Source organism: Streptomyces sp. Inha503, assembly GCF_047215865.1.
GTDB lineage: Bacteria > Actinomycetota > Actinomycetes > Streptomycetales > Streptomycetaceae > Streptomyces > Streptomyces lycopersici.
On the sequence record NZ_CP178360.1, the window covers coordinates 11,865,605 to 11,921,060 of the forward strand.

Consider the following 55,456-nt stretch of genomic DNA (forward strand, 5'->3'; position numbering starts at 1 on the left):
ACGTGGGTGGACACCACCGCGTTCAGCGGTCAGAAGTTCGACGCGCTGGCCGCGCACGCCAGTCAGGGCGAGAACATCTTCTTTCTCAAGATGGGCAAGGAGAGGTTCGGCGAGTTGATGGGCATGGAGACCTTCGTGCGTGTCCAGGACGCCACCGGCGCGGCCGTACCCGAGAACGATCTCTTCGCCGGACTGCGCTGACCCGACCGTCCGGCCAGGGCCTGGGAATCTCATCAGCCGCACAGCGCGATCGAGCGCGTCACACAACCTGGAGGCTTATCCACGCGGGCTGCCCTCCGGCAGCCCGCGACCACCTGGCAACCGTACAGCCGGCAGACCTGCGGCTTGCCGACTCGGAAGGTGCCCAGTCCGCGCGCCAGATCCGGCGACAGCCCAGGTCACCAGCCGACACCAACGTATCGCCGCCGGCGCACCGCTGTTCAGCCGGTGACCACGGGGCACTCGTCTTCGCCCCGCTCGGGCAGCGCGGCCGCGGCGGTGTGCAGGAGGGCGATGGCCTGGGGCAGGAAGGGGTTGGGGTCGGTGGTGCGCCGGGTGGCATAGACCCGACGGGTGTGGGCGGGGTCGGTGAGCCGGACGAGGCGAGTGCCGGACGCGTCGGGTGAGGCGGAGGTGTCCACGACGGCGAGTTCCGGTGCGATCGCCACCCCCAGGCCCTGTCGGACCAGTTCGTAGGGCAGGTTGTAGTCGTTCGTACGGAAGAGCACCTCGGGCAGGAAGCCGCCGGCCGCGCAGATGTGGCGCAGGCAGCGAGCGGCGTCGGTGTCCTCGTGGTAGCTGATCCAGCGCTCGTCCCGCAGGTCGGCGAGGCGGATGCGCGGCCGTCCGGCGAGGGGGTGTGCCGCGGGGAGGAGGAGGTAGAGCGGCTCTTCCCGTACCAGCGTGTGTTCCAGGCCCTCGGGCCAGCTGTGCGGTACCACGCCGTACTCGAAGATCACGGCGAGATCCAGCCGCCCCTCCAGCACCGCGGGCACGGTGATGTGCGGGTCGCCTTCCTCGTAGCGGACGTCGACCTCGGGCCGGTCGCGGAGGAACCCCGTCAGCACCGTCGGCACCAGCCGGAACCCCGCGGACCAGAAGCTGCCCAGCCGCAGTCGCCCTCGTTCGGCCGCGGCGTAGGCGCGCATCTCGTTCTCCGTCGCCGACAGGTCGGCCAGCAGCCGTCCCGCGCGCAGGGCGAGCTGGAGCCCGGCGGCGGTGGGGCGCACGCTGCGCGGTGAGCGCTCGAAGAGCGGGACGCCCAGGGCGCGCTCGACGGTGGAGATCTGCTGGGAGACGGCGGAGGGGGTGTAGCCGAGGCGCTGGGCGGCCGTACGGAACGAGCCCGCGGCGACCACCTCGCATATCGCCTGAAGCTGCGGCGGAGTCAGCATCAAATGAACTTAACACTCCGCATGGAAACGTTCATTCTCCCTGTTCTTGCCCAGGCCGCCGCCATCCCGCAGATTGGGCGTTCACCAGCCCCGCGCCGGTCCTCTGACCAGCGGCCCAGAAGGGAGGCACCGTGCTCGGAAGGGATGCGCGAGCCCGCGCCACCGCACTTCCCCTCGCGCTCGCGACGCTGCTCACGTTGACCGTGACGGCCTGTGGCGGCACCGCGACCGTCAATCAGTCCAAGGTGCCCGAGCAGCGCGTCGACCCCGCACTCCGCGCCCTGCTCCCTCGGGACATTCGCGACAAAGGATCCATCACTTCGGCCGTCGGCAACGACTACCCGCCGCTGTCCCTCCTGGACATCGACAACAAGACCGTCATCGGCGCCGAACCCGACCTCATTCACGCGGTCGGCCAAATCCTCGGCGTCCGCGTGCACCTGGTGCAGGCGAACTTCGACAGCATCATCGGCGGTGTCCGTTCCCAACGCTACGACGTGGCGATCCAGGCCATGCTCGACAAGAAGGAACGCCAGTCGCAGGTCACGTTCGTCGATTACATGAAGACCAGCAGCTCGATCCTCGCCTCCAGGAAGGCCGCCGGGAACATCCGCTCCCTCACCAGCCTGTGCGGCAGCCAGGTGGCCGTCGAGCAGGGCACCTCGCAGGTGGACGACGTGGCGGCGCAGGCCGAGAAGTGTGCGGCGAACGGCGAGCCGGAGCTGGAGAAACTGGTCTTCCCCGACTCCGTCGGCTGCTTCCAGGCGCTGTCCACGGGCCGCGCCGACGCGTTCGTCGGCGGCACCCCCACCGTCGTCTACCAGGCGGAGATGTCGCACGGCAGGTTCCGCACGGCCGGTGAGCCGTACCGCTTCCTGCCCTACGGAATCCTGATCAACAAGGAGGAGCCGACCTTGGTACGGGCTGTCCGCGGTGCCCTTCAGAAACTCATCGACAACGGCACCTACGCGAAGATCCTCAAACAGTGGAACATCGGGTCCGGAGCCCTGAAGCGCGCCACCGTGAACGGGGGTGCGGCATGACCGAGACCCTCATCCGGGCGGACTCCGGCGACGCCGCCGAGTCCCTGCGCCCCGTCCCGCCGCGCCGTCCGGGGCAGCGCGCCGCCGCGGTCGTCGTGGCCTTCCTGCTGGTCTTCCTCCTGGAGGGCTGGATCACCAATCCCCGTATGCAGTGGGGGACCGTCGGTGAGTTCCTCTTCTCGCCGGTGATCATGGAGGGGCTGCGGACCACGCTGCTGCTGACCTTCCTCGCCATGGCACTCGGCATCGTCGGCGGTGTCGTCCTCGCCGTCCTGCGGATGTCCGCCAACCCGATACTCTCCCGGCTCAGCTGGTGCTACATCTGGCTCTTCCGCGGCACCCCGCTGCTGGTCCAGCTCCTCTTCTGGTATTTCCTCTCCGCGGTCGTCCCCACCATCGGCCTCGGCATCCCCTGGGGGCCGACATTCGTGCGGGCCGATACGAACGACCTCATCACCCAGCTCACCGCCGCCGTCCTCGGCCTCGGGCTGCACGAGGCGGCGTACATGGCCGAGATCGTCCGCGCGGGCATCACCTCCGTCGACGACGGCCAGAACGAGGCCGCCCAGGCGCTGGGCATGTCCCGCGGGCAGACCCTGCGCCGCATCGTGCTACCGCAGGCACTGCGCATCATCATCCCGCCCACCGGCAATCAGGTGATCTCCATGCTGAAGACCACCTCGCTGGTCTTCGCCATCGCCGTGCCCGAGCTGCTGACCTCCATCCAGGGCATCTACTCACGCAACTTCCAGCAGGTTCCGCTGCTGGTCGTCGCCTGCTTCTGGTACCTCGTGGCGACCTCCGTGCTGGGCGTCGGCCAGTACTACCTGGAACGGCGCTTCGGCCGCGGAAACAGCCGCGACCTGCCGCCCACCCCGCTCCAGCGGTTGCGCGCCGCGGCCCGGAACCACCGTAAGGAGAGCGCACGTTGACACCACCCGTGATCAGAGCCGAGAGCGTGCACAAGAGCTTCGGCCGCAGCCATGTGCTCAAGGGCATCGACCTGACCGTCGCCCCCGGGGAGGTGATGTGTCTGGTGGGCCCCTCCGGATCGGGCAAGTCCACCTTCCTGCGCTGCGTCAACCATCTGGAGACCATCGACCGGGGACGCCTGTACGTCCGTGACGAACTCGTCGGCTACGAAGAGCGGGACGGCAAGCTCCACGAGCTGAGCGAGAAGGCCGTCTCACGACGCCGCCAGGGCATCGGCATGGTCTTCCAGCGCTTCAACCTCTTTCCGCACATGACCGCGCTGGAAAACGTCATCGAGGCCCCCGTCCAGGTCAGGAAGGTGCCGAAGAAACAGGCATACGAACGCGGCGCGGAACTGCTCGACCGCGTCGGCCTCGCCGACCGGGCGGGCAGCTACCCCGCCCAGCTCTCCGGCGGCCAGCAGCAGCGGGTGGCCATCGCCCGCGCCCTGGCGATGAAGCCCGAACTGATGCTCTTCGACGAGCCCACCTCCGCGCTCGACCCCGAACTCGTCGGGGAGGTGCTGGAGGTGATGCGAGCGCTCGCCGACGACGGCATGACCATGGTCGTCGTCACCCACGAGATGGGCTTCGCCCGCGAGGTCGGCGACTCGCTGGTGTTCATGGACGACGGAGCCGTCGTCGAGACCGGCCCGCCGGCGGACGTGCTGAGCGACCCGCGCCACGAACGCACCCGCGCCTTCCTCAGCAAGGTTCTCTGACCACCCCGCCGGATTCCCCGACCCTCCCCGGCAAGGTTTCCGGCAAGGTCATCCGGCCTCGGGCGCGCTCTCCGACCGCCCCACACCCGACCGCCACCGAAGGAGTCTCCATGACCCGTGCCCTCGTCATCGGTGCCGGAGTGATAGGCGCCGCCACCGCCCACCGCCTGGCCGAGGCAGGTGTCAGCGTCACCGTGCTCGACGCCGGCGGCCGCACGCCGGGCACCTCCAGCGCCACCTTCTCCATCGACGTCACCCATCTGAAGACCCCCCACTCCTACTTCCTGCTCAACCGGCGCAGCGCCGCGCTCCACCGGGAACTGGAGCACGAGATCCACGCGGACACAGGAGCCGTCGGCTGGCGCCATCCCGCGCCGCTCGTCCAGTGGGGCCACACCGAGGAGGAACAGCGCGTCCTCCGCGCGCGTGCCGAGCGCCTCGCGGGCTGGGGGCACCCCTGCCGCACCGCCGACCCCGGCGAGCTGCGTACTCTCGCACCTGCCGTCGACCCCGCCTCCTGCCGCGCCACCGAACTCGTCGTGCACGACGACGCCGCCTGGTACGACGCCCCCCTCCTGGCGCGCACCCTCCTCGACCGGGCCGCGGCCCTGGGCGCCGACGTCCGCTACGACAGTCCCGTCACCGCCTTGCTGCTGGACGGTGAGCGGGTACGCGGCGCCGAGGCCCGGGGCCGGCGCTTCGAGGCCGACCACATCGTCAACTGTGCGGGTCCCGACGCCGGACGCGTCGCCGAACTGGCCGGGGTACGGCTGCCGTTGCGCCAGATCCCCGGTCTGGTGGGCGAGTCCGTCCCGCTCGCCGAGCCGCTGCGCGCCATCGTCGCGACCCCCGGCGTCGATCTGCGCCCCGCCCCGGGCAACCGGGTCTGCGCCATCTCCTGGCCGGTCGACGCCCTCCTCGCCCCGACCGCGTCAACTGATGTGCCGCCCGAAGCGGACCTCCTCAGCCGGTGCGCCGCGATCCTGCCCGCCTTCCGCTCCCTGGGGGGTACCCGGATCGGTGTCCGCCCCGTTCCCGAAGACGGCCTCCCCCTGGTCGGCCCGCATCTCCAGGCTCCCGGCCTCTACACCATCACCACCCACAGCGGCGTCACCCTCGCCCCGCTCCTCGCCGCCCTCGCCGCCGCGGAACTCACCACTTCCCTGCCCGAACCCACCCTGGCTCCTTACCGCCCCGACCGCGACACCTCACACCCCATCCGGGACGAAAGCCTGGCAGTGATGAGCGGACACCGTGCTGAAGCCGGTTGAGTTCTCACGTCTGATGACCCGGACACCATCGGCTACGCCGCCCATGTCCGCTCGGATCGAGCCCGCCCACCGTTAACCCGGCGCCAACCACCGGTGAACTCCGTACAACCAGCTCCGCCCGCCGACGGTCACACCAGATGACCCGCACCCGTCGACCGAGTGGGAGCCTCCGTGCCACACAGCAGCCGCATCCTGACGTACGCCATCGCAGCCGGCGCCGTGGCCACCGCCGGGTTCGTGTTCCCGTCCGGCGCCACCGCTGCCGCACCCCGCAGCGCCACGAGCGACTTCAACGGCGACGGCTACGCGGACCTCGCCGTCGGCGTCCCGGACGGGACCGTCGGCGGCCAGGCCAAGGCCGGGTATGTGAACGTCGTCTGGGGCGGTCCGAAGGGCGTCGGCGCCCACGGAAGCATCCGTGTCACCCAGGCCACTCCCGAGGTTCCCGGCACCCCGGAGGCGGGCGACCGCTTCGGCGCGTCCGTGGCCCTGGTGGACCTCAACGGCGACGGCATCGCGGAACTGCTCGCCGGTGTCCCCGGCGAGGACGTCACCGACCGCGGTACGGACGCGGGCATGGTCAGCGCCATAGGCGGCTCGCCGGACGGGCCGGGACCGGGGACGACGGTCCTGACCGGGCCGTCGCCGTCGGCTGCGTACGGCACATCGGTCGCGGCGGCCGAGCTGACCGGCGACGACGAAAAGGAGATCGTGATCGGCGGCACGGACAAGGTCGTCGCCCGCGTCATCCAGGGTGAGGACAGCATGATCACCACCGTCGTCGCCGCCCCGATGGGCGGCCGCGCCCCCGTCCTGACCACCGGCGACTTCGACAGCGACGGCACGGCGGACCTGGCCGTGGCGTACTGGACCGCGGGCAACCCCAACACGCAGTCTCACGTGCGCCTGTGGAAGTGGGACGCCGACCGGTCCGAGATGGCCAACTTCTGGAACACGGACAACGCCGGCGTGACCGCCCTGGCCGCCGGCGACTTCGACGGTGACGGCCACGACGACCTGGCCCTCGGCGAGTGCCGTGAGATCGCCGACGAGAACATCGACGACCCGTGCGGCCCCGAAGAACTCGCCAAGGGCGGCGGCATCCACCTCCACTACGGAAGCCCCGCGGGCGGGCCGTTCGGCAGCCGCGCCCAGACTCTCAACCAGGACACGGCGGGTGTCCCGGGCGTGGCCGAGGACGGCGACCGCTTCGGCGCCGCCCTCGCGGTCGCCGACGTCAACCGCGACGGCCGCGACGACCTGATCGCGGGCGCTCCTGGTGAGGCCATCGGAAGCAAAGCGGGGGCGGGCGCCGCCTGGCTGCTCTCCGGCGGCGCTCAGGGCCTGCTCGACGCGGGTGGCGCTGCCACATCCGTCTCCTGGAACCAGGACACGCCCGGTGTCCCGGGCGTCGCCGAGGCGGGCGACACCTTCGGCGCGGCGGTCGCCTCGGGTGACTGCGACGCCGACGGGGTACCGGATGTCACGGTCGGATCCCCCGGCGAGAACGCCTCCCTGGGCGCCGCATGGCTCTTCCGCGGCGGCTCGGCCGACGGCTCGACGGCCCTCTCGCCCCGCACGCTCGGTCTCCCGAACCTGTCCACGGCCCAGAAATACGGCAAGCCGCTGAGCAGCCACTGAGTGCGCCCCACGGGCGTCGTACCGGTTCGCCGGTAGCGCGTTGCGGCCGGGGTCCTCGGGCGCGGCTGCGCGCCTGCGGCATCGCTTCCGGTCACCCGCGCTCGTCAAGCGTCCGCTGGTTGTCGCGCGACAGAGGAGCCCCAACCAGCCGTCGGATCATGACCTCCCTGCCCCCGCGGAGCCGCGTGCCGTCCGGCCGCGTGCCGTCCGGCCACGCGCCGTCCTGCCGCGTCCGGCCATGGCCAGCAGCAGTGCTCCGGTGATGGCGATGACGACCGCGGTCGTGAACGCTGTCGTCCATGAGTGTGCGTGGTCGACTACGGCTCCGGTGATGAGCGGGGCGAGGAAGCCGGCGCACCCGGCGATGAACTGCACGACGCCGGCGACGGTGCCGTAGCGCGGCCCGGGGACCTCCTCGGCGGCCACCGTCCAGTACTGCGCACCCGTGAAGTAGAGCAGGAAGATGATGACCGTCATGAGCGCCACGGCTTCGACGGCGCTTCCGACGAACGCGATGCCGCCGAACAGCGCCGCCGAGAGGATCAGGCAGATCACGATCGTCCAGCGGCGTACGGTGGCGGCGGCGCCGAGGCGGCGTACGAGCCAGTCCGTGGCGATGCCGCCCGCGATCATGCCGATGCAGCCGCCGATCCATGGGATGGCACCGGCGACGGCCAAGTGGTCCAGGTCGATGCCGCGCTCGCTGACCATATAAGTGGGAAACCAGGTCAGGAAGACGTTGAGGATCCAGGCGTAGCCGAAGTAGGCCAGGGCCGTGGCCCAGATGACCGGCCGGGCGACGTAGTGCCATACGCCCGGCAGCGCCGACGGCTCGGTGCCGCCCGCCTTGTCTCCTGCCGTGCCCTCTCCGGCCGTGTCTTCGTCTTCCTGGATGTGGTCTTCGGTGTCGGGGGTCTTGCCCGTTGTCACCGCTTCGCCCTCCGGGCCGCGGATCTCGCGCAGTTCCCCGGGTTTCATCCAGGAGTGCCGCTCAGGGGTGTCCGTACGACGGCGAACCAGCCGACTGCGAAGAGCACGCCGACGATGCCGAAGATGATGAAGGGCGCACGCCAGTTGCCGTTCGTCGCCTCGATGATGGCGACCACGATGGGGGTTCCGACGGCTCCGCCGAGGGGCGTGGCGGCATTGGCGACACCGATGGCCGTGCCGAGCTCCCGCCTCGGGAACCAGGTGTTCATCAGCTTGGCGGTGACGGTTGCCTGGGGGCCTTCGGCGGCGCCGAAGAGGATCCGGATGATCAGGAAGCTGATGAATCCGGCACCCGCCGCCGTGGCGGCGGTGAAGGCGGACCAGGCGAGAGCCGCCCAGCCCATGGCCTTGCGGGGGCCGAAACGGTCGGCGGCCCAGCCGCCGATGAGCCCGAAGGGCGCGTAGGAAACGGCGAAGATGCTGAGGATCCAGCCGAACGCGGTCTCGGAGAAGCCGTATTCCTCGATGATGTACGGCGCGGCGACGCCGATGGCTGCCCGGTCCGCGTAATTGAGGGCCAGCACCATGAAGTTGGCGGCGAGTACGGCCCAGCGGGTACGCAGTGTGGGTGGTCGGTCGCCGGCGCCCTTGGACAGGGTGGGGGAGGGGGAGCGGGACACGGTTGGTGGTCCTTCCTGGGGACGGTGAGGCCGGAGCGGGGGGACTCCGGATCGGGGGGCGGGCGAGGAGGACGAGTCGCTCAGAAGAAGCAGCGGGCGGTGTCCACGACGCGGTAGTCGTCGTCGACGACGGGCACGAGCTGCCACTTGTCGTGCGCCGTGCAGGGATGCGAGATGCCGAGCGCGAGCAGATCGCCGACACGGGGGCCGCTGCCGGGGGGAAGCGCAGGAAGGCGTGCTGGTCGTTGAGAGCGGTGATCCGCCAGTGTCTGAGGGATTCGGCATCACGCGTGGTGGTCCGCGCCCAGGCGTCCCGCGCCCCGGCGTGCCGTGGCCGGTGGGCGAGGGGCACGGGGAGTCCCTCGTCGAAGGGGAGGTCACGGCGGCCGGCGTCCAGCAGCGCCAGACCCTCCTCGGGGGTGGAGATCACCTGGGTCCACACCTCGATGGCGGGCGCCAGCCGCGGTGTGCCGGGCGCTTCCCGGCCAGCCGCGCGTAGAGCCCGTCGTCGTGGGAGGAGTAGGCGCCACTGCGTAGCAGTAGCCGTACGGGACGGCCGTTCGGGGTGTCCGGGGTCAGGCCCGGCACCGCGCCGTTCCCACCCCAGCCGTGGGCGAGTTCACGGGCGACGATGTCGTAGTAGATGCTTCCGCCGCAGCTCACCAGCCACTCACCGGTACCGGCACGGGTGTCCAGCAGACCCTCGTCGGCGATACGGGACATGGCGGCCCGGACGGTGCGCAGGAACCCGGAGACCTCGGCGAGAGCCTCGGGGGTGCGGGCGTGGCTGACGCTGCCCTCGTAGGCGGCGACACCGACAACCGCGAGGGCGGGCTCGGCGGCCGCCGCTCGGGCGACGGCCAGCACCTGCGCACGGGTGCGGCAGCCTGTACGGCCGCCCGCGTGCCCGACCTCCACGAGTACGGGGAGCGGTGGGCCGTGCCGGTCCAGGGCCGCGCCGAGGAGGCGGACGCCCTCGATGCCGTCGACGTACGCGGAGAACCCGAACTCCGGATCGGCGGCCATCTCACGCTGTATCCAGCGGGCGAATCCGGTGTGCACCAGTGGATTGGCGTAATGGATACGGCGGGCGCCTCCGGCTCGGTGGACACGGGCCTGGTGAGGGGTGGCCAACGGTGACGGCCCATGCGCCGAGGGCTTCCTGGCGTGCGTACAGGGCGGGGGAGAGCGTCGTCTTGCCGTGCGGGGCGAACAGCGCGCCATGCTCGTCGCAGAAGGCCGCGAGCGCTTTGAGGTTCGCGTCCAGCGCGTTTTCCTTGAGCACCATGACGGGCCATTCGAAGCCGTCCTCGAAGAGGCGGTAGCGCTGGGATGGGATCTGCGCGCTGTGGTACCGCGCCGCTTGCGGGGGGAGTGCCTTGAACCGCCAGCCGACGTGGCCTTCGGCGAGGTTTTCACTGTGCGGGCCGGCCCGGGTGGCGCCGCGGGGTGCGTCAGTCACCGTCGCCGCCCGGGGCGCGGACGGAGCCGGTGGTGAGCAGCGTGACCAGTACGTCGGTCGCCCTGGCCAGCTGGCTGAGTTCGATGAACTCCCGGGGGGTGTGGGCTTCGGTCATGGAGCCGGGGCCGAAGACGACGGAGGGTATGCCGGCCCGGCAGATCTTGCTGGCGTCGGTGCCGTGTCCCACGCCGATGCCCGCAGGGTCGAGGCCATGGGCGGCCAGGGCACGGCCGACCTCCGCGGAGAAGGCGGCGCCGGCACCGTCGTCCTGCGCGGGGAGGGCGTAGTCGACGACGTGTGGCGGTGCCACCTCCACGAGGCCGGGGAAGCGGCTCTCGAGCTCGTCCTTCAGCTCCCGCCACACCTGCGTGGGCTCCTCGCCGCCCACGGTGCGACGGTCGATGGTGATCTCGCAGCGCTCAGGCAGGACGTTGGGTCCGGAGCCGCCGGATATCTGTGTGGTGACCAGGGTGGGTGCGCCGACCAGCGGCCGCTGCCGCCGGGCCAGCCGGGTGGCGACCTCGTCGCGTAGATAGCGGACCACCTCGGCGACCGTTTCGACCGGGTTGACCCGCCCTTCCGGGAGGGAGCTGTGCCCGCCGGGTCCGGTGGCGACGATGCGGCAGCGCATGACGCCCTTGTGTGCCACGACAAGGGCGAGGCTGGTCGGTTCGCCGACGACGGCACCGGCGCAGCGTGCGGCGAATCGACCGCTGCCGTCGCCCGTGGTGTCCGTCCCTCCCTCCGGACCGAGGAGGTGTGTCACGCCTCGGTAGCGGTGCTCCTCGTCGATGACACCTGCCAGCACGACCGTGCGCTCGGGCGGGCGCCCGGAGGCGGTGATACGGGCGAGCGCCGAGAGGAAGACGGCCAGCGGCCCCTTCGCGTCGCAGGCGCGCGCCCGTACAGGCGGCCGTCGCGGACGTGTGCGGTGAAGGGATCGAGGGCCATTCCTTCGGTCTCGACGGTATCCAGATGTGTCTCCAGCAGGAGCCATTCGTCGGTGCGGCGTCCCGGCATGGTGGCGACGACGTTGCGGCGGCCGTCGGCGACCTCGTCCAGTCGGGCGGTCATGCCCAGGCGGCGACAGTAGTCCGCGACGAATCCCGCGAGCGGAGTCTCCGCCGCGACGGCCTGCTCACGAGGGTTGACGCTGGGGATGGCGACCAGCTCGGCCATCGCGCGGGGTCTGGGTCTGCACAAGAGCACCTTGCTGCGGCTGCTGGCCCCGCTCACCGACAATGGCCTGGTGCTGCGCGACGCGGAGCGAGCCCGCTATCGGCTCGGTTCCCACGCCGCCTATCTCGGGGGCGCCTACCTGGAACGGCTGGACCTGCGGGAAGTCGCTCGGGGCGCGCTGGCCAACCTGGCCGGGCAAACCGGCCATACGGCGCGGTTGAGCATCCGCGAAGCCGACGAGACCGTCCTGGTCGATGCGGTGGAGGGCAGCGGCCCCATGCCCGTACGACCCCGGCTGGGCGCGCGTCATCCCCTGCACACCGGCACGGCCGGGTGGGCGCTGCTGGCCCCGCTCGACGACGCCGAGGTGGCACGGGCCGAAAAGGCGGCGCGGCTGGCGGCGGCGAGCGATCCGGCGAGCGACGTGGCGGCCAGGGAACTGCGCGCGGCGGTCAACGCGGCAAGACGCCACGGTTTCGCCGTCGAGGACGGAGCCGCCGGATCGGGCATGCTCAGCGTGGACGCCCCCATCTCCAACCATGACCACGCCGCCGTCGCGGCCATCGGTCTGTCCGGTGCGATGGCGGGTGATGACCAGAGCGTTTCGGTCTCGTCGCTGGGCGCCCTCGTCCGTGAAGCCGCCCGCGAAGTCTCACGCGCGCTCGGTGCCAGGGCAGGCAGGGCGGGCGTTGCCGACGGTGGTGCCCGCCTCGAGACCCACGGCCCCGCCGGGCACCCCGGCGGTGTCGCCGCGCCCAACGGCTCCGGCCGCCCAAGCCGTAGAAGCCCCGAACCGACCTCGCAGCACCCAGCGAAGGAAGCCACCCACGTGGACAGACGCCAGGTCATCAGTACTCAAGCCGCACCTCAGCCGGTCGGCGCCTACTCGCAGGCCATCGTGGCGGGCGGCTTTCTGCACACGTCCGGCCTGGGGCCGCACGATCCCGTCACCGGCCGCGTCGCAGGCCGAACGATCAAGGAGCAGACCGAGCAGACGATGCGCAACCTGGCCGCGGTGCTGAACGCGCATGGACTGGAGGGCGCCGATCTGGCGAACGTCTTGCTGGAGATCGACATGATGGCGGTCCTTCGCTGAGACCCGCCGCCTCCTTCCCGCAACGAGGATTGCAATATAGAGTGCTGCAATATTCCTTGCAGGATGCTCCGTCTCATACCTGGGAGCAAAGGCGTGTCCACAGCACAGAACAACGAGATCCTCGACCATGCCGACGCCCAGTGGCTGGGTGACGCACTGCCCCGGGTGCGGCTGTCCAAGGCGCAGTCACGCGTGGTCGATGTGATCGTCCGCAACCCGCAGCTGGCCTCGTACGCGGACCTCGCCGATATCGCTCAGCGGGCCGACGTCAACAGCTCCACAGTGGTCCGAGCCGCCCAGGCACTGGGGTACCGGGGCTGGCCGGACCTTCAGCGTGAGCTGCGCGCCCGCTACCTGGTGCTGATCTCCACCGAGGACAAGCTCACCCAGTCCGGCGAACACCGCAGTCCGCTGCACGACGCCCTCACACACGACATCGCCAATCTGCGCCAGACCCTGGACAGCAACACCGCCGCGGAGGCGGAGGCCGCCATCGCGACCCTGGCCGCGGCCAAGTCGGTCCTCGTCGTCGGAGCCGGCTCCTTCGCCGGCCCGGCGAGTGTCATGGCCCATCTCGGCTCCACGATGGGCTATCCGATTTCTCTGGAAATTCGCGGCGGAGTGCACTTGGCCAGCGCCGTCAACAGCCTCGGTCCCGGGGACGCCCTCGTGGTCGTCAACATGTGGCGGTCCATGAAGCAGATCATCGTGGCCGCCGAGGCCGCCCGTGAGGCCGGCGCCGCGGTGGTGGCGATCACGGACATGCGCCGAGGCCGTCTGGCCACCACCGTGGCCGAGCATCTGCTCATCGTGCCGTCGGAAGGCATCTCCTTCTTCCAGTCCGTCACCGCGGCCACCTCGGTGGTCTACGGTCTGCTGGCCGGAATGCAGGCGGCCCAGCCGGAGCGCAGCAGGGCGGCCATCCGCCGCACCCAACAGCTGTGGAAGGACCTGGACATCTACCTGGAGTAGAGGTGCCGGACACCAGACCGCACCCGAATCCCAGCCGAAACCCCGCGAGCCCCGGGCCTCCAACAGAGGGAATCCCGGGCCAGACCCTGCCCGACACGAGCCTCGCCCGACACGAGCCTCGCCCGGCACTGTCCCGCAGGCACGACGACCGTGCCTGCGAAGGGGCGAAGGGCGCCCTGCCACGCGACCGCGACGCCGCCCCCTCCTCGACGCCCCACCCCTCCGGCGCCGAGATCATCGCCCCCGGCCACCGCCCGCCGCGCCACGAGACATCTTCTCGGGCCGCCAGCAGGCCCTCGTCCCCTCCTCCTCCCTCGTACCCACGCCCCTTCGACAGGAGCTCTCATGAACCACCACGTCGCCGTCGTCGGCCTGGGCTCGATGGGCGGCGCCATGGCCGTCACCCTGCACCGGGCGGGCTGGCAGGTCTCCGGCTTCGATCCCTCTCCCGCCGCGCGCTCCGCCGCCGAAGCGGCGGGCATCCGCACCGTGGACGACGTCGGACACCTGGCCGGAACGCCCTACGCCGTCCTCTCGCTGCCTTCGGCGCACGTGGTCGAGACGACCGTTCCGGTGCTGCTGTCCCGCCCCGGCACTCTCGCCGTCGTCGACACCACGACATCGGAGCCGGCCACGAGCGCCTCGCTCTCCTCCCTCGCCGCGGACCAGGGCGCGGCCTTCGTGGACGCGCCCGTCTCGGGCGGCCGCGACGGAGCCGCGGAAGGCCGGCTGACCGCATTCGTCGGTGCCACGGAGCAGGCCTTCGACGCGGCTAGGCCCGTACTCGAGGCCCTGACCGGCGGCCAGTACCAGCATCTCGGCGGCCCCGGCTCCGGCAATGTGGTCAAGCTGCTCAACAACGCCCTGGCCGCGGCCAACCTGGTCTCGGTCGGGGAGGCCCTCGCCATCGCGAAGGCCTACGGTGTGGATCCCGCGGTGGCCGCAGCCGGCATCAGCGGCGCATCCGGCGGCAGCCAGGTCTCCGCCGCCATGTACCCGAAGTGGGTGCTGACCGGTGCCCACGACTCCGGCTTCTCCATGGGCCTCATGGCCCGTGACGCCGCCCTGGCCATCGAGATCGCCGCCCATCGGGGCGAACGGCCGAAGCTGCTGGCCGCGGCGAACCAGCGCTGGCAAGCCGCCCTGGCCGCACTCGGCTCCGGCGCCGACTTCACCGAGATCGCCCGCACCGTCGCCCCCTGTCTCACCCGCGAAGGAGACCCCGCAGCATGACCACCGCAACCACCACCCCGTCCTCCGCCACCGCCGCCCGCGCGGCCGTGGACACCGCCTTCCCCCAGGGGTTGGGCACCTTCCTCGATGGCCGTGTCGTCCCCGGCCGCGGTGAGATCATCCCGCTCACCGCCGCCGCCACCGGCGAGGAGTACGCCACGTTCCGCGACCCCGGCCGGGAGGGGGCCGAGGCCATCCTGACCAGTGCCGGCCGCGGGGCGGCGGTGTGGGGCGCGACGGGCGCCTTCGAACGGGCGGCGATTCTGCGCGAGGTCTCCCGCACAGTTGCCGAGCACGCCGAGGAACTGGCCGTGCTGGAGTCCGTCACCACGGGAAAGCCCCTGCGGGACACCCGGGTCGAGGCGGCCAAGGTCGCCGAGATGTTCGGCTACTACGCCGGCTGGGCGGACAAGCTGACGGGCCAGACCATCCCCGTCCCCGGCGACTGGCACACGTACACCGAGCGCGTGCCCTGGGGGGTGGTGGTGGCCATCACCCCGTGGAACGCCCCCCTGTTCACCGCGGGCTGGAACTCGGCCGCCCCTCTGGCGGCGGGCAACGCGGTCGTCGTCAAGCCCAGCGAGTTCACCCCGGTGTCCACGCTCCGGCTGGCCCAGCTGGCGCACCAGGCCGGACTGCCGGAGGGCGTGTTCAACGTCGCCACCGGGCTCGGCTCCACCGTGGGCGCCGCACTGACCAGCGATCCACGTGTCGGGAAGGTCTCCTTCATCGGCTCGGTGGCCACCGGCCGCCGGGTGGCGGTCGCGACGGCGGGGGCCGGTATCCCCACCGTGCTGGAGCTCGGCGGCAAGAGTGCCAACATCGTCTTCGCCGACGCCGACCTGGACAGGGCGGCGGACGGCGCCATCGCCGCCGTCTTCTCCGGCGCGGGACAGTCCTGTGTGGCCGGTTCGCGCCTGCTGGTCGAGCGCGGTGTCCACGCCGCGTTCGTGGAGCGCGTGGCGGAGCGGGCGGCGCGGCTGCGCCTCGGCGACCCGCTCGACCCCACCACCGAGGTCGGCCCGATCATCACGGCACCGCAGTTCACCACCGTGACCTCGCTGATCGAGGCGGGCATAGCGGACGGCGGCCGCCGGATCACCGACGCGCGGCTGCCCTCCGAGCTGACCGGCTCCGCGCTGGCCGGCGGCCACTGGGTCATGCCGACCCTGCTGGACGGGGTCACCCCCGCCAACCGGCTGGAGACCACCGAGGTCTTCGGACCGGTGGTCGGCGCCGATGTCTTCGACACCGAGGCGGAGGCGATCGAACGGGCCAACGGCACGAACTTCGGCCTGGCCGGAGCGGTCTGGACCGGCGATGTCTCCCGCGCCCACCATGTGGCGCGCTCCGTGAAGGCCGGCACCTTCTGGATCAACGCCTACAAGACCATCCACGTGGCGGTCCCCTTCGGCGGCTTCGGCGACTCCGGCCACGGCCGGTCCTCCGGCCCCGGTGTGCTGGACGAGTACACGCAGACCAAGGCCGTCTGGGTGCCCACCCGGGCCGCCGGCGCGCCGTTCCCCTCGCTGAGCTACTAGGCGGGCACGGATGACACTGACGGACCTCGCCGCCGGTTCCGGCCGGCCGAAGACGGACCTCGCGGTCGGCGTCGAGCGCCGGAGGGAACGGGTGCTCGCGCTCTCGCGCTCCCTCCACGCCCATCCCGAGGTGGCCTTCGGGGAGACGGCCTCCTCAGCCGCGATCACGGAGCTGCTCGAGCGGGGAGGGTTCGACGTCGAACGCGGCACGGGCGGTCTGCCCACCGCCTCCACCGCCACGGCGGGAAGCGGTGAGCCGACGGTCGCGCTGTGCGTCGAGTACGACGCGCTGCCGGAGGTGGGCCACGCCTGCGGACACAACCTCATCCCCGAGCGCGCCGTCGTCGACTTCGAGTGCCGCGCCTTCACCCTGCCCGAGTACGAAGCGCCGCCGGCCCGGGTCCGCCGCTGTTTCAAGGGCGCGGCCCTGGCCACGGGAGCCGACGCCCCGATCCACGCGCACGGCTTCACTGCTCTGGCCGACACCCCCGAGGCGTACCGGGTGATGTGCGAGGCAGCCCTCGCGCCGGCCTGGACCGTCGCCGACACGGCCACCGACCCCCCACAGAGGAAACGTTTCGCCACGACGTCCTACCGCCGGAACCCCACGCAGGAGACAGCAGCGACATGACCACCCACACCGCCCCGGCCAAGGCCGGACCGAAGTCACCCCTGCAAACGCTGCCGATCGCCGCCCTGGCACTGGTCATCGCGCTGGTCGTCCAGTTGATCGGGCAACTCGACATCGATCTGGGCGTCGGATCCGTCATCATCTTCCCGATGGTGTGGGGTCTGCTCCTGGGCCTGCTGGTGTCCGTCCAGAAGGTCAGGCCCCTGGGCCTGGACCTCCAGAAGGCGGCCGCGGCTCTCGTCGGCGTGGCCGTGATGCTCCTCGTGGCCCGGCTGGCCTTCAACATCGGTCCCAGCCTGCCCACCCTGGTCAAGGCGGGACCCGCCCTGCTCCTCCAGGAGGTCGGGCACCTCCTGGGGACGATCGCCCTGGCCCTGCCGCTGGCCGTGCTGCTGCGCATGGGCAAGGCCACGGTGGGCGCCACCTTCTCGCTGGACCGCGAGCCCTCCTTCGCGATGGTCTCGGAGAAGTACGGGCCGGACTCGGACCAGTACCGCGGCGTGCTGGCGATGTACGTGTTCGGCACGCTCTTCGGCGCCGTGTTCATCACGCTCCTGACATCCGTCGTGGCGAACTGGCGCATCTTCGATCCACTGGCGATGGCCATGGGAGCGGGCGTCGGATCCGGGTCCATGATGGCGGCCTCCTCGGCGAGCATCGTGGCCGCGCACCCCGCCGACCAGGAGGCCATCCTCGGCACGGCCGCGGTGTCCAACCTCATCACCACCGTCCTGGGCGTCTACATCGGGATCTACATCGCGCTCCCGCTGGCCGACCGGGTCTACCGCTTCCTCACCCGCGGCCAGGACGACGGCGCGGCCGTGGTCGCCACGGCGGAGCCGGGCGCGGGCACCGGGGCGTCCGCCGCTACGGCTCCCGCCCGCCCCCAGGAGGCGGACGACGCCGCGGTGAACCGCGCGTTCCGGGAGCAGGTGGCGGCGGCCTCGGCCGAGGTGAAGCTACCGCTCTGGCTGTCCCTCGGAGTGCTGACCGTGCTGGGCATCGGCGCCGCCTCGGTGGCGGCCAGGGCCCTCAGCTGGCAAATCATCGGCGGCTACGCGATCCTCCTGGCCCTCGTATCGCTCGGTCTCGTCCTGGCCAGGGCAACCCGGAAGATCTCACCCATCGTGTGGATCACTACCGTGGGCGCGTACGTCTCGAGTCCGTGGTTCTCCGGCGCGGAAGCGATCAACTCGCTGGTGAACTCGGTGGACTTCCTCTCCATCGCCACGATCATGCTGACGCTGGCAGGTCTGTCGCTCGGCAAGGACGTCCCCCTGCTGCGGCGTATCGGCTGGAAGATCGTCCCGGTCGGCCTGGTCGCGATCACCGCGTCGTTCCTCCTGTCCACGCTGATCGCCGAGTTCACCCTCGGCCTCTGGGGCTGAGGATCCGCCGGAACCAGCTCGCCACCCGCATCCGGGGAGATCGGTGTCCAAGACGTTCACGGCGGTGGCCGGCCGCCACCGGCGGACCCGCCCGCGGCGCCCCCGCGGCGCAGGCCCTCGACGTTCATCGGCGGCCGTCACTCCTTTGGCGAGTGGTTCCACGCCCCGGCTACGCTGGACTTCAGCGAGCCCGCCAGGCGGTGTCACCGAACGCCGCGTCCGGCGGGAGGACGGCCGTCACCCATGGCACGCACCAGTCACATCACCGAGGATCGTGAGCTCGTCACCGACGTCCCTCGCCCCGCCTACGACTTCATCGTCTGCGGCGGAGGGACCTCGGGGTCCGTCGTCGCCCGGCGGCTGGCGGACGTGCCCGAGGCGAGTGTTCTGCTGCTGGAGGCCGGTGGCAGCGACCGGGTGGAGTCGGTCACCGACGCCACCCGGTGGATGTCCAACATCGGCAGCGAACGCGACTGGGGGTTTTCAGCCCAGCCGTCCCGCTCGCTGCGCGGCCGTGCCCCCGCGCTGCCGATGGGCAAGGTGCTGGGCGGTGGCTCCAGCGTCAACGCCTCCGTCTGGGCACGGGGCCACCGCGTCGACTTCGACTCCTGGGCCGAGGAGACCGGCGATCCGGGCTGGTCGTACGCCTCCGTCCGCGATGTCTACCGCCGGGTGGAGGGCTGGACCGGCCCCGCCGACCCCCGCCGCGGCACCGGTGGCCCGCTGCGGATCGCTCTCCCCGAGGACCCGGTCCCGGTCGCGGCGGCCTTGGCCCGGGCGACGTCCGCGACCGGGATTCCGGCTGTCGACGATCTCAACGCGGACCCCATGGAGTCCGGCTGTGGCTGCGGCTTTCCCAATCTCCTGGTCGGCCCGGGACACGCCCGGGTCTCGGTCGCCGCCGGCTATCTCCATCCGGTCATGGGCCGCCCCAATCTCGACATCGTGCTGCACGCCGAGGTGACCCGGCTGAGGCTGTCGGGGAACCGGGTGACCGGGGTGGAGTTCGTCAGCCGGGGCCGCGCACACACCGTCGCGGCGGACGAGGAGGTGATCGTCTCCCTCGGTGCCATCAACACCCCGAAGCTGCTGATGCTCTCCGGCCTGGGCGACCAGGCGGAACTCGCGGCGCTCGGCATCCCCGGCGTCGTACATCTGCCAGGTGTGGGGAAGAACCTCCAGGACCACATCCTGCTCTCCGGCTGTATCTGGGAGTACCGGATCCCCGAGGCACCCCGGAACAACGCCGCCGAGTTCGCCATCTTCGCCAGGAGCGACCCGTCGCTGCCCGGCCCCGATCTGATGCCGGTGCTGGACGAGCTCCCGCTCGCCAGCGAGGCGACGATCCTCCGGTACGACGTTCCCGTGGGGGCCGATTCCGCCTGGACGCTGGCGCCCGGCCTCGCCCGCCCGGTCAGCCGCGGCTCCGTACGGCTGGCCGGTCCGGACCCCTTGGCACCCCCGCTGATCGACGCCGGTTACCTCCGGGCCGAGGAGGACATGAGAGCGCTCGAACACTGCGTGGAGCTCTGCCGGGAGATCGGCAACTCGGCGGAGGTCGAGCCGTTCGTCAAACGCGAGGTCATGCCCGGTCCGCTGGGCCGTGCCGAGCTCAGGGACTTCATCCGGGACGCGGCCGGTTCGTACTTCCACGAGACCTGCACCGCGAAGATGGGGCGCGATGAGATGTCCGTGGTCGATGCCTCCCTGCGCGTCCACGGGGTCGAAGGCCTGCGCGTCGCGGACGGCTCGGTCATGCCCACCATCACCAGTGGAAACACCATGGCACCCTGCGTCATCATCGGAGAACGGGCCGCGGAGCTGATCAAGGCCGGGCAGGGCATCGGCTGACATTCGCGCCCCGGCGGCGTCCGGCTCGCATACCGATGACCATGACCATGTCCATCGGCCGGGGACTCTCCTCGGGGAGAGGGTTATATTCGGGCTATATGGGACGCTCGCGGTCTGCGATCCGTACGACATCGGGTCACCGAGGAGATAACAGGTGACGTTATGGGTGTGGACGACCGGCGCCCAAACGATGCGGGCACCCGGATCACTCGATCGGCGCGGACACGGCTTCGGCTGATGGATTCCGCGGGTGGCCAGCTGAGTGGCACCGGGCCGGTGAGACTCGCCCTTGGGCAGGCGGTCGCCGAACTCGGCGCCCTGGGCGGCATGATCCATGTGCGTGATCCACGCCACGGAGGCATGCGCGTGGTCGCCGGAGTGGGGCTCCCGGATTACCTGATCGCGGGATGGGAGAACCTCACGGACGAGGACAGCGCGGCCCCCGTGTCCTGTGTCCGCTACCGCACCCAGGTCTGGACGCCACCACCGCCCGATGTGCTGCGCCGGACGCATTCCCCGTTGTCCGGCCGCTCTCCCTCCGGGGACTTCTCTCCCGGCGCCGGCACGCTGCCGCCCGGGAGCGGGGTGGCGTCGGTGCCCGTGATCACGGCCGATGGGCGGCCGGTGGGCGCGCTGTCCGTCCTGGTGGAGGCGCCGGGCGAGCTCGACGACGCGCAAGGTGAATTCCTGCGGATGGTGGCCGATTGGGTCGCCGAGTATCTGCGGCCCGCCCGGCCCGCCGCCACGGACGGCGAGCACGAGAGGCAACCGCTCGGCGGCGACGCCGTCGGCAGTGCCGTATGGCGGATGAACGACGGCCTCCTCGCCCTCGACGGTCAGGCGCGGCTGACCTTCGCCAACCCCGCGGCCCTGAAGCTGCTGGGGGCTTCGGCCCGGGAGGTGCTGGGAACCGTGCTGTGGGACCACCCGGTGGTCCGGGACACCGGGATGGCCGCCTGCCACGGTCGGGCCGTGGCCACTCGCGCACCGGTCGGCTGCGACACCCGGTGGCCCGGCAGGGCGGGCTGGTACCACGCGCGCCTCGACCCCGTCCCCGACGGACTGGTCATCCACATCGCGGACATCACCGAACGCCGGAGGGAGGAGGCCGAGCAGTCCGCGGCCCAGCGCACCGCGGCCGAGCGGGTCATGCGTATGGGCGAGCTGACCTCGGCGCTCGCCGAGGCGCTGACGGTCCAGGATGTGGTGAAGGCGGTCGCCGACCGGATGCTTCCGCCGTTCGGCGCCACCGGCCTGATCTGCCAGCTGATCGAGAACGGGCAGTGGCGCATGGTCGGTTCGGCCGGGTATCCGGAGGAGTTCCTCGAGACCGTTCGGAGCATCTCGGTCATGGAGATGTCCGCCATCGTGGAGGTCCTCACCTCCCGCACCCCGACCTTCCTGTCCACACCGCAGGAATACGCCGAACACCACCCGGACGCGGCCGGCTATCTCTACCGAAGCGGGATGAAGGCATGGGCCTTCCTCCCCCTGATCGCCTCGGATCAGCAGATCGGATACTGCGTGGTGGGGTTCGGCCGGCCGCGCCACTTCTCCGAGGAGGACCGCTCCCTGCTCATCGCGCTGAGCGGACTGGTCGCCCAGGCGCTGGAGCGGGCCCGGCTGTACGACGCCGAGCACACCCGCGCCCAGGAGCTCCAGCGCGGGCTGCTGCCCCGTACCCTGCCCGCCGTCCCGGCCGTCACGGCCGACGCGCGCTATCTGCCCGCCGCAGAGGGCGTGCAGGTCGGCGGCGACTGGTACGACCTCATCCCGCTGTCCGGGGAGCGGGTCGCCCTCGTCATCGGCGATGTCATGGGCCACGGGCTGTCCGAGGCCGCGACGATGGGGCGGCTGCGCACGGCCGTGCACACCCTCGCCGATCTCGAGCTTCCGCCCGATGAACTCCTCGCCCACCTCAACGATCTGGTCGGCGACCTCGGCGATGACTTCTACGCCACCTGTCTGTACACGGTCTATGACCCCGCCACCAACCTCTGCTGTTTCGCGAGCGCCGGGCACCCACCGCTCGCCATCGTCCGGCCCGACGGGACGACCTACTTCCCCCCTGCCGACGCCGATCCACCGCTTGGCGCCGCCAGCCCGCCCTTCGAGACGCATGAGATCGAGGTGCCCGATGGCAGCCATCTGGTGCTGTACACCGATGGCTTGGTCGAGTCGTCCGCCGTTGACATCGACGAGGGCATGGTCCGCCTCGCCCACGCCCTCACCAGGGCCGCCGTGCCTCCGGCGGACCTGTCCGCGGACGTGTGCGCTCACACCACGCTCCATGGCCCCGGCCGGCTGTGCGACGCCGTCATCAGCGCGCTGGTGCCGGAGCAGGCCGAGACCCACGACGACGCCGCGCTGCTGATCGCCCGGACGCGGTCGATGGCTCCGGACCGGGTGGTGTCCTGGACGCTCCCGGACGGCCCCATCGCCGCGACCGAGGCCCGCCATCGGGCCACCGAACAGCTGTCCGCGTGGGATCTCGACGAGCTGTCGATGACCACCGAGCTCCTGGTCAGCGAGCTGGTCGGCAATGTCGTCCGGCATGCGAAGGGCCCTCCGCGGCTGCGTCTGCTGTACGGCTGGACACTGATCTGCGAAGTGTCGGACGGCAGCCTCACCACCCCGCGGATCCGCCGCGCCGCCGAGACCGACGAGGGCGGGCGGGGGCTGCAACTGGTCGCGGCGCTGTCCGATCGATGGGGTATGCGTTTCACGGCGGCGGGCAAGTGCATGTGGACGGAGCAGGCAGTGTCCCCACAACGCCCTCATTGACAATCGGAACGTCGCTCCGTATAAGTGAACCGGAGGGATGCTCCGATTACTTTTCCGAGGGGTAGGACCATTGAGCGACAGCCCGCGCGCGGTGTTCGAGAAGCTGCTGGCCGGTATGGTCAACCGCGACTTCGACAATCTCCGGCGGCTCTACGCGCCGGACATCGTGCTGGAGCATCCGTTCGCGGTGCCGGAGCCGACCGTGACCCGCGGTCAGGAGGGCCTGCGGCAGCTTGTTGACGGACTGCGGGAGTGGTTCCAGATGACCGCGAAGAACGTGGTCGTCCACGAGACGGCCGACCCCGAGGTCATCGTGGCCGAATGGGACTACGAGACGCTCGTGCCCGGCACCGACGAGCGGTTCACCACGGCCAACGTGATCGTGATGCGCGTCCGCGACGGCCGGATCGTCGAGTCCCGCGACTACCACAACCACGCGGCCCTCACCCAGATCATCACCGGCTGAGCGCCCCGCGCCCGGCCAAGGGCCGAGAAACGCCTACCGGCCACAGTCGCCGCGGGCGGTGAGCGGGAGCGATAGGAATGAGTGGTTTAACAGACACCGAATCGGGGCCCAGCGCACCTCGCGGGAAGGTCGCTGCCGAACTGGCCAGTACCGGTGATTGCCGGGCCAGTATCCGCGGCTACAGAGTGCACGACGCATTGTTCGCGAACATTCGTTATGACTCGACTATGGCTGGCAGTACTTGGGTGGATGCCCAATACTTCTCCGATCTGGTAGTCATGGACGTGGTACGGCGCGGTACATGGCAGTTCGCCCGGGCGCGGGGCCGCGACAAAGTCGCCGTGTCGGCCGGGCAATTCATGGTGCGGTACAACAACCCGTCATGGCGGTTCGCGGTGCGGTCTCACACGACCCAGAAGTTGATTCTGCCGCTCACCCCCTGGGACCTCTCGTCCGCAATCGGCCAGTGCTCGGATCGGTGGACTCCGCCGAGATGCGGCTACTCCTGGCACACGTACGCACGGTGGACGCCGTGCTGAACGAATTGTCCCCGGCCGGGCTGCTGAGCGCCCGCGACACCCTGGTTGAACTGGTGATGGGGGTACTCCGGCAGAAGGTCGACGGGACTGAGCCGCAGTTGGCCTCGCCGCTGGTGCAGGCAGCCAAGGACATGGTGAACCGCCACCTGGACCATTTCGAACTCAGCCCCTCGATGCTCGCTCGCGAGCTCAACGTTTCGGTGCGCACGCTGCATCGGGCGTTCGCTGTGACGAATGAGTCGGACCGCCGGCCTGTGTCGTCAAAGTGTCACCCCCACATCAGCGGTGATGTGAGGGTGACGGCTGCCCAGTAGGTCTCGGCGTTCTCCCCGTAGTGGGTGGCAATGCCGCGCCGCTGTTTCAACCGGTTCAAAGTCCCTTCTGTGTCCAGTGCCTGATCATGTCAACGTCGACCGCGCGGGGGCACTCGGCCTTGGCGTAGCCCTTGAGCCATGCGCTGGTGCTGATGCTCCCGTCGTCGCAGTAGGCCTTGACCCGGACGTACCAACCCGGGCATTTGGCGTGCGCGCGGCCTGCGCCGGCGGGTCCCGCATGGTCCTTCCACACGCTGCACCGCGCCTTTGCGGCGGGCTGTTGCAGAGCCCCGGCCAGTGCACCGGAACTGTGGGCGCCGGCCGGTTGGGCGGGCCGTGCGGCGGCCGGCGCGGCGGTCGTCCCGCCGAGGGCCAAGGCGATGCCCAGCGCTGGGAGTGCGAACTTGCGAGTCACGTTCATCGAGTCGATCCTCCCGATTTCTGCGGATCGTCTGAGAGTGCGGTACAGCGCAGCGGTGCTTCGGCGACTCCGTCGCCCACGCCGCTGGTGACTTGGTCAAGGCCACAAACTAGCCCGGCACGGTGGAGGCGTCGTTAGCGGTGGGCGTCAGTTGCTTAGCGTGGTGTGCCAGGCCCGTCGGGCAGGGCCAGGTGGCGGTATTCACTCGGAGGCAGGCCGTAGGCGGTGCGGAAGGCGCGGGTGAAGTCGGCAGGCCTGCCAAAGCCCCAGCGAGCTGCGATGGCGTGGATGGGCCGGGTGGCCAGCCTGGGATCGGCCAGGTCGCTGCGGGCGCGTTCGAGCCGGTGGTGGCGGATGAAGGCGGTGACGGTGGTGCCCTGGCTCTGGAAGAGGCGGTGCAGGGAACGGGGTGAGATGTGGTGGGCCGCGGCGATCAGGTCCGGGCCGAGGCGGGGGTCGCCCAGGTGCCGGTGGATGAACGCATGGACGCGTATGCCCAGGGTCTGCTGGTGGGTCTCGGGCGGGAGCACGCGGTCGCCACCGAGGTGGTGGGCGATCAGCGAGGCGGCCAAGTCGCGCGCCACGCCACCCAGCCGTGTGGCGTCCGCGGGCGCGTAGTGGGTGGTGTCGGTGGCCAGGCGGGCGATGAACTGGGCGAACAGGGCCCCGAGCCCTTCCCGGGTGGGTAGGCCCACCGCCACCAGCCGGTCGACGGCGTCTGCCGGGAGCGGGAGCAGCGCCCGGGGGATGAGGGCTTGCACCGACGTGACCTCGCCCCTGTCCCGGTCCTGGTCGGCGATGAGCTGCCCCAGATAGGGCCGTGAGGTGGTGGAGAGCGTCAGGCCCCCCGCATCTGCGGCCGCCTGCCGGCCGGCCTGGTCGATGGTGACGGACCCCCGCTGGGCGAGGGCGAGGTGGTACAGCTCGGGGTCGGACTGCCGGATCAGCTTCGGCGTGCGGTCGGAGTGCAGCGGCGGACAGGTGAACATGGACACCTGTACCGGTCCCAGTTCCAGCATGCGCAGGGTCACGTCGAAGTCCGACGCATAATCGGTACGCACCTCGGTGGGCCCATTGCTGGCGAAGGCCAGCTGACGCCACGCCTCGAACCGCTCCGCCGGGGGCAGATCCGCACTCCTGAACACCGTCTCGAACACCGTGAGCTCCTTCCTGTCCTCTCCTCCGTGTGCCCGGCTCCCCGGCGGTACGTGCGGTGCGTCCAGCGCATCGTGCACCTGCTGGTGTGACAGGTACCGCTCAGGGGCTTCCCCCCCTCTCTCGGCCACACGGGTGGTCCAGCGTCGCAGGGGCATTTCGTCACGACAACGGCCGCCGCGCGGGGCTGTGCCGGTTGCGTCTTGGAGAGCGCGGCTGCCGCCTGGGCGGCTACGGCAGCGCCTGCCATAGTGAGCCCATGACCGACGCGTATGAGCGGATGATGCGGGCCAACCAGTCGAACTGGGACGCCCGGACCCCCGTCCACCTCGCCAGCCGGTTCTACGGGATCGACGGGGAGCCCGACCCGTCCCGCTGGTTCGCCCCGTGGGAGTGGGACGACCTCGGCGAGCTGGCCGACCGCGACGTGCTGCACCTGCAATGCCACCTCGGCACGGAGACGATCGCTTTCGCGCAGCGCGGTGCGCGGACCGTCGGCCTCGACTTCTCCGCGGCATCCGTGACGGCGGCGACCAGCATCGCGGCGCGTGCCGGCGTCGACGTGAGCTACGTACAAGCCAATGTGTACGACGCCGTGGAGGCCCTCGGCGGGCGGCGGTTCGACGTCGTCTACACCGGCAAGGGCGCCCTGTGCTACCTCCCCGACCTGGACCGCTGGGCCAGTGTCGTCGCCGAACTGCTGCGTCCCGGCGGCCGCTTGTACGTCGTGGAGTTCCACCCGCTCCTCAACTCGCTGGGCCCCAAGCCCGCCCCCGAAGAAGGTCCCGAACTCCTGCTGAGGCACGACTACGTGGGTGGCGGCGGCCCCGTACACCGCGACGCGACACACACCTACACCGACGGCCCGGCCGTCGAGGGCGCCACTGACAGCTACGAGTGGATGCACGGGCTGGGCGAGGTCGTCAATGCCCTGATCGGAGCCGGTCTGGACATCCGACTGCTGCGCGAGAGCCCTGAACTGCCCTGGCCACGCTGGCCCCATATGGTTCGTGGCTCATCCGGCTGGTGGCGGCTGCCGGAGCCGCGGATCCCGCTGCTGTACGGACTCCTTGCATCCCGCCGCGCTGGGACCACGCAAGCCCGCCCCACAAGAGTTCAGCAGCCCGCTGACCGGTAAAGGCGTTCCGCTGTTGCCCGAATGCCGAAACAGTGGCGGGCACGAAGACTCGGTAACCGCCAGGTCCGCAGGACGAAGAGGAACAAGAGGAGACCTGCATGTCATCTGCCTCCTCCACCCGTCTGTCCGTTGTCATCGATACGGACCCCGGGGTGGATGACACCTGGGCGATCTTGTTCCTGGCCGCCCAGCCGGACGTCGAGATCGTCGCCGTTGGAGCCGCGCACGGCAACGTGCCCACTGCCGTGGCGGCCGCCAACGCCTTACGTGTGCTCGATGTCGTCGGCCTGGACCAGGTACCGGTTGCCGTGGGGCATCCGGTTCCTCTTCAACAGCCTTTGCAGACAGCGGAGTTCGTCCACGGCGCCGATGGCCTGGGTGGCAAGGCGGGGCCTCCGACACCGCGACGGGTCAGCGCGGAATCAGCGGCGGAGCAGCTGGTGCGCCTTGCCAGGCAACGGCCGGGAGAACTGACGTTGCTCGCCCTGGCACCGCTGACCAACATCGTCCTCGCCCTTCGGATGGAGCCGAACCTCCCTCGGCTGCTGCGCCGTGTGGTGTTCATGGGAGGCGCGTTCCACGTCCCGGGCAATGTCACCGCCTGGGCCGAGGCGAACTCCGCGCATGATCCGGAGGCAGCGGAGGAGGTGCTGCGCGCGGGGTTCGACCTGATCGTGGTTCCGCTGGACATGACCGAACACGCCTGGGCTGACGCGTCCTGGCTGAAACGGATCGCGGATGCGGCCGCCCCGGCTGCCCGCTTCGCGTCATCGGTGCTCGAGACCTACGTCGCCCTCTACAGCGACGCTCACGGCACCGTCGGCTGCGTCCTGCACGACCCGTTGGCTGCGGCCATCATGGTTGATGAGTCCTTGGCGACATACCAGGAGCGCCAGGTCATGGTCGAACTCGCGGGACATGCGCGTGGCGCCACACTGATCGACGAACGGAAGTTCAGCACCGACCACGGGGGCATCCCAGATCAACGGCCTCCGGTGCGGATAGCCGCCACCGTGGATGCCGCCACTGCCATGGACCGCGTCCACCGGGCTCTGGTCAACCCTGAGGCCCGTCAGTAACCGAAACCACACCTACCCGTACGCCTGGGCAAACCTCCAGGACCGGTCATCGAGTGCCGGGTCGCCGAACCGCGATCACCGGTTGGCGGCCAGCACTGCCGCCAGCCCCTCTTGGAGATCCTTGACAAAATACTCGGGAACCTCCAGCGACGGGAAATGTCCCCCGATTTCGGCCGACCTCCATCGGACGATTTGTCGGTACCGCTCCTGTGCCCAGGGGCGCGGACACTTCTCGACGTCGCGGGGATACATAGTGATCGCTGACGGGACGTCGACCCGGAGTTCGGGGTCCAGCGAATTGTGGCTTTCGTAGTAGATGCGGGCCGACGATGCGCCGGTCCGCGTCAGCCAATACAGGGTGACGTCGTCAAGAATGCTGTCTCTGGAAATCGTCTCGAACGGGCTGTCTTCGGTATCCGTCCACTCGGCGAACTTGTCAAGGATCCAGGCAAGAAGCCCGACCGGTGAGTCGACGAGCGAGTAGCCGATGGTCTGCGGTCGGGTCGCCTGCTGCTTCGCGTACGCCGCGTGGTGGCGCCAGAAATCGCGGGTTTCCTCGGTCCATTTGCGCTCGACCGCCGTCAGCCCGTCCGTCGTCAACCCGGGCGGCCCCTCCGCGAACGTCGTGTGGATGCCGAGAACGTGCGCCGGGAACCTGCCGCCGAGAACCGTGGTGATATTACCTCCCCAGTCGCCGCCGTGGGCTGCGAACTTGCCGTAGCCGAGCCTTCCCATCAGCTCCACCCATGCGGCAGCGATCTTTTCGGTTCCCCACCCGGTGGTGGTCGGCTTGTCGCTGTAACCAAAGCCTGGCAGCGACGGGACCACGACGTGGAACGCCGGCGCGTCCGCGTCTTTCGGATCCGCCAGCTCGTCCACTACATCGATGAACCGAGTAATGCTGTCTGGCCACCCGTGCGTCAAGATCAGAGGAGTGGCATCTGCGCGCGCGGATCGCCGGTGCAGGAAGTGGATTCCCAGATCATCGATGGTCGTGCGGAACTGGCCGATTCGGTTGAGGCGCTCTTCGAACGACCGCCAGTTGTACCCGGTGCGCCAGTAGTTCACGACATCGACGAGGTCGGCGAGAGGAACGCCCTGGTCCCATCGGCGAGGGTCGGGCGCGGCGCGATAGACCGTCTCGGCCTCCGGAAGCCGCGCCGCGGCCAGTCGTGCGCGCAGATCGTCGAGGTCGGCGTCAGCCGCGTGGGCTTCAAATGCTTGCACGTCGCTGGTCGGACGGGGCATGAGACCTCCTGGCCATCGTGGCGTCGGCTACGATCCATCGCGAACCGGCTAAGACGGTTCTAGCAGCTCTCCGGGCCAGACAGCAACCTGCTAAGGTGGTTCCATGCCTGCTGGGTTCCCTGACTTCCGCCTCGGTAGCGTGCTGGCGACCAGCTTCACGGGGACTCTGTCGGAGCGTCACGGCAACGCTGTCGAGCGCATTCCCACGCCGCACCGACTCATCGACTGGCTGGCGGTGAACGGTCTCGCCGTGGACTCCTGTACCACTGCCCAGCTCGACCTCGCTCGGGAACTGAGGGAGTCGATTCACGCCGCCGCGACAGCGGCCGCGATCCAGGACGCTCTCCCCGCGTCCGCTGTCCAGGTCATCAATGACCGCAGCGCTCAGGGACGAGCCGCGGCGATCCTGACCCCCGAGGGTAAGCGGGAATGGCGACTCAGCTCGGCTTCCTGCGTGGAAGATGCCCTCGGCGTGATCGCCGCCGACGCGATCAGCATCATCGCAGGTGAACGAGACGGAAAATTGGCCTTGTGCGCATCGCCAACCTGCCGAGCCGCCTTCTTCGACACCAGCCAAAGCCGCACTCGCAAATGGTGCGACATGAACACGTGCGGGAATCGCCAGAAGAAGGCGCGCTTCAATGCCAACCACCGCAAAAACCCCAGATCAGCGGAGTCGCAAAACCGCTGAGCCCGCCGTCGAAGGTGCGGCCGAAGGACGGCGGGACATAAGACGTGCCTGATGAGACGCTGTTCGCGGCCATCATCTACGTATTGGTCAGCGGCGGCGGCAGGCACGGGACCTCAATGCGATCAGCTGGCAACATCCGCTGCATCCTCGAACTGCTGCCACTATCAGTGGCGGCTGCACACGATCGAGGGGGGCAGATAGCCAGAGCCGCGCACACTACAGATGACGCCAGCAATGCGCACCCGATCGCATATTCCGCAGCATATCTCCGCGGCAGGCGCAAACTCGTTAGATGGCCTTCGACGAGTCCGCGGAAGCAGCTGATGGAGCCCGAGGCTGATTTCGGCTGCCCCACCGGTATGAGATTGCCCGGCCAGGGGGCTGGTTCATGTTCTGGCTGCCTCGAAGTGGGCTGCGGCGAGTACCAGGTCTTCCCAGGCCATCCCTACGCTTTTGAAGAAGCGCGGCCGGTCCGGGGGGATCTCGTGCCGGCCCGACACGACATCGGCCAGGCCCACCAGATCACCGGGGTCGATGGCGCCCGCCTGGACCGCCTGGACCACGTCGCCGGCTTCGCGTAGCGCGGCCGAGACCGCTTCGACGATCACTGTGGACCGGGCGACCGCCGTTTCGTCCACCTCCCGGGCGTCGGGCTCGTGCGAGCCGACGGCCACGATGGTCGCCGATGCCGACAGCAGGGCGCCGTCGAACAACGGGGTGCGTGCCGTCGTGCAGCACGCGACGATATCCGCGTGCACGATGTCGTCCACGGTGCCGGCCCGCGCCCCGACCTCGGCCGCGAAAGCGCGGGCGCGGTCGGCGTTCCGGCCGACGACCACGACGTCCCGGATCGGGCGGATGCAGCTGAGGGCCTCCAGGTGGGACCGGGCCTGTGGTCCCGTTCCGAACAGGACAAGTCGGCTCGCGTCCGGCGCGGCCAGCGCGTCGGCGGCCACCGCCGACACGGCGGCGGTGCGTACGGACGTGAGGGCGATCCCGTCCAGCAGGGCCAGCGGTGTGAGGGTCTCGCCGTCCAGGAGCAGGTAGTTGCCCTGAATGCGGGGAAGGCCACGGGCCGCGTTGCCCGGCGCCGCGGTCACCATCTTCACCCCGGCGTAGTTTCCCCAGTGCGCGGGCATGAGCAGGAGCTGGCCGTGTGGCACCGGGACGACAGAGCGCGGCGGCCCCGCCTCCGGGTCCAGCCCGTCGAGCAAGCTCTCGCGCAGGACATCGATGGCGGCCGCCATGGGCGGGGCGCCTTCCAGAACAGGAATCACAGGTAGCAGCCCTCCGGGAACGGATCCTCCGGATCGAGGAAGAACCGCGTGGTTCCGGTCAACCACGCACGACCAGTGATCGTAGTGATGACGGCCGGGCGCGGAGCAACGGTCGTTGTGTCGGCCAGGCGCCCCTCGATCCGGGTGCCGAGAATGGACTCGTGCACGAACGGCTCGTCGGGCGGCAGCTTGCTGGTGGCGTGCGGTAGCGCCATACGCGATGAGGTGTCGGCGCCACAGGGCGACCGGTCCACACAGCCCGGCTCCCCGGCGACCGTGTGCCACGCAGGCCGGTTATCGGTGGCTGGGGTCACGAGTTGGATGGGCCCTGTCCTCTTAAGGAGTGGGCTCGCAGCGAGGCTGTAGGCGTCGCTCAGCGAACCTCACCGAGGTAGAGCAAAGCTGCAATCTCCACCAAAAACGAGTACAGGCTGACTCCTCATCATCGCATCATGCCGCGCATACAGCAGGGCGGTCTCTCCGCCGACGACTACAGGCCACGAAGCGTTATCGAGCACGGAAGCTGGCCAGAAACCGAGAAGGGACAGCACTTGTTCACCGGTCTGGAGACGCCTGGTGCCGTGAGGAATTCGGACTGATCCGGTGATATCGCCGCCCGGTGTCACAGGCCGAAGGCACCGCCCTCGATGAGGATCAGCAGGCCGATGGCGATCAGGACCAGGGGCAGCAGGATGTGGCCCCAGCGGGCCAGCGCCTTGGCGATGACGGGCCGGGTGGCGAAGAACCTGCCCGCGAAACACCACACGGCCACCAGCACCAGGAACACCGCGGCGTACACACTCATCCCACCGACACCGGCGGTGGCGAAGACGGGCACGTAGACGCCGATGTTGTCGCCGCCGTTGGCGAAGGTGACCGCGGCAACCTCCAGCGGGCTCGGCCCGCCCTCCCTGGCCTGTTCCTCGTCCTCGTCCCCGGCCCCGGCGCGGTGGTCCTTCCATGCCTGCCAGGCAGCCTTGAGACCCAGGGCGAGCGGCAGCAGGCCGAGGTACGGGATGGCGGACTCGGGCAGGAACGTGGCGCCGAACGCGGCGGCCACCGCCACGGCGAGGATCGCGGCGAAGCCCAGGTACTGGCCCAGCACGATGCGGCGAGTGCATCCGGGATGGCCGGCGCCCTGTGCGAAGAACAGCGCCAGGATCAGGATGTCGTCGATGTTGGTGACGGTGAACAGGCCGGCTGCCTGCCCGATGATGCCCAGGCCCACGAGTAGCTGCTCTCCTTCGACGCGGGTGTCCCGGTGACGCTACCGGGAGCCCGTACTGCGGCGAACGCGGGGCCAGGATTCAGTACTGTCCATTCTCGGGTTCTGGCTCAACTTCCCTGAAGCGCAGACGGTGAACGACGACTAACACCCGGGCGAGCCTCCAAGAAGTTGCCCGAAGACCCGGCGGCACGGCCGGTGGACTGAGCGGTTGCGGTTGGTCGACGCGTTGCCCGAGCCGGATGTCCCGGCCCGGCCCGGCGGGCGGTCGGTGTTGATGCGTACGCCACGCGCAAGGGCCGCTGCTACGGCAGCGTCCTGGTCGATGTCGGGACGCACCCCGGCGCCCCGCGCTGACCGACAAGGAGCCCAAAGACTCCTCTGATTGCCCTGGCTTACGGCCTGACGAGTTCTACGACCACGCGCTTGCCGCTGCGGATGGCTGCGCCCCCCCGGTGCTGCCCGAGCCTCCGCGACGCGGCGAGGACCCGTCGAACTGCGAGGCGCACCGTGACGGAGACGATGGGATCTGGCTCAACGACAGTTGGCGGCTCACCCGGATCACGGGAGTTGGTGTGCCGCTGGTGCTCATGCTGTATCCGCGCGAGCACTATGACATGGCTGACCTGCCCGATGAGCTGGCAGCCGAGCTGGGGGTCCTGTCCACTCACATCGTCCGCCACGTGCAAGCCCTGCCACACATTTCGCGAGCCCACGTCTACCGCATCGGAGATGGAGGCGCACACCTGCACATCTGGTTCTTCGCCCGGCCCGAGGGACAGACCCAGCTGCGCGGGTCATGGATGCCCGTCTGGGACGATCTGCTGCCGGAATACCCAGCAGATGTCGCAGAGGCAGATGCGGCGATCGTGGCAGACGCATTGGTCGCCTCCATCGGAGGCCGTCGCTCGGCTGCCGGCGAATCGCCGCACGACTGATCACTGGTACTGCCTGCTCGTGCTGGCCAAGCACCGGCCACCTCTGCGGTGTTCGGCCGAGCTGGCTTCCATCTCGCCCCCGGTGATTCGTGCGGTGAGGCACAACCAGCAGAGGCGGCTCAATCCGGCCACAGCTCATTAGGCGTGATCCACGACGGTCACTCACCCCTCATCATGTGCAGGCCAACAACACCCGTCAGGCTTCCATACTCCAAGGGCAGAAGCCCGGGCCGGGCCGCGGCCGGGCGGCTGGGTGGTAAGAATAGGTACGTGTCGAAAGAGTCCCAGGTCAGCGCTCCGCGCACACGCAACCGTTGGGGGGAGGGCGAGCGGCTGCGCGGGGAGATCCTCGCAGCGGCCAGCCGTTTGCTGTCCGAGCTCGATGGGGAGGACGGACTGACCATCCGCGGCGTCGCCCGCACCGCCGGTATCGCGCCGGCCAGCATCTACCAGCACTTCACCGATCGTGCCGCGCTCGTGGCGGGCCTCACCGACCACGAGTTCGCCCGGCTGCACACCGCGATGGAGGCTGCCGAGGATCGCGTGGACTCCGGCGACGTGGTGGGTCGCGTGCGGGCGATGCTCCACGCCTCCTGCCGGTTCGCGATGGACAACCCCGGGCACTACCGGCTGATGACGGCCAACGGGGCTCCCCGGACCGCGCCCGGCGTCCGTCAGGCCGGGCCACTGGCCGACGTGATCGACCTGCTCGTCGCCGGCTTCGCGCGCTGCGCCGCGGCGGGGGTCGCACTCCGGGTGCCCGCGGAGCGAGCTGCCGTGATCGCGTTCGTCGGTGCGCACGGTCGTGTCGCCCTCTTCCAGAACTCCGCCAAGCACACCGATGCGGACTCCGTGATGTCGTTCGTCGACGAGTTCGTGTCGCTCGTTTTTGCCTGAAACACGGCGTTTTCTTCCACTTCATCCCAGCTGCTCCTCGCTGCGGTGGCCGATCTTGATCAGGAGGGTGGACGAGTGCCCTCAAGATTCCTAACATCTGTTCAGTAAGTCTCTGAACAATCGTTTGGTAACTTTCTGTTGGAGGACTGCGATGTCAAAAGTCGCGTCCGACGTGCCCCGGTACCCGATGGCGCGGGCCGTTGCCCGTTCGACCCGCCGCCCGAACTCCATCGCAGGCTGTGGGAGGAGCCGGTGTCCAAGGTGCGGATCTGGGACGGCGGCGAGCCGCGGCTGTTCACGCGGTACGAGGATGCCCGCGCGCCGCTGGCCGATCCGCGCGTCAGCTCCGACTCGACCCGGGACGGGTATCCGGTGCAGTCCGCGATCCGCCGCGGTTCCTCGAACCGGACCGGCTCGATGTGACCCGCAAGGCGCGCCACCACATCGCGTTCGGCTACGGCGTGCACCAGCGTCTCGACCAGGCGCTCGCGCGGGTCGAGTTGTAGGCGGGCTACCGCACGCTCTACCGGCGAATCCCGACACTGCGGCTCGCGGTTCCGCTGAACGAGATCAAGTTCAAGCACGACATGGTCGTCTGCGGGGTGCACGGACTCCCCGTGACGTGGTGAACCCGGAAAGGATCGATATGTTTCATCTTGATCATCTCTGCCTGGGCGTCCGTGAGTTGGGCGACGGCGTCCGCCGGGTACGGGAGGAGACAGGACTCGCCCACTACGACGGTGGCGTCTTCGCCGATGCCATCGCGAACACGATCTTCCCGCTCGGCGAGGACGTCTACCTGGAGGTCGAGGCGGTGACGGCCCCCGCAGCCGTGCGGGATGCGGGGACCGCCTGGTTCGACCGGGCCATCGCGGACGGCGACCGGTGGATGTTCTGGAGCCTGCGCGCCGACACGCTTGAGGAGATGGCCACGGTCGCGCAGCGGCTCGGCGGCGAAGTGGCGCGGCTTCCGGGACGCGTCCAGCCCGACGGCACCCAGCGCATCATCACCACCGCGCCCGGCCCCGGCCGCGCGCTCGACACCTGCTGGCGCCGGGGGCTGCCGAACTGGTTCTACCGGGAGGACCCGGCCACCAACCCGGATCGCGGGGCGACCGAGCGCGGTGATCGCGGGGTGGCCGTGACCCGGCTGGAGATCGGCGCTGACGCCGGGGAACTGCGGGAGCACATCGGTGCCGAGACCTTCGAGCGGCTGCCGCTGGTGGTCGTGCCCGGCCGGCCGGGCGTGCGTGCGGTCACGGTGCGTACCGCGTCGGGGCGCGAGGTGACGCTGCGCAGGGACCCGGCCGACTTGTAGAGCCGCGGGGTCTGCCTCACCGAGGGCTTGTGGCGCTCCAGCAATCCCAACGGCGCGGTCGGCCGCCGAGTGCGGCGTGCGGCCGCTCGTGTCGTGTTTCGTACCGGTCGGGGTGGCGAGCGGGTCGTAGACCGGTGGCACGCGCCGGTGGGCGTGCCACTGGGTCAGGCAGCGGTGGGAGCCCCCGGCTTCCGCAGCCACATGCGCGATCGGACGTCCGGCGTCGATCCGCAGACACAAGCGCAGGCGTCCTTCGGGGGCAGCGGTGTGTTCCGGTGTGCCCTGCTGGTGGTGCTCCCGGACTGGGCGGCCGCGTTCATCGGGAGCCCCGGGGTCTCAGGGCTCCCGCTTGAACGGTTGTGCTTGGCGTCAGCGTGCGAACTTTTCGATGGCCGCTGGGGTGACGGGGGTGAAGAAGTTGACAAGGTTGCCGTCGGGGTCACGGAACAGCAGTGACCGGTTACCCCAGGGCATCGTGGTGGGCTCGGTGACGAAGTCGGTGACGAAGCCGGTCAGGTTCTGGTGAACACGGTCCACGTCGTCGACGAGGAACTCGGTGATCACGCTGTGGTTGTCCGCCGGTCGGGCAGAGCCCGGGGCGAACACCGGGACAGTGCGGGTGCCGGCGATCGCGAGGGTGGCGCCCGCGGTCCTGAGTTCGGCGAAGTCCTCGGTGGCCCACGTCGCCTGCGTCCCTGTGGCTCGCTCGTAGAACTCGACGAGGCGCGCCACGTCGCTGGTGATGATGCGGATCGAGACGAAGTCCATGGGGATCTCCTTGGCTGTGCGGGAATCACTGCACGTCGCAGACTAGGAGAAATAGTGGACAGAATCGGTCCTGTATTCGCGTTAGCCTGTGCACATGCCTCGACCCACCGGCCGCGTGCTGACACTCCTGGAGTTGCTACAGTCGGGCGGCACCCGGACGGTGGCCGAACTCGCCGACCGGCTCGGCGTCGAAGGGCGCACCGTACGGCGGTATGTGGACCAGCTGATCGACCTGGACGTGCCGGTGGAGTCGGTGCGCGGGCGCTACGGCGGGTACCGGCTCGCCCCCGGGTACCGCCTGCCTCCGCTCATGCTCAGCGACGACGAGGCGCTGGCCGTGATGCTCGGCCTGGTCGCCGGTCGCCGAGCGGGGCTGACGACGGCGGAACGCACGGCGAGTGAGACGGCATCGGCGAAGATCCGGCGGGTGCTGCCCAAGCACATCGCCCGCAGGCTCGACACACTCCTGGAGGCCGTCGCCTTCACGGATCAGCCCGGTGATTTCGACACCCCGAACGCTGAGGTCCTGCTCACCATCGCCGATGCGGTGCGCCACCGCCGACCGGTCTCGATCCGCTACACCGACCGCGACGGTCGGCGCAGCGAACGCACGCTGCACGCGTATGGGGTCGTCGCCCACGCGGGCCGGTGGTACGTCATGGGCCAGGACGCCCGGATCGGCGAGGACCGAACCTTCCGGCTCGATCGCATCGCAGACACACGAACTCTGCCCGGCTCATTCGAAGCGCCCGAGGGTCCCGATCCGGCACATCGCCTGTTGTCAGCGTTCGCCACGGCCGAGTACCGGCACGAGGTGACCTTGCGGGTCCACGGGACGGTTGGGCAGATCCGCGCCCACCTTCCCGCCAGCGTCGCGAGCCTGGAGGAGTACGCGCCCGTGGCGGGCGAGCACCAGGCGACCGAGCGCTGGCTGCGCGTCGAGCTGCGGGCGGAGCGGCTCGATTGGCTGCCTCCGGTACTCGCCGCACTCGACCGGCCGTTCGTCATCGAGCGCCCCGATGAACTGCGCGACCTCGTCACCGCGCTCGCCGATCGCCTCGCGTCCTACGCCCGCCAAGCCTGACCGGCGAGGAACCAATGTCATGAGATGGGCTTGGCCCTGCTGGTCGGCGGGGACATGCCGGGCGACGAGTTCGCGCTTGATGGCCTGGGTCGCCGGTGATCGACTTCCAGGACGGATACGGCTTGGGCCTCGGGAAGGCGGAACGCGCGGCTGTCGTATCCCCCTCTCAGCAGGACCGCCTGCCGCGCACGTCGTCCAGGGCTCCAATGCACAAGTCGTCGATGAGTCTGGTCCGCACCACCGCCGACGCGCGGGCGGGCAGGCCAGCGCGCATAGCCCGGACCGGCCCACCGAACCGCTTCACCCCGGCCGAAAAGCAACACCCCCCATCTCGCTCACCGTCCCGGAGATCCGCCACCTTCTCGCCGCCGTATTCACCGCACCGGCCACGTCCGCAACCGGACTCCTGTACTGGTCCAACTGGCGCAGACACCATCAGGCCAGAGCCCGGCGTTGCCGACTCACCGAGGCACTCAACACGTGAATCGCGAAGCCGCACCGGGCTACTGGCCCAGTACGGCCGTGGCGAGGGTGTGTTTGAGCCAGGTCTCATAGTCGTCGTAGGACCAGCCAGCGTCCGCGACAAGGCTGTCGTGGACACCGCCGCTCAGCAGCGCGACCGCGATGTCGGCGGCACGCGGGTCAATGGTGTGGCCCGAGGTGCGGATGCGGTCGATGATCATTTCGACGCCGAGCCGGTGGCGGCGCCCGGCTTCGTTCTGTGTGGCCGCGATGTCGGGGTCGACTGCGGCGCCTGAACCGAGGATGGTGACGATGTCGCCGCAGCGTTCCCTGACTTGGCGGCTGGCCTTGGCCAGCATGCCGAGCAGTTCACCCGGGTCCGTCATTCCCTCCGAGGCTGTCATCAGATCGGGGATGCCGGCTTCGTCGTCCAGCAGGTCGACGAGTCCGGTGAGCACACCGGCCTTTGAGCCGAAGTGGGCGTAGATGGTCTGTGGCGCGACGCCCGCCTCTTGGGCGATGAGGCGGATCGGCGTACGGGCGTAGCCGCGCTCGGCGAACAGGCCGCGTGCCGCGTCGAGGATCGCGCGGAGCGTCAGCGCCTCACGCCTGTCGCGCAGCCGGACGATACCGGGCAGGTCGGGTGGCATGTATGCTCCAGCTAGAACGTTGTTCTAAATAGTAGATCGAGGATCTAAGTTAGCAGGAGTGAAGACGTCATGACCATTTCCATGTCTGTCGACGAACTGCTCGCCGGGATGACGCGCGCCTGGAACGCGGGTGACGGGGCCGCCTGGGCCGCGCACTTCGCGGAGGACGCGGACTTCGTCGACGTGGTGGGGCGCGTCCAGCGCGGCCGGGACGTGATCGCCACGGAGCATCAGAAAATCTTCGACACCGTCTACCAGGGCAGCCGGCTGGCGATCCGGTGCCTCGACAGCCGCCAGCTCGCGGACGGCATCCTGCTCGTACACACCGTCTCGGTCCTGCGGGTTCCCGGAGGACCGCGAGCGGGAGAGTGGCATGCGATCCAGACGAAGATCGTGCGGGACGGAAGGATCCTGGCGTTCCACAACACCGGGCGGACGGACCTGGCGGACTTCGTGGGAGACGACGAGGATTTGGCTCGTCAGTCTCCGCAGGAGTGGCGGCGACAGGACTCCTAGGCCCGTACTTCGCGGGTCACCGACCCCCGACGACGGAGATCGCGAAGTCAGACTGGAGTCAACACCGTTGACTTTGGCCTGGCAGTGACGTGTCAAGGGGGTTGAACGGCGCAACGGAACTCCGGTAGATCAACTTTCGGCCAAGAGAGTTGATCAAGGAGTTCCGTTGCAGGAGCAGTCTGTCATCACCCGCGAGATCGCGGTAGCCAAGGGCGTGTTCGCGCCGGGACACCTTGGGGAGTTGACCCAGGTGGTGGACTTCGCCCTGGTCGATGCGGTGCTGGAGGAGACCGGAACGGTCCAGAAACGGGTCAGGCTGCTGCCCTCGCGGGTGGTGGTGTACTTCGTCCTGGCGCTGGCCCTGTTCGAGCGGTGCAGCTACCGGGCGGTGTGGGGCAAACTCGTCGCGAGCCTCGACGCCCTCGCCTTGGTGCGGCCGTGTACCTCGGCGCTGTGCCGGGCACGTCGCCGGGTGGGAGCCGCACCGTTCCAGGCATTGTTTGAGACGCTGGCCGGGCCGGTGGCCGGACCACGTACTCCCGGCGCGTTCTGGCGGGGCCTGCGGACGGTGGCCATCGACGGCACCAGCCTGCACCTTCCCGACAGCGAACCGATCGCCGCCCGGCACGCCAAACGCAAGCGCAAGGGCGAGGACGTGGAGTTCGGCTACCCGCTGTTGCGACTGCTCGTGCTCATCGAGTGCGGCACCCGGGCGGTGCTCGCCGCCGCCTTCGGCCCGGAGACCACAGGCGAGACCACCTACGCCGAGAGGATGCTCGATCGGTTGACCAGCGGGATGCTTGTACTGCTGGACACCGGCTTCGACGGTTACCCCTTCCTGCTCCAACTCCACTCCACCGGGGCGGAGTTCCTGTGCCGGTCCGGGGCCAGGCGCATCCCGCTGATCATCAAGCGGCTGCCTGACGGCTCCTACCTGTCGACCTTCGGCATGGGGAAGCTGCCGGTGCGGATCGTCGAAGCCTGGATCACCGTGACCTACGCCGACGGCACCGTCCGCCGTGAGCAGTGGCGCCTGGCCACCAGCCTCACGGACCCCGCCCGCTACCCCGCCCGCGAACTCGTCGCTCTCTATCACGAGAGGTGGCAGGCCGAGACCACGTACTTCTCGGTCAAGGCCACGATGCTGGACGGCCGCATCCTGCGCTCGCACCGCCCGCCGGAGGTCGACCAGGAGGTGTACGCCCTGCTGACCGCCTACCAGGCCCTCATACGGATCACCGCCGACGCCGCCGCCAGCCGACCGGCTCTCGACCCGGACCGGATCAGCTTCACCATCGCCCTGGAGACCGCCCGCGACCAGGTCACCACTGCCGCTGGGATCCTTCCCGGCGAGGTCACCCTGGTCGGTGCGATCGGCCACGCCGTCCTGGACAGCCTCCTGCCAGCCCGCCGCCGGCAGCGGGCCAAGGCCCGAACCCGAAAGAACCCGACCAGCAAGTACAGCAAGAACTCCCTCCAGCGCCCCGCCACCGCTCAGCACTACACCCTCGCAACCGAGGTCACGGTGATAGAAGACGGCTTGAAGGCCAGGTCAAAGCGCTAAATCAACGGTGTTGAGACTGGAGTACTGGGGTGGGGCCCGGCAGAGCATCATCCAGGCCATGCAGGAGGCCATCGCGGGATGCGGTGCCTGTGAGGCGTGGCAGTCTGCGCCGCCCTGGAGAGCGTGGCTGTCACGCTCCTTCGGGCCGGTGAGTGGCGTGGCCGCGGACAGGCGGTCGGTGCCGACGTTGACGGGCTGCATGCCGTTGCCCGCTCCTGCCCCGACACCCTCGCTGGCCCGTGGCAAGGGTGCTGGTGATCACCGGGCTTCCGCTACGGCGGCTGTTCCCAGGATTTGGCCGGGCTGCTGGCCGACGATGTGGACCCTGCCCCCGCGTGGCCTGCGGGCAGGGGGCGGGGTTGGTTGCTTGATTTGGTGGTCAGGGGATGAGCGAGCGGTGTGTGGGTGCCAGCCTCAGGGTTTGAGGGGGTGTTATCTGTTCTCTGCCGATGTTTGTGAGGATTTCCCGGGCGTCGGGGTGGGCCTGTATTTCGGTGAGGTGCTGATGGCGTGCGTGTGTGTCGGGGTACGGGGTGAAGACGACGGCGGTGTTTTCCGGGGTGCGGACTGGCAGTCTGGTGAAGGTGTTGTGGGCGGTTTCGGTGGTCAGGACGGCCAGTGGTGCGGGTGAAGTTTCGCGGAGGATGGGCAGGAGGTGGTCGCGGATGAGGGTGATGCCTTCATGTTGTCCGGGTGGGAAGGACCATATGGTGGCGGAGAGGAACCGCTCCGGTGCCGGTGTGGGTGTGGGTGTTCCGGGTTGGGGGCGGTGGGAGGGGCGGATGGTGAAGCCGCTGGTGGTGGTGAGGGGCCGAAGTAGCAGGACGTTGTCGGAGTCGGTGATGGTGGCGTTGGCTCGGGGGCCGTGTTCGGCCCAGACTGGGCCGTTGTAGAAGGCGTTCAGTGCATGGTGTCGTACCGTCATGTTCTGGAATCCGCGCAGCCAGACGAAGCGGTCCGGGTCGTCGAGGTCGCGGAACTGGCCGAGTATGACCATTCCGGTCTCTTCCTGGGTTTCGATGAATTCCCGGTCGAAGAGTTCGATGAGTTCCTCACGCCGGCCGGGGCGCAGCGTGTACTGGCGGAGTTCGATCACGGCAGGCCGGCAGTCCGCGCCGGTATCGGTGTCGGCGTCGGTATCGGCGTCCGCGCCGGTGTGGGTGTGGGACACGGTGAAGCTCCTGTGCGGGTGGTCTTTTCCAGGGTGGTGTGCCGGGTCCGGGCGGCCAGTTTGGTCGGTGCCCGAGGTGTGTTGACGCTAGGGGAGTGGTGTGCCAGGTGCTGTCAGGGTTTCCGGGGAGAATGGCGTCCATGTCCGCCGGCCGGTTGTTGTCGCTGTTGTTGTTGCTCCAGTCCCGTGGTCGTCTGTCCGCACGCGCTGTCGCCAGTGAGCTGGGGGTGTCGGTGCGGACGGCTTACCGTGATCTGGCGCGTCTACAGGCGGCCGGGGTCCCGGTTTACGCCGAGCCGGGCCGCGGAGGCGGTTATCAGCTGCTCGAGGGTTATCGCACCCGCCTGACCGGGATGAGCGAGGGTGAGGCGAGGGCACTGTTCCTCGCCGGGCTGCCCGGCCCCGCCGCCGATCTGGGCCTGACGGCGGAGGTGAGTGCCGCGCGGCTGAAGCTCCTGGCCGCGCTGCCGGCCGGGCTGCGCGAGGAAGCGGCGCGGACCGCGGCGGTCTTCCACCTGGATGCCCCCGCCTGGTACCGGGAACCGGAACCGACCCCGCTCCTCCCCGTGTTCGTCGATGCGCTCCTCACCGGACGTGTGGTGGAGGTGCGTTACCGCCGCTGGCGCGCGCCGCAGGAGGTCAGCCGCCGTCTGCGCCCGTACGGTCTGGCGCTCAAATCCGGTGTCTGGTACCTCGTGGCCGTCGGGGAGAGCCGGATCGCCACCTACCGGGTCGCCCAGGTCCTTGAGGCGGTGCTGAGCGAGGAGCGGTTCGACCGGCCGGAAGGGTTCGACCTGGGCGCGTACTGGGCCTCCTATCTTGAGGATTTCCACGCCCGCCGTTACACCGGCACCGCCACCATCCGCCTGTCTCCGCAGGGACGGCGGCGCCTGCCGGACAACGTCCCTCCGGAGGTGGTGCGGGCGGTGGAGTCCACCGCGGTTCCCGTCGGCGACGACGGATGGGTCGAGGCCGTCGTCCCGACCGAGAGCGCTGACCACGCCTGCGGCGAGCTGCTGCGCCTGGGTACTGACGTCGAGGTCCTGGCACCGGCCGGACTGCGCCGGGCCATGGCCGCCACGGTGGGCGTACTCGCCCGGGCCTACGGACTCCACTGACGCGGCCCCGGATCTGCTCTCCCGCGTCACCGGAGGAGCAGTTCGAAGGGCCGACAGCGATTCCCTCACGCCCGCCAGGAGCCTCCCACTCTCCATGTGCGGAAGTCCGGTTGCCGCGGGACGGTGTGGCCCATGCTGCTCCGCCTGGCCGGGATGCGGGCTCGTTGGGGTGACCTCAACAGGGGGGAGGGACCTGGCGGGTGCCATGGGGATGGGCCGGGGGAGGCGGTCGCGCTCGTGCAGCGGATCATGGTTGCGGTCTACGGCTTGCGATCAGGAGGCGGACAGCTGGCTGGGCATGCTCGATGGGGGCCCTGGCCTGCCCAACTGAGCACGTCAGCGGCTTGGTCTTGTGGCCGCCGGGCGGGGAGCTCTCGGCCGGTGAAGTAGTCGGTCACGCCCTGGCGTATCGGCCGAGCCCGCGCCGGCCGCGTTGATGAGTCCCGACCGGGGCGGGAGTCCGTCTGCTTCCTGCGCGACGGCGACCACGTGTTGGCCGAGATCGGAGATGACCCTTTTCTCACCAACGCCGAGGTCGCTCGGGGGGCAAGCAAACAGCGCGTGCGCCAGCCGTCACCAAGGCCACCATGCCGTCGTCCCCACCCTCACCGGCCAGGACGTCGGAGAGTGCCGCCACCAGGCCCTTCGTGGCGGCGAAGGCCACACCGTGCAGCGGCGCGTACGCCAGCTGCGCCCCGTCCTCCAACGGGATCGCGAAGACGTCCGTCGTTCCGTTCAACGATCACTCCAAGCCACTCGCCTTCGACCCCGCTGCGACACGGTTGCGACGCGGACAGCGGGAGCTCACCGTGCGGCGCACATGTCCGAGCGGAGCTTCCCCGCCGCCCCGCGCGGCACCGGCGCGCCCGGGACATCCTGCGCCAGACCAATCTGCTCGGCCGCGAAGGCAACGCCTGGGACCTGGCATGGGCCGCGTTGTTCATGGCCTGCCCGGAGTCACGCTGGATCACCGGCACGGTGCTCCCCGTGGACGCCGGCACCACCGCGGCCACCGGCCTGGGCATGCTGTCCCGCCTGACCGCGCCCGACGACGGAGAGCAGCCATGAGCGAGTCCGGGACTGGCCGGGCCGCCGACGCGCGGGACACGGCCGACGCCCGCCGGGCGGCCGGCGAGCGAGTCGTACAAGAGATGCTGGGCGAGGAGTGCTTCGCCGCGAACATGGGCGCCATGTCCGAGGGCGAAGGGCCCGTGGTCGCCATGGGACAACTGGCCCTGGAGCATGTCTTCGGCGACATCTGGACGCGCCCGGGCCTGGCCCGGCGCGACCGCAGCCTGATCACCCTCGGCGTCCTCATGGCCCAGGGTCACCAGACCGAGATCCGCAACCGTGTCCTGGCCGGCCGGGCCAACGGGCTCAGTGCGGAGGAGATCCTGGAGGCCGTACTGCACACCGTCCCCTATCGGCTACCCCGCCGCCGGCCAGGCGATGGCCACGGCGACGCGTGCCCTGGAGCAGGCGTAGCCGGCCCGGAGCGGGTGGTGCCGCCCGACCACCGGACCGGGCCATCCGCTCCATCGGGCATCCACCACAATGAGAAGGGTGATTTCGGCGGTTCTTTGCGGACCACGTGCGCAGGTCACGCGGTCGGCAGCGTGTTCGAAGGCGGCCACAGCAGGGGCGTTGCGGAGCGGGTTCTTTACCCGTGGAGGTGGCGGCGCAGGTAGTCGTGCCAGGTCTTTTCGAAGGTCTTGGCGAGGGCCGACTCCGGCGCGAACACGTCCCATGCGTGGTACGCGTGGGCGTAGAGGTGCAGGTCGACAGGGACGCCGGCGGCGATCAACCGCTGTGCGAAGTCGATGTTCTCGTCGCGGAAGACGTCGTACTGGGCGGCGGCGATGAAGGTGTCCGGCATCCCGGCCAGGTCGGTGGCGCGGCCGGGCGCGCAGTAGGGGTGTACGTCCTGGGTGCCCAGGCGGTCACCCAGGACGGCTTCCCAGGCGTATTCGTTCTCCCGGCGGTCGTAGACGCCGAGGTCGACGATCTCGCGGCTGGACCGGGTGTTGTTGCGGTCGTCGAGCATCGGGTAGTTCAGCGACAGCAGCCGCGGGCGGCGGTCGCCGCGGTCGCGGATCATGAGGGTGGCGGCGGTGGCCGGTGCTCCGCCGCCGCTCGCGCCCGCGAGCCCGATCCGGTCGGGATCAATGCCGTTCTCGGCGGCGTGCTTGAGGAGGTGGGTGTAGGCCAGGTAGCCGTCCTCGGCCGCGCCCGGGGCCGGGGTTTCCGGGGCGAGCCGGTAGTCGACCACGGCCAGGACGATGTCGAGTCGCAGGGCCATGGTCGCGGCGTACGGGTAGGCGCCGCGGTCGTGGGCGCTGCCGAGGACCTGCGCGCCGGCGTGGAAGTAGAGCAGGGACGGGCGGGCGCGGTCTGTACCGCTCGGGTGGAACATCACCACGTCGAGTAGGGTCCCGTCGTCGCGCGGAATGTTCAGCGTCTCGATCCTGACGCGTGGGTCCGGATCGGGGACGGGGAGGTGGGCGCCGGCCGCCTCCATCCGCGAGCGGAAGGCGGGGATGTCGGAGAAGTCCAGCAGAGCACCGTTCGGACCCTTGGGCATGGCGTCCAGTGCGGCTGCGAGTTCGGGGTCGATGTCGTAGTTCATCGTCGGTTTCCTTTCCGGGATCAGAACAGGGGAGGCTGGCCGCTGCCGGCGGTGATGCCGCCGTCGACGGGCAGGATGGTCCCGGTGATGAAGCGGGCGTCGTCGGAGGCGAGAAACGCGACCGCGCCGGCGATGTCGGCCGGGGTGCTGTAACCGGTGAGCGCCCGGCGCTGATTGAACCGTTCGATCAGGCCCGCGGCGTCGGGGTGATCGGCGTGTTCCGCCCCGATCGTCAGGGAGGGGGCGACAGCGTTGACGCGGATACCGAACCGGCCGAGGTCGAAGGCGAGGCCACGGGTGAAGTTCACGACCGCGCCCTTGGCCGCGTTGTAGGCGGTGAGCATACGGTCGCCGCCCAGCCCGGACGCCGAGGCGATCTGCACGATGCTGCCACGGCTCCGCTTGAGGTACGGCAGCGCCGCCTGCGCCCCGAAGAAGCAGCTGTCCACGTTGGTGTTCATCATGAGCCGCCAGTCGTCGAGGGTGGTGTCCTGGAACTCCTTGCCCAGGCCCGTCCCGGCGTTGGACACCAGCACGTCGAGGCTGCCGAACCGGGCCGCCGTGGCGTCGACCATCTCCTGCACGTCGTCCTGGCTGGTGACGTCGGTGGCCACCGCGAGCGTCCGGTCCGCCCCGAGGTCGGCCGCGAGTGCTTCCAGCCGGTCCTCGCGGCGTGCCGCCAGCACGACGTTGGCCCCTTCCTCGGCGAACCGGCGAGCGATGCCCACCCCGATTCCGGAACTCGCCCCGGTGACAACCACTGTCTTTCCGTTGAATCGCTGGTTCGTGATGGTCGCCTCCACTTTTTGTGTCATACCCTGACTCTAAAAATGTCAGACTATGACGCTACGAATGTCAGTGGCTGACGCTACATTCTGTCAGTCTCTGACGCAACGTGGTACCGTTGGCCCATGCCACGAAGTGGAGAAGCGTCGCGGCAGCGACTCCTGCGGGCCGCCCTCGAACTGTTCATCGAGCACGGCTTCGACCAGACCCCGGTCGAGGCCATCGCCGCACGCGCAGGGGTCACCGAGCGCACGTTCTACCGCCACTTCGCGGACAAGCGGGAGATGTTCTTCGACGGCGAGACCGAACTGCGCGACCTGCTGGTGGGGGCTGTTGCCGCGACCCCGCACGGTATGAAACCGCTGCCGACCCTGCGTGCGGCCTTCCACGAGTCGGTGCCCCTGTTCGAGCGCAATCGCCCGCTCACCGAGCGCGGCGTTCACCTGATCGCCGAGACCCCGGCCCTTCAGGAACGTTCCCTTGCCAAGCGGGCCCTGCTGGTCAACGCACTGACCGAAGCCCTGCAAGCCCGCGGCGTCGACGGCCGGACCGCGCCGCTGTGCGCCCAGGTCGGGATGGACACCTTCGCCGTGGCCACTCACCGGTGGATGGAGGACGCGTCCGTCCCCCTTCACGACCAGATCGACCAGGCCTTTCGCGAACTGCGCCTCGTCACCGCCGCCCTCAAATAGCCACAACCGCCCGTCAGCAGCTTCACGACCGCAGCGACAAGGCACCAGGACCGGGGTCGTGGGATGTGCTGTCAGTCGAGGAAGCCCTGGAGAGCGGTCGGGTTCCGGAGCTGCCGGGTGGGTGCCGGTGACAGGTGGACGCCGACGCGTTCGAGATTGCCGACCGCTGGACCGTCCCCGAGTTCGAGCCGCTGGAGGACATTCCCTCCAAAGCGACGCTGACCATCTTCTCCAGCAGTTCGGCCAACAGCGGCGACTGGGCGCGGCACGTCCTTCAGTACCCAGGCCGGGGGGAAGCGATCCGCTCGCGGAGGGGCATTCCCGCAGCCGGTCAGGTGTGGGTGGTAAACAGGCCGTGGAAGCCGAACGGGATGATGTGCGGGGCCTGAACACGCGCCAGTACGCCGAAGGTTCGGGCGTCCAGCGCCAGCAGGAGCGAGGACTGTGCCGTGGAGTCGAGGACGACGGACAGTACGACGCCGTCGTCCTCGGCCGCACCGTGCGGGTCCGGGACGAAGACCGGCTCGCCGGGGTAGCAGTCGGCCTGGGACCAGGTGAGTGTTTCGCCCGTCGTCGTGTCGAGCTTGACGAGTTTGTTGGCGAAGTCGTCGTCGCGTCCGTCGACGGCACCCACTCCGTAGGCGAAGCGGTAGCCGCGCCCATTGCACCGGTCGTAGGCGATGCGCGGCAGTTCCAGGGCCTCGTCCGTGAGCCGCTCGACAGCGACCCGGCCGCTGCGCAGATCGATTCGGTAGCGGGTGGGCCGCGCGAGTGGGACGCGCTGCCCCGCGCGCAGCCTGTCCAGGTAGAGTGCCCCGATCACCGAGGCGTCGTCGTACGCGCACATGTCGAGTACCAGGTCGCCGCTGTGCTCGCTGTCCTCCCACGCGTTGACGTGGTGGAACGCGAAGCACGCCGCCGTCTCGTACACTCCGCGCACACCACCGTCGCGCAGGTCGAAGACGATGGCGCGGGTGCCGCGCTCAGGCTCCCAGCGGTAGTTCTCAATGAACGGGCGGCCGCCCAGCAACAGCCTCAGCGGGTTCACCACGAGAGGGAACTCGGCCAGGACGGCATAGTGCCCCGTGATGCCGAAGCTGTGCATGTACCTGGGCCATGCCACCGCATGACGGCCGATCAGCCGACGCGCGGCGCCCGGCGCGGACTGCCGGTAGACCTGGTACTCGCTGCGCCCAGCGAAGTACGTCATGTGGTTCACAAGGTCGACCAGGGCCGTGCCGCGTTCGCCGCATGGCTCACCCAGCCGCCAGGCACTGAACAGATCCGTTACCCGCTGCTCCTCACCCTCGCGCCCAACAGGCCACCCTCAACTTCGGCCTGCGCTACGAACAAGCCGTCCTGGACTGGATGGATGAGTTGCCGCAGATCCTCGGCGACGGCTGACCCGCTTCCTGTCCGATCCTCCATGCCGAAGATCCGGACAAGGACAAACCGCTCGCCCGCCGGAGGTTCCCATGGCCGATGATCCGATGTCGCCCGACTGATGGTAATCCGCCGTATGAAACCGCTCGGCTTCACCCTGGACCAGATGCGCGATCTTCCTGGAGGCCACCGACGGCCTCGACTCCGGCGCGGAGCTGCCGCCCGGCGAGCGGAGGAATTCGCCGTCACGCTGGGCGAGCGGCTCATCGCGGCAGAGCAGGAGCGCTGGCGTTCAGCATCACGGCGGCCCGTAGGCCGTCCGGGGATGGTGCCCAGCGTGAGCGGCCGACCCTCGACATCATCTTTGCACAGTGCAATAATTAGAAGGAGGAGAAGTCTGGTCCGTTTGGCGCGGACCGGTAAGGACGGTGACCATGAACGGGAGAGAAGCGCGCGACTCGACGTATGAAGCCTATGCGTTCGTCTGTCTCCAGTGTGGGCACGGCTGGGAAGGGGAGTACGAAATTCGGCACCCGGTCGATGTTCACGGTCTGCGGCACACCGCGTACTACGTCCAAGGGCGGCGGGTCGACTCACCGTTGGCCCATGCGCGCTGTCCATCGTGCGAAGGGCGCAGGATCAGGATTCTGCGCCCTGGTCGGGTTATATCGGCATGGAATGCCGTGCCGGGGCACTGACCGTTTGCGACAGGGGATTGCCGCGCTGCACGTCGCCGGACATCCGCGGCTGGAGGGCCGTACCGTCGCCGAGGCGTCCGCACCGGGCGCCTGGCGGTGATCACGCTGGACACCGCCGAACCCGAGGACCGGCAACGCGACCTCGCCGCCGCACCCCGACTACGTCCTAGGGTCACAGGACCGCGTAGCCCACCGGGCCTACGGATCGATGGGAGCGGATCGGTGAGGCTCCCACTGAAGCGCCCCAGGCAGGTTGATCACGTCGTGTCCGGGATGTGACCCGTGGCTCCTCTCCCATTGCTTAGGCTCAAGTGACCTGTCCTGGCCCGTGCCGCGCTCTGATGACAGCGGCACGGCCGCCACACGACGCTCTCGGGAGTGTTCATTGGCTGAGGAGAATCATCCGAAGGACTCCCTGCTCCTGTCCATTCTGCCCTTCGGCGTGATGGCGTTGGTGGCCGTGCTGGACCTCAGCTCGGGGCCCGAGGTGGGGCTGCTGCCCCTGGTGTCGCTGGGGCCGGCCTTTGCGGGGCTCACCGGAGGATGGCATCGCACGGCCGCCATCGGCGTGGCCGCAGTCGCCCTGTGCCTCGGACTCAGCGCGTTCGACGGCCTGTTCGGTACGCGCCGTGGTTTCACCGCGCTGCTGTCGGTGGCAGGCGTCACCGCCGCGGGGATCGCGGCGGCGGCGCGGCGACAGCAGCGGGAGGCGGAACTGGCCAGCGTCCGGTCGATCGCGGAGGTGGCGCAGCGGGTGCTGCTGCGGCCGGTGCCGCGGGGCGCGGGGCGGTTGCGGGTGGCGGTCTCGTACACCTCGGCCGTGGCCGAGGCCCGCATCGGAGGGGACCTGTACGAAGTGGTGACCTCGCCGCAGGGAGTGCGGGTGATCGTGGGAGATGTGCAGGGCAAGGGGTTGGAGGCGGTGGAGACCGCGGCCGTGGTCGTGGGCGCCTTCCGGGAGGCGGCATACGACGAGCCGGACCTCAAAGCCGTCGGTGAACGGCTGGAGCGGGCCCTGGAGCGGCATCTGACCCGGGAGAAGTTCGTCACGGCCGTGTTGGCCGAGGTGGGGGACGGCATCGATTGCACCCTGCTCAACTTCGGTCATCCGGCGCCGCTGATGGTGCGAGCGGATGGGGAGGTCCGGTATCTGGCGCCGCCGGAGCGAGCGCTGCCCCTGGGGCTGGGCGCTCACGGGGCACCGGGGCCGAAGCCGTATCAGGTGCCCTTCGCGCCGGGTGACCAGGCGCTCTTCTACACCGACGGGGTGACCGAAGCCCGCGACTCCTCGGGGGACTTCTATCCGCTGGAGCAGCGGGTGGGCCGGCTCGCGGACCCGGACCCGGAGGCGGCGCTGACCGCCGTGCGGCAGGACCTGATGGAGCATGTGGAGGGACCGTTGCAGGACGACGCCGCGATGCTGCTGCTCCGCCACCGCGACGGCTGACCACGGATCGGGGCGGGGCGAGCGGATGAGCCCTCTCCGCCCGCCCGGCGCGCCCCGTCGTCCGCCCTGCCATGGGTGCGGAGGTCAGAATGAGGAGGCGATGTCGTCGTAGGTGGCGGCATCGACCAGGCCGGAGTCGTCGAGGACGTTCTGGTGGTCGAGGACGGTGAGGTTGACCTCGGAGGCGAAGCGGCGCATCAGGGAGTTCTTGGTGCTGGCGCGGACCTGGGCGATGGTGACGAAGATCTTGCCGTGGGTGCCGCGGAGGATGTTGGCGAACTTCTTGTCGAAGTCGGCGCCCTGGGCGTCCTCCAGGGTGCGGACGAAGCCCTGCTGCTCTGCGCTGGCCTCGTCCGGCAGGGAGACGTTCAGTGCCTCCGCGGTGTTGCGGACGAACTCATCGAGCTTGGAGTGTCCGTCCATGACATGCATCCCGGCCCGTTTGACGGCCTCGCTGGTGGCGTGGGTCTGGGCGAGCCGGCCGGCCGGGGCCTCCCACAGGTTGGCCTGCCGGACCTTCGCCAGGAACTCCATGTCCAGCTTGCTCACCGGGCCGGCCGTGGTGACCACATCACCCGGCGCGGCCGGTTTCGCGCTGGGGAAGTTCGACGAGGAGTTCTCCGAGGCGCTCGCATCTCCCCGGGTGGCCCACACGATCGCTCCGGCCACGATGGCCAGGGCGAGGAGCAGGACGCCCGCGATGGTGAGGTTGCGTGAGCGGCCGGGTACCGATCGGGCGTGCGCGGTCATGGTGCCTCCTGGATCGGGGTGTGTGCGCCTGCGGGGGCGGACACATGCGTCATGGGCACGCAGAACGCTAGGCTTTTAGACACTGCAAAATTTGCACTTTGATTAAGGGTGCGGAATCGATGGCAGGGGCCTCTCGGATTCGCTACAGTCCCGCCCCCCGGCGCACCGTGGCCGCGTCACCGTATGTGGATCCAGGCGGCTTTGGACGGTGTGCCGTGCCGGTTGGTGACGAAGAGCATGTACCAGCGGGAGGGCACCAGGGTGGGGTCCTTGGGACGGTGACGGTCACCGGCTTTCGCCCGCGTCGGATGTCCAGGGCGACGGAGCGCTGGTCGACATCGGTGACATGGGTGGCGGAGCCGGGGTGGATCAGCCGGGCGGTCCTGTTACGGGCGGCCTGAGCGGTGGTGCAAGTGGCGGTGTGGCCGCGGTGGACCTGCCGGGCGCCGCCGTGGAGGCGTGGTCGCGATGTCTGGTACGGCGAAGGCGGAGTGTAGACCTCGACGTGCTGCTCGAAGGTCCTCGGACGGGTGTTGTCCTTGTCGCCGAACAGAGGGTCGGAGCCGAAGATGGTGACCCGTCCGCCGGACAGGAGCGGCGCTTCGGTGTGGTAGTCGCGGCTCACGGTGGGGGCGGCGGGGGGTGAAGGAGCGCGAGCGCGGGAGTCGTCCGTCGGGCAGCTGAGTGCGTCCGGAGCAGAACAGGTCCTTCGGAGTGGCGATCTTCTGGCTGGAACCTCTCCGGCACGTCGGCCACGTACCAGTGACCGAAGCGAGCCAGGTATTCCGGCTGGTTGATCTTGAATTCATGGTGCCTGGACCGTGAGATGTCAATCAGAGCAGGTGTGTTGAGCCCGGCGGCCATCGCGGCAAGCGTGGCGCCGAGCAGGGTCTTGCGCTGTGCGGGGTTCGGCCTGAGCACCCTCATGTATCTCCTTCCCCGAGAGGGCGCACGACGAGTACCTTGAGCTCATGCAACGTTTGCATGGTCAAAATAGTTGTTGGTCGTGAACCGCCAATCGGGTCTCTTATCGGGGGACGCACGGAGGGATGAGGCGGGGCCAAAATCGTCCGCTCCGGAACGGGGAGGAGATCGACCGATGAGAGCCCGACGCATGCGGGTGCGCTCGGCTTCCGGGCTGCGCAGGGCGGTGTTTCGGGCGCCGATTCTGCTCTATCGGTGGCATCTGGGGTGGTTGCTGGGCGGTCGGATGCTGCTGCTCACCCATACCGGCCGCATGAGTGGCTTGCCGCGACAGGCCGTCTTGGAGGTGACGGGCCGGGATTCGCGGACCGGCGCGTATCACCTCGCCTCCGGTTTCGGTCCGGGCGCGCAGTGGTACCGCAACATCCAGCACACTCCGCGGGTCACCATCCAGGTCGGGCGGCGCCGGATGGCTGCGGTGGCGCGGCCGCTGGGCCCGGAGGAGTCCGGCCGTCTGATGGCCGCATACGCCCTGAGGCGTCCGCGTCTGGCCCGTGGGCTGATGCGGATGTGCGGTCTGAAGACCGGCGGCAGTGCGGAGGGCTACCACCGCATCGGGCGGGACCACATCCCCTTCGTCCGAGTCCTCCCCGATGAGCCGTCAGGCAATGGATGAGAAGGCGACACGGGGCCGAGGGGGTGTGGGCTGTGGCCGGGACTATCCCGAGCGTCGCTGGGCGGCCTCGGGAGTCGGCCGAGGCAGTGAGGTGGGCGTGCGGAGGGCGTTCAGGACGGTCTGGTGGGCGAGCCAGCCGACCGGATCGCCGTGGTGCTCCGCGTCCAGTACGGGGAGCCCGGTGCCGTCGGCGGTGACCAGGGTGTGCAGGGCCCCGCTGAGTGGCGTGCCGGTGGTCACCGCCGGGGGGTGTTCGGCGAGGTCGGCGACGAGACGTGGGGTGGCGCGCGCGTCGAGGGCGGGATCGGGCTCGGTGAGCGCTTCGGCGACGGCGCGTGCGGTGACCACACCCGCGTAGCCCCCGTCCCGTCCGGTGACGGGCAGGCTCCCGTGCCCCGAGCGCGCCAGGAGATCGGCGGCGTCCTTGAGCAGCAGGGTGCCGGACAGCGCGGCGGGCAGTTCCTCCATCACCTCCCGTACGGTCGCTCCGGCCAGCGGGGACCCAAGGCGCGCGGTGTCCAGGTCGATGCCGCGGCGGCGCAGCTTGAGGGTGTAGATGGTGTCGCGTGACAGTAGCCGGCTGGTGAGCGTGGCCAGGACGATGGCGAGCATCATCGGCAGGATGATGGAGTACTGCCCGGTCAGCTCGAAGAGCACGATCACGGCGGTGATGGGGGCGCGGGCCGCGCCCGCGAAGGCCGCGCCCATGCCGACCAGTCCGTAGGCGCCCACCGCTCCCGCCGTGCCGGGCAGGAGCTGGTGAGCGGTGGCACCGAACGCGGTTCCGGCCATGGCGCCGAGGAAGAGGCTGGGTGCGAACACCCCGCCCGAGCCACCGATGCCGATGGTCAGGCTGGTCGCGACGATCTTGCCGACCAGTAGGAGCAGCAACAGACCGACGGTGTACGCGCCGTCGATGGCGTTCTCCAGCACGGGATAGCCCACCCCGTACATCTGGGGCAGTACGAGCAGCAGGCCGCCCAGCAGCAGGCCGCCGGCCGCCGGGCGCAGCCACTCCGGGCCGCGCCAGGCCCAGTCACAGGCGTCCTCGATCAGGTACAGCACCCGGGTGAAGGCCACTCCGACCGCGCCCGCGACGATGCCGAGCAGCGCGAACAGCACGTACTGCGCGGGATGGCCGACATGGAACGCGGGCAGGGTCAGGAACGCCTCGTCGCCCAGCACCGCCCGGCCGATGACGCTCGCCGTGACGCTGGAAAGGACGACGGCGCCGAAGGACTCCACGGCGAAGTCCCGCAGGATCAGCTCCATGGCGAAGAACACCCCGGCCAGCGGGGCGTTGAAGGTGGCCGCGATGCCGCCCGCCGCGCCACAGGCGACCAGCAGCCGCCTGCGGTCCTCCGCCACCCGCAGCACGCCCCCGACGGTGGATCCCAGCGCCGAGCCGATCTGCACGATCGGCCCCTCTCGTCCGACCGAACCGCCCGACCCCATGCACAGCGCCGACGCCAGTGCCTTGACCACCGCGACCTGCGGAGCGATCCGGCCACCGCGATGGGCGACCGCGTACATCACCTCCGGTACGCCATGCCCGCGCGCCTCCCTGGCGAAGCGCTGCACCAGCGGCCCGTACAGCAGCCCGCCGACCACCGGCGCCAGCACCACGAACCACGGCCCCAGCCACGGCACTCCCGGATGGGCGGCGTGCCCGGCGGCGGAGTAGTCGGCGTGCCCCGACAGGAGCCGGGTGAAGGACTGGATCAGCCAACGGAAGGCGATCGCCCCCAGCCCGGCACCACACCCCACCACCAAGGCGAGCCCGATCACACCCCCCTGCCCCGACCGCATGCCGCTGAGGAGTCGGGTGCCCGCTGACGCGGGAGAAGGGGTTCGTCGGAGACCGATCGTTTCATCGCCCATCTTTGCATTATGCAAAATAATACGTGGAGCGTACAGACGGTATGGCCGGGTCAGGAGGAAGGACGAGCGTGGAGCGCTTCGTCCGTATCGCCGGAGCCGCCGCCGGATGTCACCAGTTGGCGTGTGCCTGGGGGCCGTTGACCACCGCGGGCTCGCCGCCCGCTTCCGTGAACGCCTGGAGCGCATCGATCAGATGGCGATGCTGACCGGGCGGCATGGCCTCGACAATGCGCGCGATCTCCTGCCGACGTCGATCCGTGGCCTCGCGCACGATCCGCCGGCCTTCCTTGGTGAGCGAGATCACACTGGTGCGCCGGTCCTCCGCGGAGACGCCGCGCGCGACCGTCCCCGCCGCGACCAGGCGGTCGATCATGCGCATCGCCGTCGACGGCTGCACCTCCAACTCCGCCGCCAGTCCGGACAGGCTCAGCGGCCCCCGTCCGTCGAGGACGACGAGCATCCGGAACTGCGGCAGGGTCAGGGATTCCTCCACCGCGGCCAGCGAGCGGGCAGAGACGGCGACCAGCAGACGGGACGCGGTCAGCAGAGCGGAGACCATCGCCTCGGCATCGGACGCGGAAGCTGGGGAAGAGCGACGCGGCATACGCCCTTTCTACCCTCCCGACCCGCCGAACGGGGCACCGGCCGTGTCCCAGGATGCCGCGGCCGCTGATCGCGGCTCGGGCTCGGCGTGCGGCGGGTGCACGTGGCGCTGCCGGGCGAGTGGTCCGCCGACGGCCACCGGCAATGGTCCGCTCACCACGC

56 protein-coding genes and 5 pseudogenes (1 of these 61 only partly in view) are annotated in these 55,456 nt (G+C 69.7%); 35 read left to right on the forward strand and 26 right to left on the reverse strand.

What is annotated here, in order from left to right:
• On the forward strand, positions 1-201 hold the final stretch of the coding sequence (locus ACJX2R_RS49000; RefSeq protein ID WP_413105453.1) for a PIG-L family deacetylase. It extends 633 nt beyond the left edge of the window; the window shows 201 of its 834 coding nt (coding positions 634-834); its start codon lies off the left edge, out of view; it ends in the stop codon at positions 199-201.
• Positions 202-440: 239 nt separating this feature from the next.
• On the opposite strand, the gene ACJX2R_RS49005 is transcribed toward ACJX2R_RS49000, so the two are convergent.
• The gene (locus ACJX2R_RS49005) at positions 441-1,394 is read right to left on the reverse strand and encodes a LysR family transcriptional regulator (RefSeq protein ID WP_413105454.1); all 954 of its coding nucleotides are present in this window, start codon (positions 1,392-1,394) and stop codon (positions 441-443) included.
• A gap of 131 nt (positions 1,395-1,525) precedes the next feature.
• Between ACJX2R_RS49005 and ACJX2R_RS49010 the strand changes: the two genes are divergently transcribed.
• From ACJX2R_RS49010 to ACJX2R_RS49030, 5 genes are all read left to right on the forward strand, one after another.
• Positions 1,526-2,437: an ABC transporter substrate-binding protein gene (locus ACJX2R_RS49010; protein WP_413105455.1), complete on the forward strand. Its 912-nt coding sequence runs from the start codon at positions 1,526-1,528 to the stop codon at positions 2,435-2,437.
• Complete coding sequence (locus ACJX2R_RS49015; protein ID WP_413105456.1) at positions 2,434-3,369, forward strand: amino acid ABC transporter permease; 936 nt, start codon at positions 2,434-2,436, stop codon at positions 3,367-3,369. Before ACJX2R_RS49010 ends, ACJX2R_RS49015 begins: the two co-directional genes overlap by 4 nt.
• 8 nt (positions 3,370-3,377) lie before the next feature.
• Positions 3,378-4,130, forward strand: coding sequence for an amino acid ABC transporter ATP-binding protein (locus tag ACJX2R_RS49020; RefSeq protein WP_413106149.1), 753 nt, complete (start codon positions 3,378-3,380; stop codon positions 4,128-4,130).
• A 110-nt stretch (positions 4,131-4,240) separates the two neighbouring features.
• Entirely contained in the window at positions 4,241-5,401 is a 1,161-nt protein-coding gene (locus ACJX2R_RS49025) for an NAD(P)/FAD-dependent oxidoreductase (RefSeq protein ID WP_413105457.1), read from the forward strand.
• A 171-nt stretch (positions 5,402-5,572) separates the two neighbouring features.
• Positions 5,573-7,042: an FG-GAP repeat protein gene (locus ACJX2R_RS49030; RefSeq protein WP_413105458.1), complete on the forward strand. Its 1,470-nt coding sequence runs from the start codon at positions 5,573-5,575 to the stop codon at positions 7,040-7,042.
• A 156-nt stretch (positions 7,043-7,198) separates the two neighbouring features.
• Here the strand turns inward: ACJX2R_RS49030 and ACJX2R_RS49035 are convergent, their stop codons facing one another.
• From ACJX2R_RS49035 to ACJX2R_RS49065, 7 genes and pseudogenes are all read right to left on the reverse strand, one after another.
• Positions 7,199-8,020: an MFS transporter gene (locus ACJX2R_RS49035; protein WP_413105459.1), complete on the reverse strand. Its 822-nt coding sequence runs from the start codon at positions 8,018-8,020 to the stop codon at positions 7,199-7,201.
• Positions 8,017-8,652 carry an MFS transporter gene (locus ACJX2R_RS49040; RefSeq protein ID WP_413105460.1) on the reverse strand — a complete coding sequence of 212 codons (636 nt, stop codon included), beginning with the start codon at positions 8,650-8,652 and terminating at the stop codon, positions 8,017-8,019. Before ACJX2R_RS49040 ends, ACJX2R_RS49035 begins: the two co-directional genes overlap by 4 nt.
• Before the next feature lie 80 nt (positions 8,653-8,732).
• A pseudogene (locus tag ACJX2R_RS49045) lies at positions 8,733-9,094 on the reverse strand (hypothetical protein).
• Entirely contained in the window at positions 9,079-9,714 is a 636-nt protein-coding gene (locus ACJX2R_RS49050) for an alanine racemase (RefSeq protein ID WP_413105461.1), read from the reverse strand. Before ACJX2R_RS49050 ends, ACJX2R_RS49045 begins: the two are co-directional and overlap by 16 nt.
• Positions 9,680-10,114 carry a hypothetical protein gene (locus ACJX2R_RS49055; protein WP_413105462.1) on the reverse strand — a complete coding sequence of 145 codons (435 nt, stop codon included), beginning with the start codon at positions 10,112-10,114 and terminating at the stop codon, positions 9,680-9,682. The genes ACJX2R_RS49050 and ACJX2R_RS49055 overlap by 35 nt, the downstream gene beginning before the upstream one ends.
• The gene (locus ACJX2R_RS49060; RefSeq protein ID WP_413106150.1) at positions 10,107-10,988 is read right to left on the reverse strand and encodes a M20/M25/M40 family metallo-hydrolase; all 882 of its coding nucleotides are present in this window, start codon (positions 10,986-10,988) and stop codon (positions 10,107-10,109) included. Before ACJX2R_RS49060 ends, ACJX2R_RS49055 begins: the two co-directional genes overlap by 8 nt.
• Positions 10,877-11,293 (reverse strand): hypothetical protein, encoded by a 417-nt coding sequence (locus ACJX2R_RS49065; protein ID WP_413106198.1) that lies wholly within the window; start codon positions 11,291-11,293, stop codon positions 10,877-10,879. The genes ACJX2R_RS49060 and ACJX2R_RS49065 overlap by 112 nt, the downstream gene beginning before the upstream one ends.
• On the opposite strand from ACJX2R_RS49065, the gene ACJX2R_RS49070 reads away from it, so the two are divergent.
• From ACJX2R_RS49070 to ACJX2R_RS49115, 10 genes are all read left to right on the forward strand, one after another.
• A complete protein-coding gene (locus tag ACJX2R_RS49070) occupies positions 11,274-12,389 on the forward strand; it encodes an IclR family transcriptional regulator C-terminal domain-containing protein (RefSeq protein WP_413105463.1) in 1,116 nt (371 codons plus the stop codon). The genes ACJX2R_RS49065 and ACJX2R_RS49070 overlap by 20 nt on opposite strands.
• A 93-nt stretch (positions 12,390-12,482) precedes the next feature.
• Entirely contained in the window at positions 12,483-13,361 is an 879-nt protein-coding gene (locus tag ACJX2R_RS49075) for a MurR/RpiR family transcriptional regulator (protein WP_413105464.1), read from the forward strand.
• Positions 13,362-13,706: 345 nt separating this feature from the next.
• Positions 13,707-14,594: an NAD(P)-dependent oxidoreductase gene (locus ACJX2R_RS49080; RefSeq protein WP_413105465.1), complete on the forward strand. Its 888-nt coding sequence runs from the start codon at positions 13,707-13,709 to the stop codon at positions 14,592-14,594.
• Positions 14,591-16,135 carry an aldehyde dehydrogenase family protein gene (locus tag ACJX2R_RS49085; RefSeq protein ID WP_413105466.1) on the forward strand — a complete coding sequence of 515 codons (1,545 nt, stop codon included), beginning with the start codon at positions 14,591-14,593 and terminating at the stop codon, positions 16,133-16,135. Before ACJX2R_RS49080 ends, ACJX2R_RS49085 begins: the two co-directional genes overlap by 4 nt.
• A 10-nt stretch (positions 16,136-16,145) precedes the next feature.
• A complete protein-coding gene (locus ACJX2R_RS49090; RefSeq protein ID WP_413105467.1) occupies positions 16,146-16,766 on the forward strand; it encodes a hypothetical protein in 621 nt (206 codons plus the stop codon).
• The gene (locus ACJX2R_RS49095; RefSeq protein ID WP_413105468.1) at positions 16,763-18,154 is read left to right on the forward strand and encodes a DUF3100 domain-containing protein; all 1,392 of its coding nucleotides are present in this window, start codon (positions 16,763-16,765) and stop codon (positions 18,152-18,154) included. Before ACJX2R_RS49090 ends, ACJX2R_RS49095 begins: the two co-directional genes overlap by 4 nt.
• A gap of 243 nt (positions 18,155-18,397) precedes the next feature.
• Positions 18,398-20,005, forward strand: coding sequence for a GMC family oxidoreductase (locus tag ACJX2R_RS49100; protein WP_413105469.1), 1,608 nt, complete (start codon positions 18,398-18,400; stop codon positions 20,003-20,005).
• Positions 20,006-20,281: 276 nt separating this feature from the next.
• The gene (locus ACJX2R_RS49105) at positions 20,282-22,789 is read left to right on the forward strand and encodes a SpoIIE family protein phosphatase (RefSeq protein ID WP_413105470.1); all 2,508 of its coding nucleotides are present in this window, start codon (positions 20,282-20,284) and stop codon (positions 22,787-22,789) included.
• A gap of 70 nt (positions 22,790-22,859) precedes the next feature.
• Entirely contained in the window at positions 22,860-23,255 is a 396-nt protein-coding gene (locus ACJX2R_RS49110; protein ID WP_413105471.1) for a nuclear transport factor 2 family protein, read from the forward strand.
• A 532-nt stretch (positions 23,256-23,787) separates the two neighbouring features.
• Positions 23,788-24,108 carry a hypothetical protein gene (locus ACJX2R_RS49115; RefSeq protein ID WP_413105472.1) on the forward strand — a complete coding sequence of 107 codons (321 nt, stop codon included), beginning with the start codon at positions 23,788-23,790 and terminating at the stop codon, positions 24,106-24,108.
• A gap of 55 nt (positions 24,109-24,163) precedes the next feature.
• Here ACJX2R_RS49115 and ACJX2R_RS49120 read toward each other — a convergent pair whose 3' ends face one another.
• Together ACJX2R_RS49120 and ACJX2R_RS49125 are read right to left on the reverse strand one after the other, a co-directional pair.
• A complete protein-coding gene (locus tag ACJX2R_RS49120) occupies positions 24,164-24,529 on the reverse strand; it encodes a hypothetical protein (protein WP_413105473.1) in 366 nt (121 codons plus the stop codon).
• A 155-nt stretch (positions 24,530-24,684) separates the two neighbouring features.
• On the reverse strand, positions 24,685-25,686 hold the full coding sequence (locus ACJX2R_RS49125) for a helix-turn-helix domain-containing protein (protein ID WP_413105474.1): 1,002 nt from the start codon (positions 25,684-25,686) through the stop codon (positions 24,685-24,687).
• Between the two features lie 257 nt (positions 25,687-25,943).
• Between ACJX2R_RS49125 and ACJX2R_RS49130 the strand changes: the two genes are divergently transcribed.
• Positions 25,944-26,822 carry a class I SAM-dependent methyltransferase gene (locus ACJX2R_RS49130; protein WP_413105475.1) on the forward strand — a complete coding sequence of 293 codons (879 nt, stop codon included), beginning with the start codon at positions 25,944-25,946 and terminating at the stop codon, positions 26,820-26,822.
• A gap of 98 nt (positions 26,823-26,920) precedes the next feature.
• The gene (locus ACJX2R_RS49135; RefSeq protein ID WP_413105476.1) at positions 26,921-27,901 is read left to right on the forward strand and encodes a nucleoside hydrolase; all 981 of its coding nucleotides are present in this window, start codon (positions 26,921-26,923) and stop codon (positions 27,899-27,901) included.
• 75 nt (positions 27,902-27,976) lie between these two features.
• On the opposite strand, the gene ACJX2R_RS49140 is transcribed toward ACJX2R_RS49135, so the two are convergent.
• The gene (locus ACJX2R_RS49140; protein ID WP_413105477.1) at positions 27,977-29,149 is read right to left on the reverse strand and encodes an epoxide hydrolase family protein; all 1,173 of its coding nucleotides are present in this window, start codon (positions 29,147-29,149) and stop codon (positions 27,977-27,979) included.
• A 103-nt stretch (positions 29,150-29,252) separates the two neighbouring features.
• Here ACJX2R_RS49140 and ACJX2R_RS49145 point away from each other — a divergent pair, with 103 nt between their 5' ends.
• A complete protein-coding gene (locus tag ACJX2R_RS49145; protein WP_413105478.1) occupies positions 29,253-29,840 on the forward strand; it encodes a CGNR zinc finger domain-containing protein in 588 nt (195 codons plus the stop codon).
• Positions 29,841-30,226: 386 nt separating this feature from the next.
• On the opposite strand, the gene ACJX2R_RS49150 is transcribed toward ACJX2R_RS49145, so the two are convergent.
• The 3 genes from ACJX2R_RS49150 to ACJX2R_RS49160 form a co-directional block, all read right to left on the reverse strand.
• Positions 30,227-31,087 carry an ornithine cyclodeaminase family protein gene (locus tag ACJX2R_RS49150; RefSeq protein WP_413105479.1) on the reverse strand — a complete coding sequence of 287 codons (861 nt, stop codon included), beginning with the start codon at positions 31,085-31,087 and terminating at the stop codon, positions 30,227-30,229.
• 26 nt (positions 31,088-31,113) lie between these two features.
• Positions 31,114-31,431 (reverse strand): proline racemase family protein, encoded by a 318-nt coding sequence (locus ACJX2R_RS49155; protein WP_413105480.1) that lies wholly within the window; start codon positions 31,429-31,431, stop codon positions 31,114-31,116.
• A gap of 308 nt (positions 31,432-31,739) precedes the next feature.
• Positions 31,740-32,345, reverse strand: coding sequence for a cadmium resistance transporter (locus ACJX2R_RS49160; RefSeq protein WP_413105481.1), 606 nt, complete (start codon positions 32,343-32,345; stop codon positions 31,740-31,742).
• Positions 32,346-32,917: 572 nt separating this feature from the next.
• Here ACJX2R_RS49160 and ACJX2R_RS49165 point away from each other — a divergent pair.
• The 5 genes and pseudogenes from ACJX2R_RS49165 (at position 32,918) to ACJX2R_RS49185 (ending at position 35,495) form a co-directional block, all read left to right on the forward strand.
• Positions 32,918-33,280, forward strand: a complete 363-nt coding sequence (locus ACJX2R_RS49165) for a hypothetical protein (RefSeq protein ID WP_413105482.1) — start codon at positions 32,918-32,920, stop codon at positions 33,278-33,280.
• A 270-nt stretch (positions 33,281-33,550) separates the two neighbouring features.
• Positions 33,551-34,177, forward strand: a complete 627-nt coding sequence (locus ACJX2R_RS49170) for a TetR/AcrR family transcriptional regulator (RefSeq protein ID WP_413105483.1) — start codon at positions 33,551-33,553, stop codon at positions 34,175-34,177.
• A 252-nt stretch (positions 34,178-34,429) separates the two neighbouring features.
• Positions 34,430-34,600 carry a hypothetical protein gene (locus tag ACJX2R_RS49175; protein ID WP_413106199.1) on the forward strand — a complete coding sequence of 57 codons (171 nt, stop codon included), beginning with the start codon at positions 34,430-34,432 and terminating at the stop codon, positions 34,598-34,600.
• Positions 34,552-34,806, forward strand: a pseudogene (locus tag ACJX2R_RS49180) (cytochrome P450); the annotation flags it as partial. The gene ACJX2R_RS49175 and the pseudogene ACJX2R_RS49180, both read left to right, overlap by 49 nt.
• A 17-nt stretch (positions 34,807-34,823) precedes the next feature.
• A complete protein-coding gene (locus ACJX2R_RS49185) occupies positions 34,824-35,495 on the forward strand; it encodes a VOC family protein (RefSeq protein ID WP_413105484.1) in 672 nt (223 codons plus the stop codon).
• Positions 35,496-35,864: 369 nt separating this feature from the next.
• Here ACJX2R_RS49185 and ACJX2R_RS49190 read toward each other — a convergent pair whose 3' ends face one another.
• Positions 35,865-36,263, reverse strand: a complete 399-nt coding sequence (locus ACJX2R_RS49190; protein ID WP_413105485.1) for a VOC family protein — start codon at positions 36,261-36,263, stop codon at positions 35,865-35,867.
• Between the two features lie 94 nt (positions 36,264-36,357).
• Between ACJX2R_RS49190 and ACJX2R_RS49195 the strand changes: the two genes are divergently transcribed.
• Complete coding sequence (locus tag ACJX2R_RS49195) at positions 36,358-37,347, forward strand: helix-turn-helix transcriptional regulator (protein WP_413105486.1); 990 nt, start codon at positions 36,358-36,360, stop codon at positions 37,345-37,347.
• A gap of 17 nt (positions 37,348-37,364) precedes the next feature.
• On the opposite strand, the gene ACJX2R_RS49200 is transcribed toward ACJX2R_RS49195, so the two are convergent.
• Both ACJX2R_RS49200 and ACJX2R_RS49205 read right to left on the reverse strand, forming a co-directional pair.
• Positions 37,365-37,670, reverse strand: coding sequence for a class I SAM-dependent methyltransferase (locus ACJX2R_RS49200; protein WP_413105487.1), 306 nt, complete (start codon positions 37,668-37,670; stop codon positions 37,365-37,367).
• 180 nt (positions 37,671-37,850) lie between these two features.
• Positions 37,851-38,459 (reverse strand): TetR/AcrR family transcriptional regulator, encoded by a 609-nt coding sequence (locus ACJX2R_RS49205; protein ID WP_413105488.1) that lies wholly within the window; start codon positions 38,457-38,459, stop codon positions 37,851-37,853.
• A gap of 69 nt (positions 38,460-38,528) precedes the next feature.
• Between ACJX2R_RS49205 and ACJX2R_RS49210 the strand changes: the two genes are divergently transcribed.
• A complete protein-coding gene (locus ACJX2R_RS49210) occupies positions 38,529-38,975 on the forward strand; it encodes an SgcJ/EcaC family oxidoreductase (protein ID WP_413105489.1) in 447 nt (148 codons plus the stop codon).
• Between the two features lie 166 nt (positions 38,976-39,141).
• Entirely contained in the window at positions 39,142-40,539 is a 1,398-nt protein-coding gene (locus ACJX2R_RS49215) for an IS4 family transposase (RefSeq protein ID WP_413098523.1), read from the forward strand.
• A gap of 379 nt (positions 40,540-40,918) precedes the next feature.
• Here ACJX2R_RS49215 and ACJX2R_RS49220 read toward each other — a convergent pair whose 3' ends face one another.
• The gene (locus ACJX2R_RS49220; RefSeq protein ID WP_413105490.1) at positions 40,919-41,710 is read right to left on the reverse strand and encodes an NIPSNAP family protein; all 792 of its coding nucleotides are present in this window, start codon (positions 41,708-41,710) and stop codon (positions 40,919-40,921) included.
• A 140-nt stretch (positions 41,711-41,850) separates the two neighbouring features.
• On the opposite strand from ACJX2R_RS49220, the gene ACJX2R_RS49225 reads away from it, so the two are divergent.
• Positions 41,851-42,828 (forward strand): helix-turn-helix transcriptional regulator, encoded by a 978-nt coding sequence (locus ACJX2R_RS49225; protein WP_413105491.1) that lies wholly within the window; start codon positions 41,851-41,853, stop codon positions 42,826-42,828.
• A gap of 520 nt (positions 42,829-43,348) precedes the next feature.
• Here the strand turns inward: ACJX2R_RS49225 and ACJX2R_RS49230 are convergent.
• A complete protein-coding gene (locus ACJX2R_RS49230; RefSeq protein WP_413106200.1) occupies positions 43,349-43,567 on the reverse strand; it encodes a hypothetical protein in 219 nt (72 codons plus the stop codon).
• Between the two features lie 32 nt (positions 43,568-43,599).
• Between ACJX2R_RS49230 and ACJX2R_RS49235 the strand changes: the two genes are divergently transcribed.
• Together ACJX2R_RS49235 and ACJX2R_RS49240 are read left to right on the forward strand one after the other, a co-directional pair.
• Entirely contained in the window at positions 43,600-43,896 is a 297-nt protein-coding gene (locus tag ACJX2R_RS49235) for an SDR family oxidoreductase (RefSeq protein WP_413106151.1), read from the forward strand.
• Positions 43,893-44,516: a carboxymuconolactone decarboxylase family protein gene (locus ACJX2R_RS49240; protein WP_413105492.1), complete on the forward strand. Its 624-nt coding sequence runs from the start codon at positions 43,893-43,895 to the stop codon at positions 44,514-44,516. Before ACJX2R_RS49235 ends, ACJX2R_RS49240 begins: the two co-directional genes overlap by 4 nt.
• On the opposite strand, the gene ACJX2R_RS49245 is transcribed toward ACJX2R_RS49240, so the two are convergent.
• Both ACJX2R_RS49245 and ACJX2R_RS49250 read right to left on the reverse strand, forming a co-directional pair.
• A complete protein-coding gene (locus tag ACJX2R_RS49245; RefSeq protein WP_413105493.1) occupies positions 44,489-45,454 on the reverse strand; it encodes an alpha/beta hydrolase fold domain-containing protein in 966 nt (321 codons plus the stop codon). The genes ACJX2R_RS49240 and ACJX2R_RS49245 overlap by 28 nt on opposite strands.
• A gap of 20 nt (positions 45,455-45,474) precedes the next feature.
• Positions 45,475-46,269, reverse strand: coding sequence for an SDR family NAD(P)-dependent oxidoreductase (locus ACJX2R_RS49250; protein WP_413105494.1), 795 nt, complete (start codon positions 46,267-46,269; stop codon positions 45,475-45,477).
• A 96-nt stretch (positions 46,270-46,365) separates the two neighbouring features.
• Here ACJX2R_RS49250 and ACJX2R_RS49255 point away from each other — a divergent pair, with 96 nt between their 5' ends.
• Complete coding sequence (locus ACJX2R_RS49255; RefSeq protein WP_413105495.1) at positions 46,366-46,932, forward strand: TetR/AcrR family transcriptional regulator; 567 nt, start codon at positions 46,366-46,368, stop codon at positions 46,930-46,932.
• A gap of 331 nt (positions 46,933-47,263) precedes the next feature.
• On the opposite strand, the gene ACJX2R_RS49260 is transcribed toward ACJX2R_RS49255, so the two are convergent.
• Positions 47,264-48,142: a carotenoid oxygenase family protein gene (locus ACJX2R_RS49260; protein WP_413105496.1), complete on the reverse strand. Its 879-nt coding sequence runs from the start codon at positions 48,140-48,142 to the stop codon at positions 47,264-47,266.
• A 107-nt stretch (positions 48,143-48,249) separates the two neighbouring features.
• Here ACJX2R_RS49260 and ACJX2R_RS49265 point away from each other — a divergent pair.
• From ACJX2R_RS49265 to ACJX2R_RS49275, 3 genes and pseudogenes are all read left to right on the forward strand, one after another.
• Positions 48,250-48,336 (forward strand): annotated as a pseudogene (locus tag ACJX2R_RS49265) (PadR family transcriptional regulator); the annotation flags it as partial.
• 82 nt (positions 48,337-48,418) lie between these two features.
• Positions 48,419-48,548, forward strand: a pseudogene (locus ACJX2R_RS49270) (MerR family DNA-binding protein); the annotation flags it as partial.
• 910 nt (positions 48,549-49,458) lie between these two features.
• The gene (locus ACJX2R_RS49275) at positions 49,459-50,460 is read left to right on the forward strand and encodes a PP2C family protein-serine/threonine phosphatase (RefSeq protein ID WP_413106152.1); all 1,002 of its coding nucleotides are present in this window, start codon (positions 49,459-49,461) and stop codon (positions 50,458-50,460) included.
• A gap of 84 nt (positions 50,461-50,544) precedes the next feature.
• Here the strand turns inward: ACJX2R_RS49275 and ACJX2R_RS49280 are convergent, their stop codons facing one another.
• Both ACJX2R_RS49280 and ACJX2R_RS49285 read right to left on the reverse strand, forming a co-directional pair.
• Positions 50,545-51,210 carry a DUF4142 domain-containing protein gene (locus ACJX2R_RS49280; RefSeq protein WP_413105497.1) on the reverse strand — a complete coding sequence of 222 codons (666 nt, stop codon included), beginning with the start codon at positions 51,208-51,210 and terminating at the stop codon, positions 50,545-50,547.
• A gap of 176 nt (positions 51,211-51,386) precedes the next feature.
• Positions 51,387-51,835 (reverse strand): annotated as a pseudogene (locus ACJX2R_RS49285) (DUF1929 domain-containing protein).
• A 474-nt stretch (positions 51,836-52,309) separates the two neighbouring features.
• On the opposite strand from ACJX2R_RS49285, the gene ACJX2R_RS49290 reads away from it, so the two are divergent.
• Positions 52,310-52,810 carry a nitroreductase family deazaflavin-dependent oxidoreductase gene (locus ACJX2R_RS49290; protein ID WP_413105498.1) on the forward strand — a complete coding sequence of 167 codons (501 nt, stop codon included), beginning with the start codon at positions 52,310-52,312 and terminating at the stop codon, positions 52,808-52,810.
• A gap of 42 nt (positions 52,811-52,852) precedes the next feature.
• Here ACJX2R_RS49290 and ACJX2R_RS49295 read toward each other — a convergent pair whose 3' ends face one another.
• Together ACJX2R_RS49295 and ACJX2R_RS49300 are read right to left on the reverse strand one after the other, a co-directional pair.
• Positions 52,853-54,595, reverse strand: a complete 1,743-nt coding sequence (locus tag ACJX2R_RS49295) for a chloride channel protein (protein ID WP_413106153.1) — start codon at positions 54,593-54,595, stop codon at positions 52,853-52,855.
• A gap of 205 nt (positions 54,596-54,800) precedes the next feature.
• Entirely contained in the window at positions 54,801-55,295 is a 495-nt protein-coding gene (locus tag ACJX2R_RS49300) for a MarR family winged helix-turn-helix transcriptional regulator (protein WP_413105499.1), read from the reverse strand.
• Positions 55,296-55,456: the final 161 nt, after the last annotated feature.

Coding starts and splice junctions, on each gene's coding strand:
- ACJX2R_RS49205 (WP_413105488.1), bottom strand. CDS start 38,459: ATGCCACCCGACCTGCCCGGTATCGTCCGGCTGCGCGACAGGCGTGAG.
- ACJX2R_RS49090 (WP_413105467.1), top strand. CDS start 16,146: ATGACACTGACGGACCTCGCCGCCGGTTCCGGCCGGCCGAAGACGGAC.
- ACJX2R_RS49260 (WP_413105496.1), bottom strand. CDS start 48,142: ATGACGTACTTCGCTGGGCGCAGCGAGTACCAGGTCTACCGGCAGTCC.
- ACJX2R_RS49210 (WP_413105489.1), top strand. CDS start 38,529: ATGACCATTTCCATGTCTGTCGACGAACTGCTCGCCGGGATGACGCGC.
- ACJX2R_RS49015 (WP_413105456.1), top strand. CDS start 2,434: ATGACCGAGACCCTCATCCGGGCGGACTCCGGCGACGCCGCCGAGTCC.
- ACJX2R_RS49245 (WP_413105493.1), bottom strand. CDS start 45,454: ATGAACTACGACATCGACCCCGAACTCGCAGCCGCACTGGACGCCATG.
- ACJX2R_RS49100 (WP_413105469.1), top strand. CDS start 18,398: ATGGCACGCACCAGTCACATCACCGAGGATCGTGAGCTCGTCACCGAC.
- ACJX2R_RS49240 (WP_413105492.1), top strand. CDS start 43,893: ATGAGCGAGTCCGGGACTGGCCGGGCCGCCGACGCGCGGGACACGGCC.
- ACJX2R_RS49280 (WP_413105497.1), bottom strand. CDS start 51,210: ATGACCGCGCACGCCCGATCGGTACCCGGCCGCTCACGCAACCTCACC.
- ACJX2R_RS49290 (WP_413105498.1), top strand. CDS start 52,310: ATGAGAGCCCGACGCATGCGGGTGCGCTCGGCTTCCGGGCTGCGCAGG.
- ACJX2R_RS49275 (WP_413106152.1), top strand. CDS start 49,459: ATGGCGTTGGTGGCCGTGCTGGACCTCAGCTCGGGGCCCGAGGTGGGG.
- ACJX2R_RS49080 (WP_413105465.1), top strand. CDS start 13,707: ATGAACCACCACGTCGCCGTCGTCGGCCTGGGCTCGATGGGCGGCGCC.
- ACJX2R_RS49135 (WP_413105476.1), top strand. CDS start 26,921: ATGTCATCTGCCTCCTCCACCCGTCTGTCCGTTGTCATCGATACGGAC.
- ACJX2R_RS49005 (WP_413105454.1), bottom strand. CDS start 1,394: ATGCTGACTCCGCCGCAGCTTCAGGCGATATGCGAGGTGGTCGCCGCG.
- ACJX2R_RS49190 (WP_413105485.1), bottom strand. CDS start 36,263: ATGGACTTCGTCTCGATCCGCATCATCACCAGCGACGTGGCGCGCCTC.
- ACJX2R_RS49145 (WP_413105478.1), top strand. CDS start 29,253: ATGCCTGCTGGGTTCCCTGACTTCCGCCTCGGTAGCGTGCTGGCGACC.
- ACJX2R_RS49150 (WP_413105479.1), bottom strand. CDS start 31,087: ATGGCGGCCGCCATCGATGTCCTGCGCGAGAGCTTGCTCGACGGGCTG.
- ACJX2R_RS49250 (WP_413105494.1), bottom strand. CDS start 46,269: ATGACACAAAAAGTGGAGGCGACCATCACGAACCAGCGATTCAACGGA.
- ACJX2R_RS49065 (WP_413106198.1), bottom strand. CDS start 11,293: ATGGCCGAGCTGGTCGCCATCCCCAGCGTCAACCCTCGTGAGCAGGCC.
- ACJX2R_RS49095 (WP_413105468.1), top strand. CDS start 16,763: ATGACCACCCACACCGCCCCGGCCAAGGCCGGACCGAAGTCACCCCTG.
- ACJX2R_RS49085 (WP_413105466.1), top strand. CDS start 14,591: ATGACCACCGCAACCACCACCCCGTCCTCCGCCACCGCCGCCCGCGCG.
- ACJX2R_RS49025 (WP_413105457.1), top strand. CDS start 4,241: ATGACCCGTGCCCTCGTCATCGGTGCCGGAGTGATAGGCGCCGCCACC.
- ACJX2R_RS49140 (WP_413105477.1), bottom strand. CDS start 29,149: ATGCCCCGTCCGACCAGCGACGTGCAAGCATTTGAAGCCCACGCGGCT.
- ACJX2R_RS49120 (WP_413105473.1), bottom strand. CDS start 24,529: ATGAACGTGACTCGCAAGTTCGCACTCCCAGCGCTGGGCATCGCCTTG.
- ACJX2R_RS49070 (WP_413105463.1), top strand. CDS start 11,274: ATGGCGACCAGCTCGGCCATCGCGCGGGGTCTGGGTCTGCACAAGAGC.
- ACJX2R_RS49255 (WP_413105495.1), top strand. CDS start 46,366: ATGCCACGAAGTGGAGAAGCGTCGCGGCAGCGACTCCTGCGGGCCGCC.
- ACJX2R_RS49130 (WP_413105475.1), top strand. CDS start 25,944: ATGACCGACGCGTATGAGCGGATGATGCGGGCCAACCAGTCGAACTGG.
- ACJX2R_RS49195 (WP_413105486.1), top strand. CDS start 36,358: ATGCCTCGACCCACCGGCCGCGTGCTGACACTCCTGGAGTTGCTACAG.
- ACJX2R_RS49300 (WP_413105499.1), bottom strand. CDS start 55,295: ATGCCGCGTCGCTCTTCCCCAGCTTCCGCGTCCGATGCCGAGGCGATG.
- ACJX2R_RS49035 (WP_413105459.1), bottom strand. CDS start 8,020: ATGAAACCCGGGGAACTGCGCGAGATCCGCGGCCCGGAGGGCGAAGCG.
- ACJX2R_RS49225 (WP_413105491.1), top strand. CDS start 41,851: ATGTCCGCCGGCCGGTTGTTGTCGCTGTTGTTGTTGCTCCAGTCCCGT.
- ACJX2R_RS49185 (WP_413105484.1), top strand. CDS start 34,824: ATGTTTCATCTTGATCATCTCTGCCTGGGCGTCCGTGAGTTGGGCGAC.